The 56,332-nt window shown below is 69.3% G+C and carries 57 protein-coding genes and 1 pseudogene (2 of these 58 only partly in view); 21 read left to right on the top strand and 37 right to left on the bottom strand.

The features are described from left to right. Together ABZ470_RS27980 and ABZ470_RS27975 are read right to left on the bottom strand one after the other, a co-directional pair. A protein-coding gene (locus ABZ470_RS27980; RefSeq protein WP_362915072.1) for a cytochrome P450 crosses the window boundary here: on the bottom strand, nt 1-799 show its 5' portion. It extends 290 nt beyond the left edge of the window; 799 of the gene's 1,089 nt are visible here — the first part of the coding sequence; it begins with the start codon at nt 797-799; the stop codon falls past the left edge of the window. Between the two features lie 932 nt (nt 800-1,731). After that, nucleotides 1,732-1,908 (bottom strand): hypothetical protein, encoded by a 177-nt coding sequence (locus ABZ470_RS27975; protein ID WP_362915070.1) that lies wholly within the window; start codon nt 1,906-1,908, stop codon nt 1,732-1,734. A 50-nt stretch (nt 1,909-1,958) separates the two neighbouring features. Here ABZ470_RS27975 and ABZ470_RS27970 point away from each other — a divergent pair. Next, nucleotides 1,959-2,231, top strand: a pseudogene (locus ABZ470_RS27970) (transposase); the annotation flags it as partial. A gap of 74 nt (nt 2,232-2,305) precedes the next feature. Beyond that, on the top strand, nt 2,306-2,941 hold the full coding sequence (locus tag ABZ470_RS27965) for a DDE-type integrase/transposase/recombinase (RefSeq protein ID WP_362915068.1): 636 nt from the start codon (nt 2,306-2,308) through the stop codon (nt 2,939-2,941). A 595-nt stretch (nt 2,942-3,536) separates the two neighbouring features. On the opposite strand, the gene ABZ470_RS27960 is transcribed toward ABZ470_RS27965, so the two are convergent. From ABZ470_RS27960 to ABZ470_RS27945, 4 genes are all read right to left on the bottom strand, one after another. Continuing rightward, entirely contained in the window at nt 3,537-4,124 is a 588-nt protein-coding gene (locus tag ABZ470_RS27960) for a 3'-5' exonuclease (RefSeq protein ID WP_362915065.1), read from the bottom strand. 881 nt (nt 4,125-5,005) lie between these two features. Beyond that, complete coding sequence (locus ABZ470_RS27955; RefSeq protein ID WP_362915062.1) at nt 5,006-5,362, bottom strand: helix-turn-helix transcriptional regulator; 357 nt, start codon at nt 5,360-5,362, stop codon at nt 5,006-5,008. After that, nucleotides 5,359-5,697, bottom strand: coding sequence for a type II toxin-antitoxin system RelE/ParE family toxin (locus ABZ470_RS27950; RefSeq protein ID WP_362915060.1), 339 nt, complete (start codon nt 5,695-5,697; stop codon nt 5,359-5,361). Before ABZ470_RS27950 ends, ABZ470_RS27955 begins: the two co-directional genes overlap by 4 nt. A 356-nt stretch (nt 5,698-6,053) precedes the next feature. Further along, nucleotides 6,054-6,269, bottom strand: a complete 216-nt coding sequence (locus ABZ470_RS27945; protein WP_362915058.1) for a hypothetical protein — start codon at nt 6,267-6,269, stop codon at nt 6,054-6,056. A 181-nt stretch (nt 6,270-6,450) separates the two neighbouring features. Between ABZ470_RS27945 and ABZ470_RS27940 the strand changes: the two genes are divergently transcribed. Further along, nucleotides 6,451-7,407 (top strand): alpha/beta hydrolase, encoded by a 957-nt coding sequence (locus ABZ470_RS27940; protein ID WP_362915056.1) that lies wholly within the window; start codon nt 6,451-6,453, stop codon nt 7,405-7,407. A 368-nt stretch (nt 7,408-7,775) separates the two neighbouring features. Here ABZ470_RS27940 and ABZ470_RS27935 read toward each other — a convergent pair whose 3' ends face one another. Then, nucleotides 7,776-8,297 (bottom strand): pentapeptide repeat-containing protein, encoded by a 522-nt coding sequence (locus ABZ470_RS27935; RefSeq protein ID WP_362915054.1) that lies wholly within the window; start codon nt 8,295-8,297, stop codon nt 7,776-7,778. Between the two features lie 268 nt (nt 8,298-8,565). Here ABZ470_RS27935 and ABZ470_RS27930 point away from each other — a divergent pair, with 268 nt between their 5' ends. Further along, entirely contained in the window at nt 8,566-10,941 is a 2,376-nt protein-coding gene (locus ABZ470_RS27930; protein ID WP_362915052.1) for an ATP-binding protein, read from the top strand. A gap of 238 nt (nt 10,942-11,179) precedes the next feature. Here the strand turns inward: ABZ470_RS27930 and ABZ470_RS27925 are convergent, their stop codons facing one another. Then, on the bottom strand, nt 11,180-12,331 hold the full coding sequence (locus ABZ470_RS27925; protein WP_362915050.1) for an NAD(P)/FAD-dependent oxidoreductase: 1,152 nt from the start codon (nt 12,329-12,331) through the stop codon (nt 11,180-11,182). Between the two features lie 58 nt (nt 12,332-12,389). After that, nucleotides 12,390-12,524: a hypothetical protein gene (locus ABZ470_RS27920; protein ID WP_362915048.1), complete on the bottom strand. Its 135-nt coding sequence runs from the start codon at nt 12,522-12,524 to the stop codon at nt 12,390-12,392. A 140-nt stretch (nt 12,525-12,664) separates the two neighbouring features. On the opposite strand from ABZ470_RS27920, the gene ABZ470_RS27915 reads away from it, so the two are divergent. After that, nucleotides 12,665-13,264 (top strand): helix-turn-helix domain-containing protein, encoded by a 600-nt coding sequence (locus tag ABZ470_RS27915; RefSeq protein ID WP_362915046.1) that lies wholly within the window; start codon nt 12,665-12,667, stop codon nt 13,262-13,264. Nucleotides 13,265-13,322: 58 nt separating this feature from the next. On the opposite strand, the gene ABZ470_RS27910 is transcribed toward ABZ470_RS27915, so the two are convergent. Next, nucleotides 13,323-14,309 (bottom strand): WYL domain-containing protein, encoded by a 987-nt coding sequence (locus tag ABZ470_RS27910; protein ID WP_362915044.1) that lies wholly within the window; start codon nt 14,307-14,309, stop codon nt 13,323-13,325. Between the two features lie 110 nt (nt 14,310-14,419). On the opposite strand from ABZ470_RS27910, the gene ABZ470_RS27905 reads away from it, so the two are divergent. The 3 genes from ABZ470_RS27905 to ABZ470_RS27895 all read left to right on the top strand — a co-directional run bounded on the left by ABZ470_RS27905 (nt 14,420) and on the right by ABZ470_RS27895 (nt 16,184). Further along, nucleotides 14,420-14,842: a VOC family protein gene (locus ABZ470_RS27905; protein ID WP_352014577.1), complete on the top strand. Its 423-nt coding sequence runs from the start codon at nt 14,420-14,422 to the stop codon at nt 14,840-14,842. 77 nt (nt 14,843-14,919) lie between these two features. Then, entirely contained in the window at nt 14,920-15,090 is a 171-nt protein-coding gene (locus tag ABZ470_RS27900) for a hypothetical protein (RefSeq protein ID WP_362915042.1), read from the top strand. Next, entirely contained in the window at nt 15,087-16,184 is a 1,098-nt protein-coding gene (locus tag ABZ470_RS27895) for a winged helix DNA-binding domain-containing protein (RefSeq protein ID WP_362915040.1), read from the top strand. The genes ABZ470_RS27900 and ABZ470_RS27895 overlap by 4 nt, the downstream gene beginning before the upstream one ends. Before the next feature lie 247 nt (nt 16,185-16,431). Here the strand turns inward: ABZ470_RS27895 and ABZ470_RS27890 are convergent, their stop codons facing one another. Beyond that, nucleotides 16,432-16,920 carry a MarR family transcriptional regulator gene (locus ABZ470_RS27890; RefSeq protein WP_362915038.1) on the bottom strand — a complete coding sequence of 163 codons (489 nt, stop codon included), beginning with the start codon at nt 16,918-16,920 and terminating at the stop codon, nt 16,432-16,434. Nucleotides 16,921-17,381: 461 nt separating this feature from the next. On the opposite strand from ABZ470_RS27890, the gene ABZ470_RS27885 reads away from it, so the two are divergent. Continuing rightward, nucleotides 17,382-18,878, top strand: a complete 1,497-nt coding sequence (locus ABZ470_RS27885) for an FAD-dependent oxidoreductase (RefSeq protein WP_362915036.1) — start codon at nt 17,382-17,384, stop codon at nt 18,876-18,878. 83 nt (nt 18,879-18,961) lie between these two features. On the opposite strand, the gene hsaB is transcribed toward ABZ470_RS27885, so the two are convergent. Continuing rightward, complete coding sequence (hsaB, locus tag ABZ470_RS27880) at nt 18,962-19,495, bottom strand: 3-hydroxy-9,10-secoandrosta-1,3,5(10)-triene-9,17-dione monooxygenase reductase subunit (RefSeq protein ID WP_362779863.1); 534 nt, start codon at nt 19,493-19,495, stop codon at nt 18,962-18,964. Continuing rightward, entirely contained in the window at nt 19,492-20,655 is a 1,164-nt protein-coding gene (gene hsaA, locus ABZ470_RS27875; protein WP_362915034.1) for a 3-hydroxy-9,10-secoandrosta-1,3,5(10)-triene-9,17-dione monooxygenase oxygenase subunit, read from the bottom strand. The genes hsaB and hsaA overlap by 4 nt, the downstream gene beginning before the upstream one ends. Nucleotides 20,656-20,905: 250 nt before the next feature. Between hsaA and ABZ470_RS27870 the strand changes: the two genes are divergently transcribed. Then, nucleotides 20,906-21,148 carry a hypothetical protein gene (locus ABZ470_RS27870; protein ID WP_362915032.1) on the top strand — a complete coding sequence of 81 codons (243 nt, stop codon included), beginning with the start codon at nt 20,906-20,908 and terminating at the stop codon, nt 21,146-21,148. Here ABZ470_RS27870 and ABZ470_RS27865 read toward each other — a convergent pair. Further along, the gene (locus ABZ470_RS27865; RefSeq protein WP_352014746.1) at nt 21,079-22,056 is read right to left on the bottom strand and encodes a LysR substrate-binding domain-containing protein; all 978 of its coding nucleotides are present in this window, start codon (nt 22,054-22,056) and stop codon (nt 21,079-21,081) included. The two genes, ABZ470_RS27870 and ABZ470_RS27865, sit on opposite strands and share 70 nt — an antisense overlap. A 58-nt stretch (nt 22,057-22,114) precedes the next feature. Here ABZ470_RS27865 and ABZ470_RS27860 point away from each other — a divergent pair, with 58 nt between their 5' ends. Next, nucleotides 22,115-22,969: a GntR family transcriptional regulator gene (locus ABZ470_RS27860; RefSeq protein ID WP_362915030.1), complete on the top strand. Its 855-nt coding sequence runs from the start codon at nt 22,115-22,117 to the stop codon at nt 22,967-22,969. Between the two features lie 190 nt (nt 22,970-23,159). After that, on the top strand, nt 23,160-24,620 hold the full coding sequence (locus ABZ470_RS27855) for an amidohydrolase family protein (protein WP_362915028.1): 1,461 nt from the start codon (nt 23,160-23,162) through the stop codon (nt 24,618-24,620). A 315-nt stretch (nt 24,621-24,935) separates the two neighbouring features. Here the strand turns inward: ABZ470_RS27855 and ABZ470_RS27850 are convergent, their stop codons facing one another. Both ABZ470_RS27850 and ABZ470_RS27845 read right to left on the bottom strand, forming a co-directional pair. Further along, nucleotides 24,936-25,247: a hypothetical protein gene (locus ABZ470_RS27850; protein WP_362915026.1), complete on the bottom strand. Its 312-nt coding sequence runs from the start codon at nt 25,245-25,247 to the stop codon at nt 24,936-24,938. 541 nt (nt 25,248-25,788) lie between these two features. Then, entirely contained in the window at nt 25,789-26,118 is a 330-nt protein-coding gene (locus ABZ470_RS27845; protein ID WP_362915024.1) for a hypothetical protein, read from the bottom strand. Between the two features lie 281 nt (nt 26,119-26,399). Between ABZ470_RS27845 and ABZ470_RS27840 the strand changes: the two genes are divergently transcribed. Both ABZ470_RS27840 and ABZ470_RS27835 read left to right on the top strand, forming a co-directional pair. Next, nucleotides 26,400-27,302 (top strand): aminoglycoside phosphotransferase family protein, encoded by a 903-nt coding sequence (locus ABZ470_RS27840; RefSeq protein WP_362915248.1) that lies wholly within the window; start codon nt 26,400-26,402, stop codon nt 27,300-27,302. 87 nt (nt 27,303-27,389) lie between these two features. Beyond that, entirely contained in the window at nt 27,390-28,034 is a 645-nt protein-coding gene (locus ABZ470_RS27835; RefSeq protein ID WP_362915022.1) for an HAD-IA family hydrolase, read from the top strand. A 212-nt stretch (nt 28,035-28,246) separates the two neighbouring features. On the opposite strand, the gene ABZ470_RS27830 is transcribed toward ABZ470_RS27835, so the two are convergent. After that, a complete protein-coding gene (locus ABZ470_RS27830) occupies nt 28,247-29,128 on the bottom strand; it encodes a haloalkane dehalogenase (RefSeq protein ID WP_362915020.1) in 882 nt (293 codons plus the stop codon). A 282-nt stretch (nt 29,129-29,410) separates the two neighbouring features. On the opposite strand from ABZ470_RS27830, the gene ABZ470_RS27825 reads away from it, so the two are divergent. The 6 genes from ABZ470_RS27825 (at nt 29,411) to ABZ470_RS27800 (ending at nt 35,666) form a co-directional block, all read left to right on the top strand. Then, complete coding sequence (locus ABZ470_RS27825; RefSeq protein ID WP_352014561.1) at nt 29,411-29,896, top strand: MarR family transcriptional regulator; 486 nt, start codon at nt 29,411-29,413, stop codon at nt 29,894-29,896. A 145-nt stretch (nt 29,897-30,041) separates the two neighbouring features. Then, on the top strand, nt 30,042-31,670 hold the full coding sequence (locus ABZ470_RS27820) for an AMP-binding protein (protein WP_362915018.1): 1,629 nt from the start codon (nt 30,042-30,044) through the stop codon (nt 31,668-31,670). Beyond that, the gene (locus tag ABZ470_RS27815; RefSeq protein ID WP_352014559.1) at nt 31,667-32,620 is read left to right on the top strand and encodes a nitronate monooxygenase; all 954 of its coding nucleotides are present in this window, start codon (nt 31,667-31,669) and stop codon (nt 32,618-32,620) included. Before ABZ470_RS27820 ends, ABZ470_RS27815 begins: the two co-directional genes overlap by 4 nt. Before the next feature lie 428 nt (nt 32,621-33,048). Further along, entirely contained in the window at nt 33,049-33,873 is an 825-nt protein-coding gene (locus ABZ470_RS27810; RefSeq protein WP_362915016.1) for a MoaF C-terminal domain-containing protein, read from the top strand. A 251-nt stretch (nt 33,874-34,124) separates the two neighbouring features. Beyond that, nucleotides 34,125-35,150 carry an alpha/beta hydrolase gene (locus ABZ470_RS27805; protein WP_362915014.1) on the top strand — a complete coding sequence of 342 codons (1,026 nt, stop codon included), beginning with the start codon at nt 34,125-34,127 and terminating at the stop codon, nt 35,148-35,150. 150 nt (nt 35,151-35,300) lie between these two features. Beyond that, entirely contained in the window at nt 35,301-35,666 is a 366-nt protein-coding gene (locus ABZ470_RS27800; RefSeq protein ID WP_352014556.1) for a cupin domain-containing protein, read from the top strand. A gap of 64 nt (nt 35,667-35,730) precedes the next feature. Here the strand turns inward: ABZ470_RS27800 and ABZ470_RS27795 are convergent, their stop codons facing one another. The 12 genes from ABZ470_RS27795 to ABZ470_RS27740 all read right to left on the bottom strand — a co-directional run bounded on the left by ABZ470_RS27795 (nt 35,731) and on the right by ABZ470_RS27740 (nt 47,569). Further along, nucleotides 35,731-36,744 (bottom strand): oligopeptide/dipeptide ABC transporter ATP-binding protein, encoded by a 1,014-nt coding sequence (locus tag ABZ470_RS27795; protein ID WP_352014745.1) that lies wholly within the window; start codon nt 36,742-36,744, stop codon nt 35,731-35,733. Nucleotides 36,745-36,787: 43 nt separating this feature from the next. Continuing rightward, a complete protein-coding gene (locus ABZ470_RS27790; RefSeq protein ID WP_362779889.1) occupies nt 36,788-37,846 on the bottom strand; it encodes an ABC transporter ATP-binding protein in 1,059 nt (352 codons plus the stop codon). Between the two features lie 34 nt (nt 37,847-37,880). Continuing rightward, entirely contained in the window at nt 37,881-38,792 is a 912-nt protein-coding gene (locus ABZ470_RS27785) for an ABC transporter permease (protein WP_352014554.1), read from the bottom strand. Between the two features lie 94 nt (nt 38,793-38,886). After that, nucleotides 38,887-39,825 (bottom strand): ABC transporter permease, encoded by a 939-nt coding sequence (locus ABZ470_RS27780; protein WP_362915011.1) that lies wholly within the window; start codon nt 39,823-39,825, stop codon nt 38,887-38,889. Beyond that, a complete protein-coding gene (locus tag ABZ470_RS27775) occupies nt 39,825-40,883 on the bottom strand; it encodes an LLM class F420-dependent oxidoreductase (RefSeq protein WP_352014552.1) in 1,059 nt (352 codons plus the stop codon). Before ABZ470_RS27775 ends, ABZ470_RS27780 begins: the two co-directional genes overlap by 1 nt. Nucleotides 40,884-40,922: 39 nt before the next feature. Then, complete coding sequence (locus ABZ470_RS27770) at nt 40,923-41,687, bottom strand: enoyl-CoA hydratase/isomerase family protein (protein ID WP_362779895.1); 765 nt, start codon at nt 41,685-41,687, stop codon at nt 40,923-40,925. Nucleotides 41,688-41,709: 22 nt separating this feature from the next. Continuing rightward, nucleotides 41,710-43,224: an ABC transporter substrate-binding protein gene (locus tag ABZ470_RS27765; RefSeq protein ID WP_362915009.1), complete on the bottom strand. Its 1,515-nt coding sequence runs from the start codon at nt 43,222-43,224 to the stop codon at nt 41,710-41,712. A 289-nt stretch (nt 43,225-43,513) separates the two neighbouring features. Beyond that, nucleotides 43,514-44,305, bottom strand: a complete 792-nt coding sequence (locus ABZ470_RS27760) for an enoyl-CoA hydratase/isomerase family protein (protein WP_362915007.1) — start codon at nt 44,303-44,305, stop codon at nt 43,514-43,516. Between the two features lie 45 nt (nt 44,306-44,350). After that, nucleotides 44,351-45,280 carry a hypothetical protein gene (locus ABZ470_RS27755; RefSeq protein WP_362915005.1) on the bottom strand — a complete coding sequence of 310 codons (930 nt, stop codon included), beginning with the start codon at nt 45,278-45,280 and terminating at the stop codon, nt 44,351-44,353. Beyond that, complete coding sequence (locus ABZ470_RS27750) at nt 45,265-45,981, bottom strand: CoA-transferase (protein ID WP_352014547.1); 717 nt, start codon at nt 45,979-45,981, stop codon at nt 45,265-45,267. The genes ABZ470_RS27755 and ABZ470_RS27750 overlap by 16 nt, the downstream gene beginning before the upstream one ends. A gap of 107 nt (nt 45,982-46,088) precedes the next feature. After that, nucleotides 46,089-46,844 carry a 3-oxoacid CoA-transferase subunit A gene (locus tag ABZ470_RS27745; RefSeq protein WP_352014546.1) on the bottom strand — a complete coding sequence of 252 codons (756 nt, stop codon included), beginning with the start codon at nt 46,842-46,844 and terminating at the stop codon, nt 46,089-46,091. After that, entirely contained in the window at nt 46,841-47,569 is a 729-nt protein-coding gene (locus ABZ470_RS27740; RefSeq protein ID WP_362779907.1) for a GntR family transcriptional regulator, read from the bottom strand. The genes ABZ470_RS27745 and ABZ470_RS27740 overlap by 4 nt, the downstream gene beginning before the upstream one ends. A 155-nt stretch (nt 47,570-47,724) precedes the next feature. Between ABZ470_RS27740 and ABZ470_RS27735 the strand changes: the two genes are divergently transcribed. After that, nucleotides 47,725-48,480: a GntR family transcriptional regulator gene (locus ABZ470_RS27735; protein WP_362915003.1), complete on the top strand. Its 756-nt coding sequence runs from the start codon at nt 47,725-47,727 to the stop codon at nt 48,478-48,480. A gap of 125 nt (nt 48,481-48,605) precedes the next feature. Here the strand turns inward: ABZ470_RS27735 and ABZ470_RS27730 are convergent, their stop codons facing one another. The 8 genes from ABZ470_RS27730 to ABZ470_RS27695 all read right to left on the bottom strand — a co-directional run. Then, entirely contained in the window at nt 48,606-50,048 is a 1,443-nt protein-coding gene (locus tag ABZ470_RS27730) for an aldehyde dehydrogenase family protein (protein WP_362915001.1), read from the bottom strand. A gap of 20 nt (nt 50,049-50,068) precedes the next feature. Further along, complete coding sequence (locus ABZ470_RS27725) at nt 50,069-51,133, bottom strand: LLM class F420-dependent oxidoreductase (protein WP_352015720.1); 1,065 nt, start codon at nt 51,131-51,133, stop codon at nt 50,069-50,071. Nucleotides 51,134-51,220: 87 nt separating this feature from the next. Then, a complete protein-coding gene (locus ABZ470_RS27720; protein ID WP_362914999.1) occupies nt 51,221-51,985 on the bottom strand; it encodes an enoyl-CoA hydratase-related protein in 765 nt (254 codons plus the stop codon). Nucleotides 51,986-52,021: 36 nt separating this feature from the next. Then, on the bottom strand, nt 52,022-52,999 hold the full coding sequence (locus tag ABZ470_RS27715; protein ID WP_362914997.1) for an alpha/beta fold hydrolase: 978 nt from the start codon (nt 52,997-52,999) through the stop codon (nt 52,022-52,024). Between the two features lie 95 nt (nt 53,000-53,094). Continuing rightward, nucleotides 53,095-54,030: a hypothetical protein gene (locus ABZ470_RS27710; protein WP_352015717.1), complete on the bottom strand. Its 936-nt coding sequence runs from the start codon at nt 54,028-54,030 to the stop codon at nt 53,095-53,097. Further along, complete coding sequence (locus ABZ470_RS27705; protein ID WP_352015716.1) at nt 54,015-54,884, bottom strand: MaoC/PaaZ C-terminal domain-containing protein; 870 nt, start codon at nt 54,882-54,884, stop codon at nt 54,015-54,017. The genes ABZ470_RS27710 and ABZ470_RS27705 overlap by 16 nt, the downstream gene beginning before the upstream one ends. Nucleotides 54,885-54,887: 3 nt before the next feature. Next, a complete protein-coding gene (locus ABZ470_RS27700; RefSeq protein WP_362914995.1) occupies nt 54,888-55,673 on the bottom strand; it encodes a citryl-CoA lyase in 786 nt (261 codons plus the stop codon). A 64-nt stretch (nt 55,674-55,737) separates the two neighbouring features. Continuing rightward, nucleotides 55,738-56,332 carry the 3' portion of an SDR family NAD(P)-dependent oxidoreductase gene (locus ABZ470_RS27695; protein ID WP_362914993.1) on the bottom strand. Its footprint extends 344 nt past the window's final position, so only the last 595 of its 939 coding nucleotides appear in the window; its start codon lies beyond the right edge, outside the window — the gene reads right to left on this strand; its stop codon occupies nt 55,738-55,740.

Here is a 56,332-nt window from a genome sequence, read left to right as displayed (position 1 = left end):
GCGGGATAGGCGTGCCGTCGAGCTCCAGTCCTTCGCCGGCGTAACGCCAGAGAAAGTGGATGGGCGTGTCGAACCGCAGGTTCTCCTCCCAGGCCGCAGCGGCCAGGGTCGGGTCACCGGCAAGGAGCCGGTACTGGTCGGGGAAGCGGGCGGTGGAGTTGACCACGTTGGTCATCGCCACCATCGTCGTGTGGTAGCTGGCGATGAAGAAGCCGACCAGGGTGACCACGAGCTCGTTTCGAGAGAGGCGGTCCCCGGCCGCTTCCGCGTTGATGAGAGCGCCTACGGCGTCGTCGTCGCCGACCTTGCCGCGAAGCGTGTCGACGATGTCGCCGATGTAGTCGAAGTAGAACTGTGCGACCTCATCGGCCTCGGCGAGCTGCTCCGAGGTGAGGTCGCTTTGGCTGAAGATGGCGTTCAGGGCCGGCACCCGCTGCAGGACGGTTCCCGCGTCTTCCATGGGAGCGTGCAGCAGCCGGCAGGCGATCCGCGCTGGGACCTTCATCGCGAAGTCGTTTACGAAGTCGACCTCGCCGTCGTGCTGGGAAAGCTCGTCGAGGCCGGCGATGATGAGCTCCTCCACCCAGGATCGCATTCGGGTCACAGCCCGCGGTTGGAACGCCGGAGCCACGAGCTTGCGCAGGCGGGTGTGTGCGGGGGCGTCGGTGGACGGCATCGACAGCCGGTAGAACTCGGATGCGGGGCCCTCGCCGATGTGTGCCGGGTGCTCTCCGGGGCGTGGCTGCACGGTGTTCGTCGGGAACTTGAGCGTCTTCTCGACCTCGGCGAAGCCGGTCACCAGCCAGGAGTCCTGCCCGTGCACGACAGTGCGCATGACCGGTGAGATGTCTCGGATGCTCCGATAGGCCGCGTAGCGGTCTGCGGCGAAGGCGGGGTCCGCAGGGTCGAGGTGAACGAGATCGGATGTGTTGGTCACGGGTGCACCCTCTTCTGTGCAGGCTCTCCGACAGGGCTTGTGATGGGAACCAGGCGAAGCCGAAGCGACGACCTATGTCGGTCGCTCCTCGTGGGCCCTCATGCCGCCGCCCCCTGCTTCCCGAGAACCGCGAAGCGATGGCGAAGGGCCGCGCCACAGAGCGCCGGTCAGTGACCACTCCGCTGCCGGTTCCCCCGCCTCCGCCTGGCTCCTGCCGTGCACCACAAGCAGGAAGATCACAGAGTGGTCGCCACTGTTCTTCGCCGGGATCGACTGGGCGTCCACCGAGCACGCCGCATGCGTACTCGACCGGGACGGTCGCAAGGCCGCCGCGTTCACCATCGTCCGCACCGCCGCCTCGGCGGCCTCGCTGACCGAGAATCGGCTGGCCGGGTTCTGCGCCAAGAATGCTGCTCCGGTGAGAGGTTCGCCGCGATACTGCTGTGGAGCTGCGGGTAGAACGGCACATCCTGCGATCCGGCCTTGCGCAGCGGTGCCCGTCAGGGAGCTGAACAGCAGGTCGCTGCCTGACTTTGGTTTTGAGATCGGCACAAGGGGTGTCATGACGCATTCCTCTGACAGCCGTGGCGAGTCGGCCGGGAGTGCCTCCAGTTTCATCGAAAGCAGACGTGGGGCACGTCACAATTCATGGCTGCAACCGCAGGTTTCTGGTCATTGATTTGTGGTTTCCACGACGGCCTGGGAGACGAGCGGTAGAAGGAAACGACAAGAAATGCAGCGCGGCGGCCGACGTCGGCTGACCGCTGCGACGAGCCAACGAAGTCCGCAATGTCCTACTGAAGCTTAGCGAACCAGTCGGCCCAGAGCGGCTTGCCACGAAGCCAGGCATCCATGGCCGGCTCGTCGTTGATGTTCTGGATCTCGATGCGCAAGCCGCCCGAGTTGCGGAAGTAGGCAAAGCCGAGAATGTCCTCTGGGGTGCTCAACGACTTCCAGACAGTCAGGCGCATAACCTGACAGAGAGCCTGGAAGAGGTAAGTACGCGACGCGACGTCGCAGGCGGTTCTCGCCCGAGTTCAAGAAGGAAGCCGCCCGCATGATGCTGGACGGCCCCCGCACGGTCGCCTCAATGGCCCGCGAGTCCGGCATGAACCCCACCGCCTTCAGTAGCCGGGTCAACATGCACAAAACCATCCACCCCGACGCCGGGCAACCGCTGTCCGGGCCGGAACGCGCCCGGATCCGCGCACCGGAACGCGAGAACGCCGAACGGCGCGAGAAGCCGACGTTCCTGAAAAAAGCAGCCGCCTTCCTCGTCGCCGAGACGCGATGACGCTCGCCACATACGAGCTGATCGACGTGCAGAAGGCCAGCCACGGCATCGTCCGGATGTGTCGATGACCACAGGTGTCCCGCTCGGGCCACCACGAATGGCGCCGACGGCCCGCCCCGCCCACCGCCCAGCGACGCGAGCACCTCAACATGCGCCTCTCCGGCAGCCACCAGACCTACGGCCACCGCCGCGTGCACGCCGCACCGCCCCGAACCGGGCAGCACTACTCGGCGGAACCGGTCCTGGCGCTGATGCGCGAGCCGGAACCGACCCCGGTCCAGGCGCGGGCGCTCCGGCCGGCCACCACCCAGCAGGGCGACTTCCGCGGCATCCCCGATCTGGCCCGCCGGGACTTCACCGCGCCCCGGCCCGGGACCAAACCGGTGGGCGACATCGCCCATATCCGCACCCGGGAAGGGTTCGTCCACCCGGCCACCGTCATCGACCGCCACAGCAAGGCCGTCATCGGCTGGGCGATGGCCGGCCACTACCGCACCGAACGGGTCAAAGACGCCCCGCGCATGGCGATCGACACCGGCCGAGCCGAGCCGGACGCCGTCTTCCCCACCGATCACGGCTCGAACCACACCAGCGACGCCTCCGGCCGATACTGCGCCAACCGGCGGATCCACCGCCCGGCCGGCCGCACCGGCGTCCGCCACGACAACGCGATGGCCGAATCGTTCTTCACCGCGATCAAAACCGAGTGACCGGACCGGTTCGTCCTCACCACCCGCGCCAAGGCCAGGCAGCAGGTCATCCGCTCCATCGAGGGCTTCTGCAACCGGCGGCACCCGCACCCGGCGCTCGGCTACCGCACACCCCTTGAGGCACTCGCCGAGCATCCACGAGCCGCACAGGCTCAGCCCACAGGCCGACTGCCCGGAAAATCCCGGGCATCCCATTTTCGATCTGTCCGGCCTCCGTGTCTGATCCCTCCCGGCCTCTCTCGTAGAGGACCTCCTGAGCGAGCATGCCCGTACCATCGGCGGTCTCCCTCGGTGCGGGTAGATGAGCGTGGCCTGGGTGGTCAAGCGGCTCATACGGTTCCTCAGTTCCCGCAGCGTCGCACCCGGCTGGGAGGCGAACCGTTGTCCGTGTGACGCAAATCATGGAAGGGGCTCCGGTCAGGCCCCTTCTTGAGCTTCCTGGCCCACGACCGGGTGAAGGCCGACAGCCGCGTACTTGTCCACGTGGGTGTGAAGCTTCGCTCGGGCAGGGCCACCGTACGGCCCGGCAGCGGACTTGGGCGGCCCGATGGTCACCGATGCGTCTTTGGGCTCGGTGTCAGGTCGAGGCGCTTCTCTAGACGACTGTGGCCGTGACCGGCCACGCCCCGCGGCCCAACAGGTCGAGAACGAGTGCCGCGATGTTCCACGCGTCGTCCTCGCCGCGGTGATGGCGTCCTTCGAGCGGCAGCCCGGCGATCTGTAGAGCGTGGTCCATGCCGGGTTTCTTGCGCAGCCCGTACGCCGCGGCGAATACGGCCTTGGCGTTGGTGTGGGTGCGTTCCGTTGGATAGCCGAACGGGTAGGCCACCCCGTCGGCCTGACTCTGCCGAGCAAATTGCCGACGGTCGTACTCTCCCCAGCTCGCCCAGGGACGCCTCCCGGCCTCGTACTCCTCGACGAGGATCCGGCATGCCTCGGCGAAGGTGACGCCCTGTTCCACCTCGGCCTGCGTCAGGCCGGTCAGTTCGGTGCAGAAGTCACTCACCGCCGACCGGACAGGACGTACCAAGACACGATGCCGGGACACGCGGCGCCGTACCGACAGGTCCACGACGGTGAGACCAATCTCGATGATCTCGTTCACAGAACCGGGCGGCGGCTGTCCGTCCCAGCAGGTGGCTTCCACATCGATGACGTTCAACAGGGCGGATTCGCGGCGCATGGGGCCGAAGTTAGGGGTGCGTGCCCGGTTCTGGCACCTCAATTTCCACATGCCCGCACCGTCACCGCCAACGCAACCTCTTCGAACCGGACCTCCAAAGCCTTGGGCTACGCGGTGGAACTGGGAGACCAGCGCGTCGTCTCTTACCCTTGATGACTCAGCTGTCATTCGCCGCGCCGCATAGCCTCCGCATACCGATCCACGGTGCCCTTGTCTAGACGGCGGTTCCTTCCGTTACGGCGGAGTAGTTCCCGGGTGCGCCCTGGGTCAATGTTTTCGATGGAAATGATCATCCACCCCTCCTCCAGAGAGGGGATGCACACGACCTCTTGGTCATACACGGCATTTCAAAAAATCCCCCACACCTCCACCAATGAGATGGAATGCCCTATTTGCAAAATAAGTTTCTTTTATCCATATAATAAAACTTTCACACCTCGCAAGGCTTGAACACTTCGTCCCACTTAGAGATCAACTATGTTTGGTGACTTACTGGAAGGAATCCGTTGATCGCGTCCTACACCGGGGCATCTGTCCAGCCTCGCAAACTTGATCGCGTGCCAGATCCGCGCCAGGACAGGTAGGAAACCTCGGTCGCTCAAGGGAACTCACAGAGAACCCTTCCCTACCTACCTGCACCCCTGTTTTCCCAGCTCAATCCCTCAAGGTCACAGCCGACTCCCAAGCTGACAGCGCGGGTCCGAGATCCTGTTACCCGCCCTAACGTCAAAGACCCAGCTCAAGAATGTGATCTAGAGCTGGGCCTTCCTCGTTCCTCTGGTGCTGACAACTTCGGGGCAAACCTGTCGCGGTCGAAGACCGCTACCGTGGAAGGAACAGCGGAAGCCTACGGACTGTGCCTCGATATGGCTGCCTGCAACTTATGCGGTCATGAGCTGTCGGTGATGCACCGTTAGAGGCTCGATTTCAGTGGTGTCGTCGTCGACGATGAGCTCGACGCGGAACCGAACCCCCATTGCCGCACCGAGACGCAGCAGTGTCGCTATATCCGGAATGCCGCCTCCTCCCTCGATGCGAGACAGGGCGGGTTGGGACATCCCGGAGCGTTCCGCTACGACCTTCTGAGACAGACCTCGGCGCTTACGGATCTCGCGCAGCTGGTCTCCGAGTTCCAGGTCGCGGCCTGCCTGCTCGTATTCGGGGTGGGGCTGCGCATCCGCTTCCATCGCGCGCAGACGCTTCGCCTTGTAAGTTTCCCAACGGCTGTGACCCATCATGCGCTCCTCTCGAACACGTGCGTGGTGGTCAGGTCGTGCTCTGCCTCACACCGCTTCTTAGCAGCGATCGCTCGGGCGATGTCGGCGGTCTGCGTCCCATCCTGTGTCTTGCGGAAGACCGTCAGGACCACGATCACCTCGTTGGCCGGCTTCCAGAAGGTCAACCGCCAGGTCGTACGGTCGAGAGAAACACGCAGCTCGTGCACACCTTCGGCATCCTTCAGCTTCTTCACGTGATCCCCATCAGGGATGCCACCGGTGACGAGGTAGTCGTCTACATTCCGCATAACCCTCTGGTAGAGCGGAAAGGAAAGTCCGTCCAGCCAAGACTCCACCTCCGGCTCCAGGTCGATCTCCCACCGAGGAATACCATCAATAGTATATGCACTCGATGGTAACTCGCGGCGAGGATGAGCACCAGCCCCGTCCGCTCCTCGATCTTGGTTACTCAGTCAAATGCGTGCCAGAACAGGCGGGGAGCCCCGATCGCTCGCGGAGACTCACGGGGAAGTACACCCCATCTACCTGCGCCCCCGTTTCCCCAGCTCAGCCCACCGACACCAGCAGTCGACTCCCAAGCCGACAGCGCGGGTTCGATTCCCGTCGTCCGCTCCGCTTACGAATGCCCAGGTCATGGACGGTTTCCGGATCTGGGCCCTGATTGTTTTCTGGGTTGATTCTCAGCGTCGTGTCAGAACAGGTGATCTTGCTCCTCGGTCGCTGGGTACGGGCGCACCCGCCGAGCCATCGCCTGCCACAAGTGGCCAGGAGCACCAAGGCGCGGCATCGCATCCGCCAGCGCGAAGTCCATCGGCACCGTGAGGACCGGGCGCTCCACGCCCGCCTTCTTGATCAGCTCACCGGCAACGGCGGTGCTGAGGATGCCGCGCAGGAGGTGATGCGCCAAGACCGTGCTCGGCCAGGCCCGTGTGCCGGATGCGGACCTGACGGGATGTGATCTCTGTGATTACGCAGCCGCCGAAGATCGGGTTGATGCGTCCTTTTGCCGGAATGGCAAGGAACTTGGGCCCTGACCTCCCTCGACCCTATAGTCGGGGCGACCGACGAGCCCTGGTCGAGGAGGGACGATGACGGCGAAGCACCGGATCCTGGAAGCGGGCGCGGAGCGGATTCACGTCGTAGAACAGGGCAGCGGCCCGCTGGTTCTGCTCGTCCATGGTTTCCCCGAGTCGTGGTATTCCTGGCGGCGGCAACTTCCCGCGCTGGCGGCAGCCGGTTACCGGGCCGTCGCGCTCGACGTACGGGGCTACGGGCGTTCGTCCAAGCCGCAGGACCCCGCCGCGTACCGGATGCTCGACTTGATCAGTGACAACGTGTCGGTGGTCCGGGCGCTCGACGAAAGCTCCGCTGTGATCATCGGCCACGACTGGGGGGCGACGATCGCTGCGCAGTCCGCACTCGTTGAGCCCGAGGTGTTTCGTGCGGTCGGATTGTTGAGCGTCCCTTACACCCCGCCCGGCGGGCCTCGGCCAAGCGAAGTGTTCGCGGGAATGGGCGGCGAGCAAGAGTTCTATGTCTCCTACTTCCAGCGTCCCGGACGAGCCGAGGCCGAGATCGAGCCCGACGTGCGCGGCTGGCTCGCTGGGTTCTACAGCGCCCTGTCGGCGGACACGATGACTGCGGCGGACTCCTCAGACCCACACTTCGTCGCCCAGGGCGGCACACTGCGCGAGCGTTTCCCCACCGGCGCGCTGCCGTCCTGGCTGACGCAGGACGACCTCGACTTCTATGCCGCCGAGTTCGAGCGCACGGGCTTCACCGGTGCCCTCAACCGCTACCGCAACATGGACCGTGACTGGGAGGACCTGGCCACGTACGCGGGTTCCCCGATCAAGCAGCCGTCCCTCTTCCTTGGCGGCACCCGCGACGCCTCCACCATGTGGCTCTCCGACGCCATGGACGCCTATCCGCAGACGCTCCCCAACCTCACCGGCAGTCACCTCCTGGACTGCGGCCACTGGATCCAGCAGGAACGCCCCGACGACGTCAACCGCCTGCTCGTGGAGTTCCTCGACAGCCTCTGACCGGGACTTCCAAGCCGTCGGGCCGAGCCATCCCGAGTCGTCGTAGAGATCATTTGGGGCCTTCCGATCAGAAGGGAGCGTGCCAGAGCGGGTAGGGAGCCACGGGAACTCGACCAGCCCTGGCCTTCACCCCTGTTTTCCCAGCTCAGCCCCTCAAGGCCGGCAGCCGATTCCCAAGCTGACAGCGCGGGTCCGGTTCCCGTCACCCGCTCCGAACACGAAGACCGAGGTTCGGGGCTGAGTCCCTGAGCCGGCCGTGATCGTCACCTGAGACGTTCCTCACTCAAATGAACGGTGGACCATCGCCGTCGTTTCTCCGAGGAGCGTCAGCCGGGATCTTCCCACCAGCCTCCAAACGTGCCCCTCGGTCACGACATGGACCTCAGGGGCGGGTGCTGCATCGTTATCCCCGGCGGCTGAAGCAGGGGCAGGGGTTCGGGGCCAGGATCCTCGGCGAGGACGACACCGGCGGCCGTGTGGTCGAAGCCGACGGGCCAGCGAGTGCGCTCGCTGGCCACCGCACCGGTCAGACGTGCCTGGAGAAGGTCGGCCGTGCTCAGGTCGGCTCCACGCAGGTCGGCTAGGCGCAGGTCTGCGCGGCGGAAGACAGCGCCGCCCGCGTCGGCCTTGCGCAGGTTCACCTCGCGCAGATCGGCCTCGGTGAAGTCCGCGTCGCGCAGGTCGGTTTCGACCAGCCGTGCGCCTCGCAGGTCGGCCAGGGCGAAGCGGGCACGGCGCAGGATCGCGGTCTTAAGGTCGGCGTGCCGCAGGTTGACCGAGACGAGGGAGGCCTGCGTCAGGTTGGCGTGGTACAGACCCGCCGCCTCCATACAGGAGCGATCCAGGTTGACCCCGGGCAGCCAGAGCCCGTCGCAGTCGGCCCGGCGCAAGTCGGTGATGCTGAGGTTGACCCAGGGCTGCTCTCGATACCGGCCGCCGCGAGCAGCGGCCGCCTGGACAGAAATTTGCCCTGACCTGGTCTTACTTGGGGATTTGTCGCGATTTGCTATGTATGCTGGCGATTTAATCTTGGAGAGGTGTGCCAGGAACGACGTCGGCTGCAGGTTTCGGGGGATCAGCATGGCCGCACGCACCGAGCGGGTCTTTGAGCGGTTCTACGAGGGACAGTCGACAGAGGGGAGTGTTCGGCCTGCCATCTTGAAGTCGTGGCGCAGGTGTCAGGAACTCGGGCTCGTCCCGGAGCGGCTCGAATTCGCCGATCCGGTCGAGGTCGACGTGGACTGCGCCCTCGCCCGGGTGGCCAGGCCGGTGTTCGAGCGGTTCCGGGTCGCGATCGCGGACACGGGTACGGCTCTGCTCCTCACCGACGAACGGGCCAGAATGCTGCAGCGTTATGAGAGTGATCTGCAGCTGAAAAGAGCGCTCGACCCCAGGTGTCACTTCCCGGGCGTGGAGTACTCCGAAGCACTCCTCGGGACCAACGCCGCGGGCACTCCCCTGCGTGAGAAACGCTTGGTGCAGGTGGTGGGCTTCGAACATCTGGCCGGATGCATGCAGCCGTTCACCGCCACCGGTGTCCCCATCCTCGACCCGCTCACGGGGCACGCGCGCGGTGTGGTGACGATCTCGTGCCTGAACAAATACACGCATCCGACGATGAGCGTGTTCGCCCGGCAGGTGGCCGAGGCCATCGAACAACGGCTCCTGGAGCAGAGCACCGCACAGGAACGCGCCCTGCTCGACGCGTACCTGCGAACCGCGGACCTGCCCGACCTCCTGCCCGCTCAGGAGGCCGACTCGCTGCTCCGCGATCTCCCCCTCGGCGATCGTCTCGCGCTGGAGGAGAAGGCCGCCGAGCTGATCGCGTACGGGCAACGAGCGGCCGTCGAGGTCTCCCTGTCCCACGGCCGTAACGCCACACTGCGCGCCCTGCCTGGGCCGGAACCCGCCGGTATGGTCGGCGTCGTGGCGCAGGTCCGGATCCAGGGCGGCCGGTGGCAGTCCCTCGCCGACGACCCCGTCACGTCGACATACGATCGGCTGGGCCGTTCGACGGCCCCGTCGGTGACCGTCGCACACCACCAGAACACCGCGAACGTGGATCTTGTCGTCAACGGTAGCGCCGCAGGCGGTGGTGATCCTGTGAGGATCGCGCCCGGCGCGGACCACCTTCCGGTGGTGGGCGACGTGGAGCTCGGCATGGGCGAGAAGGACGAGGCACGGCCGCCGTCCGGCTCCCCGGGGGAGGCGCTCACCCCCATCGCCCCGTGGCTGCTCCTCTTCGGCGAACCGGAGGTCGGCAGACTCGCCACCGCGGCGCGCAAGCGCCTGAGGTTGCTGTGCGAGGCCGCCATGAACATCGGTCAGACCCTCGACGTGGTGCGGACGGCCGAGGAACTCACCGGGGTGACCGTCTCACGGTTCGCCGACCTGGTGACCGTCGATCTCAGCGAGGGCGTCGTGCGCGGTGAGGAGCCCGCGGCGCTCACCGGCGGCCTGCGCCGGGTCGCCGTCCGGAGCGCCCAGGAGAACGTGAGCCCGGTCGCCGCGGGCGAGCCGGTGCGCTACCTCCCTTCCTCCCAGCAGGCGCGCTGTTTGGCGAGTGGGGAGACGGTGCTCTGGCCGGATCCGGGCGGCTCCCGGCCGGTGCGGGTGACCGGAGAACCGGCCTCCTCGGTCATCGCGGTGCCGTTGCTGGCCCAGGACAGGGTGCTGGGGGTGGTGACGTTCACGCGGCGGCAGGCGTCCGATCCGTTCGAGGCCGATGATGTCTCCCTGGCCGAGGCACTGGTCAGCCGTACGGCGGTGTGCATCGACAACGCCCGCCGCTACACCCACGAGCGCTCCATCTCCCTGGAACTGGAACGTGCCACCGCGTCGCTGCAACGGTCCCTCGAACTCCAGCGGCGGTTCACCACCGATGCCTCCCATGAACTGCGCACCCCGCTTGCCGGACTGCGTGCGCAGTTGGAGGAGGCACAGCTGCATCCCGACCAGACCCACCTGGGCGAGCTGATCGACCATGCGCTGCACGATGTGAACCGGCTCCAGGCCATCATCGACGACCTGATGCTGCTGGCCCGGCTCGGCGCCGACCCGCCTACCGCCTTCAAGCGCGTCGACCTGGCCGAACTCGCCGAAGCCGAAATCCGCAGCCGTACCGGCGACCGCCACGAGGTATGCCTGGACGCGCACCCCGGTGTGATGGTCGATGTCGTCCCCCCGCAGATCTGTCGGATTCTGCGCAATCTGCTCGACAACGCCCAGCGTCACGCCGCGCGCAGCATCGTGGTGCGGGTACGCCACACCATCGGTAAGGCGGAGCTCAGCGTCACCGACGATGGTCCGGGAGTCCCCGAAACCGAGTATGACCACATCTTCCAGAGCTTCACCCGCATGGACACCGCCCGCAGCCGTGATCACGGCGGCACCGGACTGGGACTGGCCATCGCCCGCGGCATCGCCCACGCCCACCACGGCACCCTCGACGTCCAGAACGCGCCCTCTCACGGGGCACGCTTCGTCCTTCATCTGCCACTCATCAGCCCGTCCCCCGCGGAGCAGGGAGCATGATAGCCGTCCTCTTTCACGGCGCCGCGCCGTCCAGCTGGGGAAACTCCATGGCCACGGCCTGGTCCCCGGACGGAACGGGCGCCCTTGGGCTTCCCTCCGGGCTCCGCACCCCACGGTCGCCCGCGACGCACGCCGGAGCAGGGACAGGTCTCAGACACTGACCTGGATCACGGTCCCGACAGTGCCGGGCCTCCTTTCTCGTGATCACTCACAACGTGCGACTTCATGTCGCCGGCGGTCAGGGCTGGTTGTCCTGCGCGTTGAGGTGGGCCTGCGGGTCCTCGGCGTCGAAGGGATCGTCGGCCATGAGGTCGGCGGCGCGTCCGTCGAGTTCGGTCTGCATCTGGTGGGAGCGGGGGATCATGGTCTTCTCGTACGCGCGCAGGGCGTCGTCGATGACGGGGTTGTGAGCGAGGGCGAGGGCGAGTTCGAGGGCGTCGAGCATGGCGAGGTTGACGCCGAGTCCGAGCGGGGGCATGAGGTGGGCGGCGTCGCCCAGCAGGGCGATGGTGGGGCTGGGCTCCCAGATGTGCGGAACGGGCAGGGCGTTGATGGGGCGCTGGAGGTAGCGGCCGTCGTTGTCGGTGATGACGCGGCGCAGGCCGGGCGCCCAGTCGCGGTAGGCGTCCAGGAGGAAGGCGCGGATGCCTTCGGTGTCGTCGTGGGTGAGACCGGCCTGGGCGAGCCAGTCGAGGGCGAGACGCTGGATGAGGTAGACGCGGATGTGGCCGCCGCCGTTGTGCTGGGCGAACATGCCGCGCGCGCCATCGCCGGCGATGGCGCTGCCGTTGCCGACGAACTCGGCGATGTCGGGGTGCCGGGTGTCGGCGTCGTGGAACCAGGCCTCGACGAAGGTGATGCCGGTGTACTGCGGGAGGGCGGCCGAGATCGCGGCTCGGACCGGGGACCAGGCGCCGTCGGCGCCGATGACGAGGTCGGCTTCGGTGGTGGTGCCGTCAGTGAAGCGCAGCAGGCGCGGGCCGTCGGAGGGGCCTTCGACGGCCCGTAGGGCGTGGCCCCACCGGACGGTGCCGGGGGTGAGGGAGTCCAGCAGCATGTCGCGCAGCACGCCGCGTTCGATCTCGGGGCGGTGGGCCTCGTCTTCGTCGGGGACGTGGTGGAAGCCGAGCTCTCCCGAGGTCGCGTCGTACTGGCGCATCTCCTGCCCTTCGGGGCGGCTGAGGGCGAAGAAGTTCTCCAGCAGGCCGGCCTCCTTGAGGGCGAGCTGACCGCTGTCGGCGTGCAGGTCCAGGCTGCCGCCCTGGTCGCGGACTCCTGCGGCGGCGTCGGCTTCGTGGACGGTCACGGCGATGCCGTGCTTTTGCAGGATGGTCGCGCAGGTCAGGCCGCCGGGGCCGGCGCCGATGACGGCGATGCGGGGTGTGTTCACGGTGGTGCTCCGTTTCGTGGTCCGGCCTGGCGGCCGGTGGTGACGGGAGAAGAGGGGTTCAGGCCCGTGCGGGGGCGGGGCGTGCCTTGCCGAACGGCGCTTCGACGGTGAACGGCGCGGCCACCACGGCGACGGCGCCGGTGGAGATCGGCACGGCGAGCACCGGGGCGGGCTCGGGGACGGTTTTGGGCATGGCGAGATCACTTCCTGTTCTCAGGGGCTTCGGTGGAGAGGCAAGGGCTGCCGACCGCTGCACCGAGAGAACCACACCAGATTCAAAAGTGCAACAAGTCAACTTTTTAACCTGAGCAACAAATGGTGTAGGTTGCTTTCATGCTTGATGACAGCCCTGCTCCCATCGGGCGCCGTGAGCGCAAGAAGGCCGCCACCCGCCAGGCCATCGCCGACGCCGCCCTGCGGCTGTTCCTGGAGCGCGGCTACGACGACGTGGGCATCCGCGAGATCGCCGACGCCGCCGACGTGTCCACGACCACACTGTTCAAGCACTTCCCCGTCAAAGAGGCCCTCGTCTTCGACGAGGCCGAGGACGTCGAGAAAAGCCTGCTGTCGGCCGTACGCGACCGCCCTTCCGGCCAGTCGATCCCGGCCGCGCTACGCGAGCACGCCCTGCGCTTCCGGCGGGCCGGCGCCAACAGCACCCCCGAGTTTCGGGCCTTTCTCGACCTGGTCAACAGCACCCCGGCACTGGGCGACTACCATCGGGCCCTCTGGCTGCGCCACACCACCTCCCTCGCCCAGGCCATCGCCGAGGACAGCGGCCTGCCCGCCGACGACCCCGCCTGCACCGCCCTGGCCCACTTCGCCCTCGAAGCGCCCAGCTCCGTGCGCGACCACCACGACGCCGACGAAGCCATCACCAGCGCCTTCGACCTCCTCGACCGCGGCTGGCAGAACATCGCCCCCCAGCCGTAGCCGACGGGCCCGCCCCTCCGCCCCGAGACGGCCGGACGAGCCGGCCGCCTCCTCCCGGTCAGGGGAGGGCGCGGCCGGTCGCGGCGGCGGCGTAGCGCCGGGCGAGGTGCTTGAAGGCGTCCCTGAGCTCGGGCGGGCCGACCACCTCGAAGTCGACGTCGAACCTGCCGATGGCGGCGGCCAGGGCGACCCAGGACCACGAGCCCAGGACGAGGCGGCAACGGTTCGGGCCGACCTCCTCGACGAGTCCGTCGTGGGTGTACTGGGACACGACGGCGGCGGGCAGGTCGAGGATCACCTCGCCGTGGCAGGACCAGTCTCCGCCGGAGCCCCGGAACCTGCCGTTCACGAAGGCGGCCACGTCGCCTCCGGGCAGCTCGCGCGGGGTGAAGCGGGGTCCCGCCGGGGCGCGGGGGGTGATCCGGTCGGCACGGAAGGTGCGCCAGTCCTCACGGTCGAGGTCCCAGGCGACGAGGTACCAGTGCCCGCCCCGGCTGACGAGGTGATGCGGCTGCACCCGGCGCGGCGGGGGCCACTCGCCGCCGTCGTCTCCTCTGTGCGGCGAGTAGTCGAAGCGCAGCACCTGGCAGGCGTGCACCGCGGCGCTGAGCGCCATGATCACACCGCTGTCGGTCGGCGAGTCCGTCCGGCTGCCCGGCCGCTCGACGGTGGTGATCCGAAGGGTGTCGATCCGGTGGCGCAGCCGAGCGGGCATGACCTGTCGTACGGTGTTCAGCGCCCGTACCGCGGCCTCCTCGATGCCGGCCCCCGACATGGCGGCGGTCTGGAGCGCGACGGCCAGGGCGACGGCCTGCTCGTCGTCGAACAACAGTGGGGGCAGGTCCGTACCCGCCTCAAGCCGGTAGCCGCCGTCGGGACCCTTGGTCGCCATGATGGGGTAGCCGAGCTCGCGCAGGCGGTCGACGTCCCGGCGCACGGTACGCGCGCTGATGTCCAGCCTTTCGGCCAGCAGTGCCCCCGGCCAGTCCCTGCGTGCCTGGAGCAGCGAGAGCAACGCCAGCAGTCGCGCGGAGGTCTTCGGCATGGCCCCATACTGCCCTGAGAAGCGGCCACAACCTGTCCTCTTCATCTGTGACTGTTGTCTCGCGCCGGACAACGGCGTCCAGAGACGACAGTCAATGATCAGGAGCCGATATGACCGTCAAGTCCGTGACTCATCTGAACTTCCGTGGCGACGCCCGCGCGGCACTGGAGTTCTACCAGTCCGTTTTCGACGGTGACCTCGCCGTCGTCACCTACAAGGACGCCGGGAGCGTGCAGGACCCCGCAGAGGCCGACCAGGTGATGTGGGGGCAGGTGCTCGCCGACAACGGCTTCCACGTGATGGCCTACGACGTGCCCTCGCGGATGCCGTGGAACCAGGGCGAGAACTCCTTCTTCCTCTCCCTGCGTGGCGAGAGCGCGCAGGAGATCACCGCGTACTGGGACAAGCTCTCCGAGGGCGCCACCGTCGTGCAGCCGTTGGGGCCCGCGCAGTGGGCCCCGCTCTACGGCATGCTCAGGGACCGCTTCGGCGTCGTCTGGGTCGTGGACGTCGTGAGCGAGTACAACGGCTGAACGTCACACGTGGTGCGGGAGTGCGCCTCCCGCACCACGCCCCGGGGCCACCGAAGAAACCGAAGGAGACAGCCGGAATGAGAACGCGTCCGCTGGGGCGGACCGGAATGCAGGTCAGCCCCTACTGCCCGGGCACCATGATGTCCGGCCGGGTCGGCAATCCTGACCACGACGAAAACGTCATCGACACCGCCGACGTGTACTCCTACAGCGAGACCGAGGACATCGTCGAGGCCCAGATCCGATGACCGTTCTCGACATCAGGGCGCTCAACCGCGCGACGCTCGCCCGGCAGCTGCTGCTCGGTCACGCCGACATGCCGGTCCTCGACGCCGTCACACATCTGTGTGGCCTGCAGGCGCAGGAACCGCAGGAACCGTTCGTGGGGCTCTGGTCACGGGTGCGTGGGTTCGACCCAGCGGTTCTGTCGGACCTGCTGATCCGGCGGAGTGTGGTGCGTACGCACCTGATGCGCCGCACCGTCCACCTCCTGGCCGCCGAGGACGTCCTGGCCTGGCGGGCGCGCCACGACGGCATGCTGCGCCAGCGCGTACTCGGGACCTACCGTAGTGAGCTCGCCGGGGTGGACCTCGACGAGCTCGCGGAGGCGGGCCGGGCGGTGACGGCCGACGGCGAGCCCCGCTCGATGGCCGAGCTGGCGCAGACGCTGGCCGGGCGCTGGCCGGAGCCGGGGCCGCGGGCGCTGGGCGAGATGCTGGTCGCCGCCCTGGTTCCGATGGCGCAGATGCCGCCGCGTGGCCTGTGGCGCAGAAAGGCGGGGGTGCGCAACGTTCCGCTCTCGGCCTGGCTGGGCCGCGAGGTCGACCCCCTCTCCCCGGACGGCCCCGACCTGGCCGGTCAGGCACTGGTACGGCGTTACCTGGCCGCGTTCGGCCCCGCGGCCACCGCCGACCTGCGCGCCTGGTGCGGCCTGGCCGGGCTGCCCGCGGCGGTCGCCGCGATCCGGGACGAGCTGGTCGGCTTCCGCGACGAGCGGGGCCGGCACCTGCTGGATCTCCCCGACGCCCCCCGCCCCGATCCCGGCGTCCCCGCCCCGGTACGGTTCCTGCCGGCCTTCGACAACGCCGTCCTCGGCTACCACGACCGCACCCGCGTCATCGACGACGCCCACCGCGGCCTGTCGGTCACCGGCGCCCGCTTCGTGCTGGTCGACGGCCGGGTCGCCGCGACCTGGAACGTCGAGGGCGGCGCCGTACTGGTCAGCCCACTGCGCCGCCTCTCACGAGCCGAGCGCGACAGCGTGGCCGAGCAGGGGCAGGCGCTGGCGTCGTTCCTGTCCGACGGAGACAGCAGGCGCGTGGAGTTCGCCGCCGTTCCCTGAGATCGAACCACTGTGAGGTTCCGCGAACGCGTTGGCCCGCGGAGCGCGAGACGCCCACTTGGTGATGAGGACGTCTCCTGTGACGGCCCCGGCCCTGACCGGTCTTCGGTTCCCGGTCGTCGTGCTCGATGCGCCGGCGGATCGTGGCCAGGGTGACCAGGTCGACCGGCGGAGTGTCTTCGGGCAGGTTCGGCAACCGGTACGCGGCCGGCTCGGAGGCGTTTCGGGGCCACTCGGCTGAGCGGCGCTACCGGCCGCCCTCTTCCTTGTCGGCCGCGGACATGGCGAGCATGTCATCGACGCACCTGCGCATCAGTTGCTCGAACTGGACGAGGTCCTGGTCGCTCCATTCGGCGAAGGCGGAGCCGACGAGCCTCTGCCGGGCCGCCTCAAGCGCGTCCGTGACGCGACGGCCCGCACTGGTGATCACGGCTTCCCTGACCCGTCGGTCCGCCGGGTTCGGACGCCGCTCGACCAAGCCGAGCTCGGCGAGTTTGGCCACCTGCCGGCTGACGGTGGTGTGGTCGCGTCCTGCCCGTTCGGCGAGTTCGACCACGCCGATCGGCCCGAACCGCCGGATCCCGACGATCAGTTTGAACAACGAGCGGTCGAGATCGATGCCTGCCTCGGCCATGAGGGCCTCGTCGCGTTGCGGCAGGTTCATCAGCGCGACCAGGTCGACGAGCGATTCGTGCAGGCGCCGGAACGCGATGTGCCGGCGGTGTTGGGAAGCCATGCTCGCCACCGATGCCTTACGTGCCCTTGCGGACGGACGGGGAGATGCCAAGGCGAGGATACCGGCAGCCTCCGGTAGGCCGACGGTGCCCGGCGGGGACGCGGATGCGGGTGGCAAGGCGTGGCGGAGGTCGTGCCGTTCCCGCGACGGGTGATCGGTCACCTCATGACCGGCGTGGGAACGGACGGCCACCTCCGGGTAGATGCGCTCATTACACACATAATTCTCCACCAGCGCTACCACAACACTTGGATCGGGATTTCTTCCACGCACCAAGGTTACGAAAGGCCAGTTCAGACTGCTTTTCCCGATGGCCGGAACACTGCCGGGACGATGCGTCGCCCTCAAGGGAGGGCTTGACGACCGCTCTGGTTGCGGAACATACTCCGTGCTAAATACACATAAATCTGGATCGGACGGGATGGCTGCCCGGCCGACCGTCACCGACGGAGAGGTGAACCGTGACACGCGACGAAGACCTTGATGTGATCATCTGTGGTTCCGGCGCGGCGGGATTGACCCTCGCCATCGATCTCGCCCGCAGGAACATCGCGTTCCGGTTGATCGACAAGGCGCCGCACCCGTTCATCGGCTCACGCGGCAAGGGCATCCAGCCGCGCACCGAGGAGGTGTTCGAGGACCTCGGCGTGATCGACCGGATCGTCGCCTCGGGGGGTGAGTATCCTCCCCTGCGCACCTACACCCACGACGGGCCGGTCGACAAACACGCCGGGATCCTGCCTGAGCCGACGCCTGCCGAGCCGTACCAGATCCCGCTGCTCGTTCCGCAGTTCCTCACCGAGCGCCGGCTGCGGGAGCGGCTGACCGAACTCGGTCACGCCCCGGAGTACGGCTGCGAGCTCGTTGGCTTCGACCAGGACGCCGACGGCGTGACCGCGCGGATCGCCGCCCCCGACGGGGAGCGGACCGTGCGGGCCGCCTACCTGGTCGGCGCCGACGGCGGATCGAGCTTCGTCCGCAAGGCCCTCGGCATCGAGTTCCGCGGGAAGTCCCTCAACGTGCGGGCGCTCGTGGCCGACGTGCGGGTCGACGGCGCCTCGTCGCGCGTCTGGCACCGCTGGGGCGAGGAGAAGCCCGAGCGGAGCGTCTCGCTGTGCCCGCTCCACGGCACCGACATGTTCCAGTACATGGCCCCGGTCCCCCTCGACGTGGAGGTCGACCTCTCGGCCGAGGGGCTCACCGCCCTGCTCCACGAACGCGGCGGCCAAGACGACGTCGTGATCCGCGAGGTGTCCTGGGCATCGGTGTTCACGATGCAGGCCCGGCTGGCCGACGCCTACCGGCGTGGGCGCGTACTCCTGACCGGGGACGCCGCGCACTGCCATCCGCCGACCGGCGGACAGGGCCTGAACACGAGTGTCCAGGACGCCTACAACCTTGGCTGGAAGCTCGCCGCCGTGCTCGACGGCGCGCCGGAGTCGCTGCTGGCGACCTACGAGGAGGAGCGCCGACCGGTCGCCGAGGCGGTCCTCGGCCTGTCCGAGAAGCTGCTCGAAGCGGCCAAGAACCGCGACATGCGCCGGGGCCGCGAGGTGACCCAGCTCGACGTCGGCTACCCGGGCTCGTCCCTGTCGCTGACCGGTCTGGAGCCCTACAAGGGCGTGGCGTCCGGCGACCGCGCGCCCGACGCTCCCGTCACCGGCGCGGGCGGGCTCGCCACACGGCTGTTCAGCCTGTTCCAGGGACCACACTGGACCCTGCTCGGCTACGAACCCGGCGACGCCCCGGTCCCGGAACCGCGCGAAGGCCTGCGCATCCACGTCGTCGGCGGCGACATCCGCGACACCGGAGGCCACGTCCGGAGCGCGTACGGGCTGTCGCCCGAGCAGTGGGCGCTCGTCCGGCCGGACGGATACGTCGCGGCCGTGGTCGGCACCGCCGAACTCGGCGCCGTCGAGGCCTACCTCGACGGCGTCGGCGTCCGTCCCGTGCGGTGACGCGTCTCCGGTCGTCCCTGCGCAGGCGGGGGTGGTCCGGCCCTTTCTCTACACCTCGAATCGACCGGGGCTTCGCCGGTGGATCAGCACCAGTCTCCCGGCCTGGCCCAGGTGAGGAAGCCCTCCTGGGCTCCGGCGGGCGACGCCGGGGGCTCGGTGACGGTGTATCCGCCCCGGTAGAACAGCAGGGGCCGCTCGCCCGGACCGGCGCCCAGGTCGTGCACCCGGCCCACGGCGATGTAGTGGTCGCCTGCCTCGTACACGGCCTCCAGCGAGCAGTCCACCCAGGCAAGCGCCCCTTCCAGCAGTGGCGAGCCGCTGGGCGAGCGCCGCCAGGGGGTGCTGGAGAAGCGGTCCGCACCGCCCCGTCCGAACAGCGTGCTGGTCTCGCGCTGGTCGTGGGCCAGCACGCTGACGGCGAAGCGGCCTGACCGTTCGACGTCCGGCCAGGTTCCTGACGACCTGGCCGGGCAGAACAGCACGAGCGGCGGGTCGAGCGAGAGCGCGGCGAAGGACTGGCAGGCGAAGCCCACCGGCCGCTCGTCCCGCATGGTCGCGACGACGGTCACGCCCGTGCAGAAGTGGCCCAGGACCTGCCGGAAGAGCGAGGGGTTCACAACATGCCCACCGTGACGTCCTCGCCGAACTCCCCGTCGCCGAAGAGCTTGAGCGCCGCCTCCGGGTCGTTGGCGACGTGTACCCGTGCCGCGTGCGCGTCGCGCCAGAACCGCTGGATCGGAGTGCCCTCGGCGAGCGCTCCCGCCCCGGAGTTCTCGAAGAGCTGGTCCACGGCCGCGATGCACCGTTCGGAGGCCCGTACCTGGTCGCGGCGCAGCCGCAGCCGCAGAGCGGTGGGGATCGGCTCGCCGCGCCGCGCGGTGTCGTAGACCTCGGTGATGTTGCGGGTGAGCTGCAGCCATGCGGCGTCCACCTCGCTGGCCGCGCGGGCGACGCGGACCTTCGCGAACGGGTCGTCCTTCACCTTCTCCCCCACGAACACCCGCACGCGCTGCCGCTGGTGCGCCACGTGCGCCTCGTAGGCGCCGGTGGCCATGCCGACCAGCGGGGTGGCGATCGTGGTGGTCATCAGCGAGTAGAGCGGGATGCGGTACAGCGGGCTCGGGTTCACCTCCTGCCCCGGACAGACGCAGCGGAAGGAGTCGGCGAAGCTGAGCACGCGGTGCGCGGGAACGAAGACGTCCTCGACCACCACGTCGTTGCTGCCCGTGCCGCGCAGGCCCACGGTGCGCCAGACGTCGCGGACGGTGTAGTCCTCGCGCGGCACCAGGAAGGCCACCCAGTCGGTGGGCCTGCCGTCCTCGCCCGTGATCAGGGCTCCGAGGATGGCGGCGGTGGCGTGGTCCACCCCCGAGGAGAAGTTCCACGTGCCCGAAAGGCGGTAGCCGCCGTCGACGACGGTGGCCCGGCCGACGGGCGCGTACGCGGAGGAGACCAGGGCGGCGGGGTCGCGTCCCCAGATCTCCTCCTGCGCCGCGGCCGGGAAGGTGGCGACGTGCCACGCGTGGGCGCCGAGCACCGAGGCGACCCAGCCGGTGGAGCCGCAGGCGCCGGCGATCATGCGCACCGCGGTGTAGAAGGTCACCGGATCGGCCTCGTGTCCGCCGAAGCGCACGGGCTGCAGTAGACGGAAGAAGCCCGCCTCGCGCAGCTCCTTGATCGATTCCGCGGGAACCACGCGGGCGTCCTCGGCCGCCTGCGCGCGTTCTCTGAGGACGGGCAACAGGTCGCGGATCGCGGTCAGCACGTGTTCGCTCATCTGGCTGGGCTCCTGTGTCGGAGGGACGGTGGCCAGAATCTTCCAGCCGACCGGACAGGGCCGCTAATACCGGTTCGCTCGTGGCATATGCCCAGAGTGCGATGGTCGGCCAGGGTATACCGGCGGCTCGAAACGGTATTGGCGGCGAGCGGGGGCCACGCAGGACGCTGGGAGCCGTGAACACCCTGACCGCCCTTGACCACGACGTCACCGGCTCCGCCTGCCCGACGCTGCCTCCGCTCAGCGGCTGGTGCCTGTCTCCACCTCGCACGGCGGCTGGGCGGCGCCGGAACTCGCCGACCGGCTGGGGAGCGTCCGGGTGCCGCGGGTGGCGGCCAGCCTGCCGCCGTCGGTCGTCCGCGCGGTGCTCCCGGTCGGTGGCCTGTTCGATCCACGCCCGCTCGTCCGCACCCAACGACACCACTACGACGTCATCCTGGACCTCGCCGACGCGGATTCCACGTTCACCCGTGCCCTGCTAAACCTGTTCTGATCCCCGTCGGCCACCGGTTCCAGCGTGGAGGCGCGTTCGCGCAGGAAGCCGAGCAGCAGCCCGGCCGCCGGCGTCAACGACCTCTCCTGCGGGACGGTGACGCCCACCGCCCGCCGGATCCCCTCCAGCGGTACGGCGAGCGGCGCGAGGTCGCCGTCGGCGGCGGCGACCAGCTCCGGCAGTACGGCGATCATGTCGGTCTCCCGCACGAGAGTGCGCACGGTGAGGATCGAGGTGCACTCGACCACGTCCGCGGGCAGGTCGAGGTCCTCGGCGCCGAAGGCCCGCTCCACCTCCTGGCGCAGGGCGGTCTGCGCCAGCGGCAGGATCCACGGGTAGTCGAGCAGGTCCTTCAGGCCCAGTCCCGCCCGCCCGCGCACGGGGTGGTCACGGCGGGCGACCAGCCGCATCGCCTCGCTGTAGAGCCGGATCTGCCGCAGACCGCCCAGGCCGTCGAGCGGAGTGAGCCTGCCCACGATCAGATCGAGCTCCCCGGCGAGCAGCCGTAGCACCTGTTTGTCGAAGGTCGCCTCCGACACCACCACGGTGACTGCCGGATACGCCCGTTTGAGGTCGGCGATCGCCCGGGGCAGGAGCTGGCTGGAGCCGGCCAGCAAGGTGCCGACCCGGACGGTGCCCAGGCGCCCGTCGGCGAGGTCGGTGATCCGCTCCCCTGCCCGCCGCAGCTCGGCCAGCGCGGCCCGGGCGTGCTCCAGGAACGCCTCGCCGTAGAAGGTCGGGCGCACCCCGCGCGGCCCACGGACGAACAGCTCCACGTCCAGGATGCGTTCGAGCTCGCGCAGGCAGCGGGTCACGGCGGGCTGGGCCAGGCGCAGGTGGTGGGCGGCCCGAACCACGCTGCCCTGCTCGGCTATGGCCACCACCACGATGAGGTGACGGAGCTTCAGCCGTCCGTTGAGTAGGTCGATCTCGGGCTCCTCACTGACTCGAAGATATGATCCAAAGGTGGATACATCTGACAGGTCGCGAGCGGGTGACGCGGTCGCACTCGTGCACGAGGAGCTCCGGGAGCTGATCCTCAGCGGGCGCATCCTGCCCGGTCAGCGGCTCACCCAGCGCGAGCTCGGCGAGCGGCTCGGTGTGGGCCGTACCCCGCTGCGCGAGGCGCTGCGGATGCTGGAGGCTGAGGGGTTCGTGCTCTCCCGGGCCAACCACGGCGTCACCGTCGCCGGACTCGATCTTGACGAGGCCGAGGAACTCTACGCCGCGCTGCTCATGTTGCAGGCGCCGATGGTGCCCCGGGCGGCCCGGGAGATCTCGGAGGAGTCGCTGACCCGGATGGCTGAGCTGTCGGCGCTGATGCGCGACAGGCCGCAGGAGCCACGCGACTTCCACCGCGACCACGCCGCCTTCCACGCCCTGCACGAGGCGACCTTCGGACCCACTCTGTCCAAGATCGCCCATGACCTGTATCTGCGGCTGTCGCGGCTGCAGCGCTTCTATTACCGCAGCCGCCGCATTCCGGCCTTCGCCGTCGAGCTCGACCGGGCCTTCCTGGAGGCGATGCGGCGCCGGGACGGCGCGCGGGCGCGGCGGGTGCAGGAGTTGCACGTCCTCAGCTCCGCGATCGGGCTGATCACCGACGCCGACCCCTGGCACCGCTTCGGGCCGCTGGCCGACGCCGCGGCGGGGCTGGGGATCACCGTGCCCCTCTCGGCGAACGGCACGCTCGCACCGCCGGTCGAGGTCACCTGGGCCGTGGATCTGCCGGGTTACGAGCCGGTGACCACGGACTACGTCGTGGACGTGACATCTGCCCATGTCCACTCCCACCAGGGCCGAAAATTGGATCCACTTTAGGATACCTCTGCCGCCATCCTGCGCCGCCCGCCTGACGTTGTCCAATACGCTTTCCGTCGCGAGCCATAACCAGGACGAGATACCTCCGAATCGGCATACCTGACCGCCTAAGCGGCATTGGCGCACCTCACTCCCCCGCGGCCACCATCGGACCGTCACCCGACCCGTTCGAGCCGCGGAGCCGTACACGATGAACCGCACACTGATCACCGGCGGACATGTGATCACCATGGACGACGCCCTGGGCGACCTGCCCGGCGGAGCCGTCCTGGTCGAGGGCGACCGGATCGCCGCGGTCGGCCGCACGGCCGAGGAGTTCGCCCACGTCGACGCCGAGCGCATCGACGCCGCGGGCGGCTTCGTCCTGCCCGGCATGATCGACAGCCACCGGCACACCTGGATGGCGCTGCTGCGCGGCCACTCAGCCGACCAGTCGCTCCTGGAGTTCCTCGCCTCCACCTTCTACGGCATCGGCTCGCTCGTCACCGCCGCCGACCTCGGCGCCGCCGCGCAGGTGGGCGCCCTGGAGGCACTCGACGCCGGTGTCACAACCATCCTCGACTGCTGCGACTGCGTGAACAGCCCCGAGCACGCCGACGCGGCCGTGGAGTCGCTGAAGGCGTCCGGGATCCGGTTCGTCTACGCGTACGGCATGCAGGCCTTCGACTTCCAGCCTCCCGTCTTCGCCGGCCACGCCGACCGGCTGCGCGACGCCCACCGCCTGCGCGCGGAGCACTTCGCCACCGACGGCCTGGGACGGATGGGCCTGCTCTACAGCGACTTCGGCATCCTGCCCTTCGAGCAGACCGCCGAGGAGATCCGCACCGCCCGCGACCTGGACGTCCTCGGCGCCTCCCACACCGGCGCCGCCACCGGTTCCATCCTGCTGCGTGGCCTGCGCGAGCTGCACGACCACGACCTGCTGCTCCCCGGCCACCTGCACATCCACTGCCCGGCCCTGACCGATCAGGAATGGAGGCTCCTCGCCGAGACCGGGGGCAAGGTCACCATCGCCCCCGAGACCGAAATGCAGATGGGCATGGGCCACCCGCCTTTCCGCGCCGCCCTCGATCACGGCCTCACCCCCGCGATCAGCACCGACATCGTCTGCGTCGGCTCGGGCGACCTGTTCTCCCAGATGCGGCTCGGCCTGCAGTTCCAGCGCTGCCTCGACCACGACGCCGTGCACCGCACCGGCACCATGCCCGTCCGCGTCGGTCTCGGCGTGCGCGACGCGCTCGACTGGGCCACCCGCAACGGCGCGGACGCCCTCGGCATCGGCGCGCTCACCGGCTCCCTCACACCCGGCAAGCAGGCCGACCTCATCGTCGTGGCCCCTCGCATGGACCTCGTCCGCTCCAGCCACCCGATCGGCTCCGTCGTCCTCCAGTCCACCGCCGCGGACGTCTCCACCGTGCTCGTCGCCGGTCGGACCCGCAAACTGCACGGCAGGCTCACCGGAGTCGACCTCGCCGCCGTACGCCGCCGTGCCAACGCCGCGCTGGACCGGCTGCAGCAGGCCGCGCTGACGCTCCCCTCACTGGCTCCGGAGGCTGTCCACGGGTGGTTCACCCAGGCCGAGCGGATGGCCTCGGCGAACTTCGCCCGCGCCTACACTCAGCGGGCCCAGCGACTGTCCGGCAGGTCTTGAGAGGTACCTGAGATTCGTTCGCCCGCGAGGCCACAGGCGACCACCGGCGGGTCCTTGCCCGGTCTCTCGCACGATCCCTCCGGACCGAAGCCGCGTCTGGTCCCTCCCTCAGGTCAGGCCTCCACCGCCCGGGTGGCTGACAGGAGAAGCCAGAGGTCCGGCCGATCGGGCAGATGCCTTCCAGTTCGTGCCAACCGGGTGGGAACGGCACCACCGCCGGAACCGACGCCCGGCCCTCATCGGCGACCTCCGCGAAGTCCTCGTCCAAGAATTCCACGAACGCCAGCCGGAGCTGCCGGACCGACGCAGCGGATTTCAGGAAGACCGCCGGGGTCGCTTCGCTGAGAACATCACCAGCCCTGTTCCTGACACGAGAAATCCACACGACAGTACGAGTAATGCCAGGTCCTGCCACGAGCCCGGCTCCATCGCGTCCGAACCCAGCGTCGAGGTGAACCCGAAGGCCGCTATCAGCAGAACTCCCCATCCGTAACGTCGAGGCGCATAACGGGCGGCGCGGAAGAAAGGCAGGCGCGGCAACCGGTTGGTCACCAGCGCGTAGACGCCGATCCCGGCGATCAGGCATGCCGCTCCCAGCGTGACTACCTGCACCGCTCCGAGATCCACCTGAGTCAACTCCTTTGCCGTAAAGGAAATATCCACCACTCTAGAAACAGGTTGCCGAATTGTCCCTGTGAAAATCACAGCGACGGCACACCGCGCCGCCGTACCTAACGCGCTCGCCGACCCTGCGACACACCACCGAGAACCGTATGCTGCCCGGATGGACGCGATCACAATGCTCGGTTGGCTTCTGGAGCGCGATGTGAACGCCCTGATCAGAGTGGACGCCGAGCGCGAAGGTGTTCGCCCTTGGACCTTTCATGCAAGTGGCGGACCTCAAGACGACCGATGGGCCGTGCGAGCCGATGCCCACTCGGCGGAAGAATGTCTCCAGCGGGCTCGTAAGGCGCTCAGGGCTCATGGACTGGATCTGCCCGAGTAAGGGGCCGGTTGAGGTGAAGCACCTCCTCACGATCGCCTGGCGGTGGCTGATCTCCATACAGGGCCAGGGGAGCTTCATACCTCGACCCCAGACCACCGGGCATCGCACAAGCGGCCAGACGACAACCGGCGGCAGTGGATAAGGACATCACCTCACGAACTGCTAGTCCTCATCCGCGTAGCTCCACTTCTCGATCACCCATGGGGCCGATGGCGACGACCTTCGAGCCGCGTACCCATAGGGCAGGCCGACGGTCTCCTCGATGCTGGGGTCACTCTCCACCAGGTGACGAACATGGCTGATGACCGAGGCCTCGGGGTCGCTCGCATCGGTTACGTCGTCCCCGATCAGCCAATCACCGTCATCGTCATGGATCACAATGAGCGCCGGCAACTCCCCGCTGATGACCGTGCGCTGCACGACAGCCCCAAGCTCGGACGGAAACCTTCCATCGCTGAAGGGGAACGTCATCCGCCTGATGATCTCGCTCATGACCGACAGCATCTCAGTCGTGCCCGTCAGGAGGGTGATCAAGGGGGATCACGGCCGCTCATCTCGCTCCCGCAGCTCAGCGCCCAGCCGCGACAGGGACCTCCCGAGCTGACAGCGCGGGTTCAACTCTCGTTGCCCGCTCTGAAAGGGAAGGCCCAGGTCATGGGCATGGACATCGGTCTGTTCGGTCTTATGGTTGGCGGCATGGGTCGAAGCGGTCCTGCGGGGCCGGAAACGCGTTGCGGGGGCGGGCTGAGGCGCGGGAGGCTGCCGACGTGAAGATGCACGCCGATCAGCTGACGGTGTCACCGGAGACAGCGCGCACGTTGGTGGATGAGCAGTTCCCTGAGTGGCGGGGCCTTCCTGTCACGGGCGTCACCCACCATGGGACGGTCAACGCCATCTTCCGCATCGGCGACCGCTTCGCAGCCCGGTTCCCTCTGCAGCCCGGAGAGGTCGACTCGACGCGGCGCCTGCTGGAGGCCGAGGCGGAGGCGGCCCGCGAGCTGGTGGGTCGCACGCGGTTTCCCACGCCCGAGCCGGTGGCGCTCGGCGAACCCGGTGCGGGATACCCGCTTCCATGGTCGGTGCAGACATGGCTGCCCGGCGTCGTGGCCACCGAGGAGGACCCGGGCGAATCAGTCGCGTTCGCCCACGACCTGGCTGATCTCATCAATGACCTGCGCGCGATCGACACGCGTGGCCGTACGTTCTCCGGCAAAGGCCGGGGAGGCGACCTCCGGTCCCACGACGCGTGGATGGAGACCTGTTTCAGGAACAGTGAACAGCTCCTGGACGTTCGCCGGCTTCGCCGGATGTGGGAGAACCTTCGGAGCCTCCCCCGCGAAGCGGGCGACGTGATGAACCACAGCGATCTCATCCCCGGCAACGTGCTTGTGTCCGCCGGTCGGCTGGCCGGGATTCTCGACGTCGGCGGCTTCGGCCCGGCCGACCCCGCTCTGGATCTCGTGAGCGCCTGGCATCTGCTTGAGGCCGGGCCGCGCCAGGCGCTCCGCCTGGACCTCAGGTGTGACGACCTCGAATGGGAGCGAGGCAGAGCGTGGGCCTTCGCACAGGCGATGGGACTTGTCTGGTACTACCTGGAAACCAACCCGGTCATGAGCCGGATGGGCCGACGCACCCTGGAACGCGTCCTGGCAGACACCCCCTCGCGGCACCGATGAGGAGCACCGCCGTGCCGGGCCGTCCAGGACGAGAGCGACATTCCTTCGTCTACTGTCGTCCCGGCCGTCTGTGGCATCCTCCGTCCCATGGCGATCAAGGCTTTGCTGTTCGATGTCGACGGGGTGTTGCTCGATTCCACCGCGACGCATCGCCGGATCTGGGACGCCTGGTCGCGCATGCGCGGGCTGGACGGAGACCTGGTGTGGAGCCTCACTCACGGCCGTCGGCCTGAGGACACCGTCCGCGATGTCGCCCCCGACCTCGACCCCGCCGCTGAGCGCGGGGTGTTGAACCGGTTGATGGTCGAGGAGGGCGACGCCTTCCCGGCGGCGCCCGGGGCTGCGGCCCTGCTGGGCGAGCTGGACCGGCGGCCCTGGGCACTGGTCACCTCGGGCAGCCGAACCCCCGTTCACCGGCGCTTCCGGCTCGCCTCGCTTCCGTTGCCCCCGGTGCAGATCTACGGCGAGGACGTCGAACGGTCGAAGCCTCATCCCGAGGGCTATCTCAAGGCCGCCGAACTTCTCCTGATCGATCCGGTCGACTGCGTCGTGATCGAGGACGCCCCACACGGGGTGGCCGCCGGGAAGGCGGCGGGGTGCACGGTGATCGCCGTGGCCACCACTCACGCTCCCGGCGAGCTGGCCAAGGCGGACGAATGCTTCCCCTCACTTGAGGAGGCGGCGCCGTACCTCCTATCGCTGAGTGCTGCGGCGGCGGCACACGGCCACTGACATCGCATTCGACCGGTACCGCTCCGGTTCGGGGAAGACCTACCGGTCCGGACGGCATGCCCGTTGCGTATCCGTCAAAGAAGTGACCACAGGGAATCACGGTCACCAGCTCGGTAACCAGACGCGATGAGAGATTCCCGAGCCGACAGCGCGGGTTCGGTTCCCGTCTCCCGTTCCAAGGGTGAAGGCGAGTCCGGGTTCTGTGGTCCCTTTCAGGAGAGATCTCGCAGCCAGGAGACAATGGCCGCCCCGATTTGGTCGGGAGCGTCTTCCTGAACCATGTGGCCACCCGTGATCGTGATGTGTGCCTGATTCGGCCATGACCGGGCAACGGCCCGGTGCGTTTCGAACATCGTTCCTGGAACCGCCTCGATGAACAGCTTGGGAACCGAGGACTCGGCGAGCCACTCCGCGTAACGCGTGATGACGTCGTGAACATCGCGTGGTTCGCCCGCGACGGGAACCTCGCGAGGCCAGGTCAGCGTCGGCCGGCGTGACTCGCCCGGTTCCGTGTAGGGGCGACGGTAGACGGCCATCTCCGCCTCCGACAGTCCTCGCAGCACCTCTGCGGGCAAGACCTCGTCGACGAAGAAGTTCCGGTCGAGGACCATCTCCTCACCCACAGTGGAGCGGATCGCCTGGAAGAGCGCGATCGCAGGCTCCGGCCAGTCGCTCCACGAGGGGATCGGAGCCACGAACGCCTCCATGTAGGCGATTCCCCGGAGTGCGGAAGGGTGGCGGTACGCCCAGTCGAAACCCAGGGCCGAACCCCAGTCCTGCAGCACCAGGACCACCCGCTCACGCACACCGAGGGCCTGAAGGAACGCGTCGAGATAACGGCGATGCTCGACGAAGCGGTATGAGCCCGGCCCGCTGGCCGGAAGTTTCGCGGAATCGCCCATCCCGATCAGGTCCGGGGCTATGCAGCGCCCTTTGCCCGCCAGGTACGGGATTACGTTCCGCCATACGTACGACGACGTCGGGTTGCCGTGAAGAAAGAGGATCGGATCGCCTTCTCCCTCCTCGACGTATGCCATTTCAAGCCCATCGACCTCAACACGACGCTTGCGGTACCGCTCCTCAGCCGAGGTCATGACTCTCCTCATTTCCGTGGGTTCTCACTTCGGTCGGAGATTCTGCGGCACGACCCGGGTCTTGCCACAAGCCCCTCGGTGCGTCATAGTGTGCGGCCGCTGTCGGCCTTGGCCTCACGAGGGACCCCCGGCGACGTGCGTCGCGAGGGCCAGGGAGGCGAGGGCACCGGCGAAGGGCGGACGGCCGGTGGAGGAGGCTGCCTGCACGGCCGTGACGATCACCCTCGATGGACCTGGTTGTTGATGATGCAACACCGAGCCCTCGCCTACTACGATCTCCCCATGTCCGAGCGCGCGAACGTCAGGAATCTCGTCCCCATAGCCGAGCTGCTGTCTTATCGCCTGTCACGCACATCGGCGGCCCTCTCCCGCAGCGCGGCCCTGCGCTACCGCCGCGAGTTCGACGTCACCCTCGGCGAGTGGCGGGCGATCGCCCTGATCGCGTCCGATCCGACACTCACCCTGAACCGGTTGGCCAGGCGCGCCGGCCTGGACAAAGCGCAGATGAGCCGCATTGTGACCAAGCTGACGGAGCGGGGTCTGGTCAACCGGACCGCGGGGTCGGGGCGGACGTCCCAGCTGGCGCTCACCGAGACGGGCGTGGAGGTCTACCGCGGCCTCATACACGCGGCGAACGAGCGCGACGCGACGTTCCTCGCCGTCCTGTCCCCGGAGGAGCAAAAGGTGCTGGTGCGGGCGCTCGACAAGCTCGCCGACCTCGCACTGGACATGGAGCACCAGGAACGCGACCACACAAACGATCCCTAGAGTGTTGACAACGTCAACAGATTTGCGTACTCCTAGAGCCAGCACGAGGAGGTGGCTCGATGACCGACGCGATCACTGTCTGCGCGTACGTCGCCCCGGGCGGACCACAGGTCCGGCGCACCGACTCCGGGACGGAGGAAGCTTGATGGACCTCAGAACGGCGTGTCCTGTCACCGCGCACGAAGCGCTGGACCGCGCCGCGTTGCTCGCTCCCGACGTCGAGGCGGTGGTCACCGCCGAAGAACGGATCACCTACGCCGAACTGGCCGAGGAGGTCGCCCGCATCCGCGCGGCCCTCACCGCCGCCGGCATCGGGCACGGTGACCGGGTCGGCGTCTGCCTCGGCAACGAGCCACGCTGGGTCGCCCTGTTCGTCGCCCTCGGGAGCGTCGGAGCCGTCACCGTCCCGGTGAACACCCGGTTCACCGCCGGTGAGGTGGAGTACACGCTGCACCACGCCCGCATCTCCACCCTGTTCGTGGCCGACCGGGTCCTGCGCGTTGACTTCATCACGATGCTGCGCGAGATCGGCATCGGTCACGACGGGACCCCGGCCTGCCCGGCCCTGCCCGAGCTCAGGTCGGTCGTCGTACTCGGCGAAAACGTCCCCGAATGGGGGACCGCGTGGTCGGACTTCGTCGAGGCGGGGAGCGAGGTGGGCACCGTACCGCCCGCCGCCGACCCGGACGACGTCCTGCTGGTCCAGTACACCTCCGGCACCACCTCGCGGCCCAAGGGCGTGCTGCTCACCCACCGCAGCATGTGCGCCGACGCCTTCTTCGCCGGGGTACGCCTCGGTCTGCGCCCGGGCGATCGCTACCACAGCGCGCGGCCGTTCTTCCACGTCGCGGGGAGCACGCTCTCGGTGCTCGCGTCGATCCAGCACGCCACCACCCTGGTGACCATGGCCCGTTTCGAGCCCGCCGAGGCGCTGCGCCTGTTCGAGGCGGAACGGTGCACGCACTTCTCCGGCAACGACACCATCGCGCTGATGCTGCTCAACCACCCCGACCGCGCCCGGCGGACGCTGTACCTGCGGGGAGCCTGGGTCGCGGCGTCCTCCACCGTGATCCGGCGCGTGATCGACGAACTCGGCGCCACCGAGTGTGTCGCCGCCTACGGCCTGTCCGAGGCCTCCCCCAACGTCGCGCTGTCCGCCTGGTGGGAGGACGAGGCCGTACGGGCCTCCGGCGCGATGCGCGTCCAGCCGGGTGTCGAGGTCCGCATCCGCGCCCTCGACGGCAGTCGTGACTGCGCCCCCGGCGAGCCGGGTTCGATCCTCGTCCGCGGCTGGAACGTCATGCGGGGCTACCTCGACGACGCCAAGCAGACCGCCGCGACCATCGACTCCGACGGGTGGCTGTTCACCGGCGACATCGGCGTCCTCGACGAGGCCGGGCGGCTGCACTTCGTCGGACGCACGAAGGACATCATCAGGGTCGGCGGGGAGAACGTCGCGCCCGCCGACATCGAGGACGCCCTGCACCGTCACCCCGGCGTCCACCAGGCCGCCGTGGTCGGGGTCCCCGACGAGCGGTTGATCGAGGTTCCCTTCGCGTTCGTCGTGCTCACCGAGTCCGGCGACGCCACCGAGGAGGAACTGCTCAGCTGGTCCCGCACGCACCTCGCCGGGTTCAAGGTCCCCCGTTATCTCCGCATCGTGGACGGGTTCGAGGACATCGGGATGACCGCGAGCTCGAAGGTGCAGAAGAACCATCTCGCGGCCCACGCGCGCGGGCTGCTCGACCAGGAGCGCAGCGAGGTGGGGGCGTGATCTCCACCTCCGTCACCCGCCTGCTCGGAATCGACCTGCCGATCATCCAGGGCGGCATGTCCTGGGCCTCGTCCAACTCCGCCCTGCCGCTCGCCGTGAGCCGGGCCGGTGGACTCGGCGTCGTCGCCGCCGGCCCGATGCGGATCCCCGACCTGACGCGCACACTCGACGAGATGGCCGCCGGGACCGACCGGCCGTGGGCCGTCAACCTTCCCCTCTACCGGCGGGGCGCCGACGAGGTGATCGACCTCCTCCTCCGGCGCAGGCCGCCGATCCTGATCGCGGCCCAGGGCGGGACGCAGCGCTACCTCGATCGCTTCCGCGACATCGGCACCACGTGCCTGCACGTCGTCGCGGGCATCGAGCACGCCCACAAGGCCGCTGCGGCGGGCGTCGACGGGCTGATCGTCGTCGGCGCGGAAGCGGGCGGCCACCCGCCGCCCGCCATGGTCACCACGCAGGTCCTCGTGCGCGCCGTCGTCACCGCGGTCCCCGGCGTCCCCGTCATCGCCTCCGGCGGCGTCGCCGACGGCGCGGGCCTCGCCGCGATGCTCGCCCTCGGGGCCGACGCCGCGCAGTTCGGCACCCGGTTCCTCGCCAGCCACGAGGCGGGTGTCCACCCGAACTACAAGGCCGCCGTCCTCGCCGCGACCGTCGACGGCACCCGGGCCGTCGGACGTGGGCTCGGCGTCACCCGCGCGCTCGCGAACGAGTTCACCGCCCGAATGATCGAACTTGAGGAGTCCAACGCGGACATCGACGTGCGGGGCAAGGCGTTCCAGGCCTCGACGCTGCGGGACGCCGCGCTGTACGGCGACGTCACCTGGGGCAAGGCCGAGGCGGGTCAGTCCGCCGGGCTCATCCACTCGGTGCTCCCCGCGGCCGAGATCGTCGAGCGGATCGTCGCTGAGTACGTCGAGGCCTGTGAGCGGCTCCGCCCCCCGCTGTGACGGCCGCCGACACGCTCCGGAGCACACCGTCGGCACCGGACGTGCGGCGATCACCCGATCCGGTGCCCGCTCAAATCACCTTGACAGCACCGAACCTGGCGGGATGCCATATGGGATCGGCAAGCTTTGCCCTTGAGGCAAGGGAGGTAAGTCTTGAACGATCCTGTTCAAGAGGCGCGGATCGGTCACGTCGCCACGGCGTTCGCCGGGTCCCACCGCGCCGTCTCCGTCTCGTTCATCCCGCTCCACACAACCAGCGTTACATCTGACGACCGGCGTACAGCCGCGCGCTTACTTACAGACCAGAGTCCGCCGTCGCGGACGAAACCGAGCTCGATGAGCCGAGCGGGAGCCACTGGCGCTGCCCCATCCGCGCCCGTGGCCTCCTCGCTCACCCTCGCCTCCGTCTTCCTCCGGTGAGGAGAACCATGATCAGCGACCTTTCCGAAGCCTCGATCCGTCAACCCATCCACGGACTCCTCGCGGCCGCGGACATCGGTCTCACCAGAACCGATCCGCCGCCCGCCCTCGTCGGCCGCGTGGTCGTGCTCTACGACGACCACGGCACCCGCATCACGCACCGTTTCGGTGCGGACACCGTCACGTGGACGCGTAGCCCGGGGCGCGGAGACGACGTCTCGGCCTCAGGAGAGGGCCGCTACGACGCGTTCCGGGTCGCGGACGATCTCTTCTACGTACAGTTCCGCCACACGCAGACGCCGACGGAGTCCGTGAGCCTCGCGCTCGACTTCACGAGCGGGCACGCGCTTTCTGTGCTCACCCTGGCCGGCGATCCCTCACCGGGCCGGCCCCGGGTCCTGCAGTGCTTCGCGACGGCGCGGATCGAGGGCGTCGAGTCGACCATGCTCCCGCCCGCGCCGTCCACCGCGCTCACCGGCCGCCGTGTGCTGTGGGAGTACGGCCACGACCGCGTGTACGAGCACATCTACCTCGGACCGCGGCAGTACGCCTGGCAGTGCCTGGCCGGTTCCGAGGAGGGGCTCGCGGACACCGACGAGTGCACCGCCTACGAACTGCGCCCCGGCATCTTCCTGTTCGCCTGGCGGGAGAAGGCGCTCCCCTGCGCGGCGGTGACGGTCGCCGACCACCGTGACATCCGCAGCGTCCGTTCGCGGGGCGTGCTGTTCGGGCTCGACGAATCGCGGCAGGTCCTCGACCATTTCACGCTCGACGGGTTCGGCAGGCTGATCGGCACGACGGTCTATCCCGCCGAGTTCGACCCGGCGCGTTAGACCCGGTTTCCCGGGCCGGACGGCGTGTGCCGTCCGGCCCGGGCGCCCCATCACATAATAGATGAATTGATACATCACATCTAGTATCTAAGCTGTTTTCCCCTCGAAACGGCGTCACGCGCCCGGCCGGACGCGGAACCGGGGCCTGCGAGCCCAGGGGCGCCGAGCCTCGGACGACCCCCCTCGCAGGCCGGTTTTCCCCGACGCGAGGACGCGGCCGTTCCCCCTGCCCGAGACCCGAAGGAATCCCGATGACCGTGACACCCGTCCCGTTCGACCCCGACCTTCTGCCCGCCTACGAGGCGCTCCACGTCGGCGGGGGCCCGCCGCTCGGCCCGGAGACCGTACGCGCGGGACGCGACGGCGGCGGGTCGATGACCAAGCCCATCGAGGAGATCCTCGGCGACCGTCCGGTGGAGTTCGAGGACCGGGTGATCCCGGGCCCGGCGGGAGCCCCCGACCTCACCGTCTCGATCCTGCGCCCGAAGGGCGGGGTCACGACGTCGGCCGCGCTGTACAACATCCACGGCGGCGGGATGTGCATGGGCAACCGGTTCTGGTCCATGGAGAGCTTCGTGGAGCTCGTCGACGTCTACGGGCTCGTCGCGGTCTCGGTCGAGTACCGACTCGCGCCCGAGCATCCGCATCCCGCGCCGGTCGAGGACTGCTACGCGGGCCTCGTCTGGGTCTCCGAGCACGCCGGCGAACTGGGCTTCGACCCCGGACGGATCGTCGTGATGGGGCGCAGCGCGGGCGGCGGCCTCGCCGCGGGCGTGTCGCTGCTGGCGCGTGACCGGGGTGGGCCCGCCATCGCCGGGCAGGGGCTGTACTGCCCGATGATCGACGACAGGAACACCACGGCGTCGAGTCACCAGTACGACGGGATCGGCTGGTGGGACCGTAACAGCAACCTCTGGGGCTGGCGTTTCCTGCTGGGCGACGACGCGGGCGGCCCGGAGGTGTCCCCGTACGCCGCGCCGTCGCGGGCGACCGACCTGTCCGGCCTCCCGCCCGCCTACATCGACGCGGGCGCCTGCGAGGTCTTCCGTGACGAGGCCGTCGACTACGCGACACGCATCTGGGCGGTCGGCGGCCAGGCCGAGCTGCACATCTGGGCGGGGGCGTTCCACGGCTTCACGGAGCAGGCTCCAGGAACCACGGTCAGCCGGGCGTCGAAGGCCGCCCGCGGCTCCTGGCTCGAACGCGTCCTCGACCTCCCCCGCGCGACCGCCTGGGAGGCCGGGGACAGCGGGCCGGGCGGCGGGGCGCACGGGTGACGACCGTCGCGCTTTATACGCACCAGATTTGACATGTGATATATCAAGTATAGAATTCAAAGGAAGACTTCACGCAGCACCGCCGCCGTCGGCCCCGGCGAGGACCGGGGCCGGGCCGTCCGGCGATCCCGACGAAGTGAGGAGCGATCCATGACGATGAACTTTCGCCCCGAAGACCTTGATCTGAGCGACTCGAAGCAGCGGCCTCTCGTACCGCCGAGTGCCACGCCCATCGAGCCCGCCGAGATTCTCACCCGCAACCGCGTCCTGCACATGAGCGAGGACAAGAAGTTCATCATCGGCACCTGGGAGTGCGCGCCCGGCTCGTCCCGTTGGGAGTACCCCAACCGGGAGGAGTCCATCTACGTGATCTCCGGCAGCATGACCGTGCAGGAGGACGGCGGCGAACCCGTCAAGCTCACGCCCGGGTCGAGCGCGGTTTTCCCCGTCGGCTGGAACGGTACCTGGACCGTCCACGAGACCTTCCAGAAGGTGTACCACATCTACCGCCTCTAGTTTCCGGCGCGGGAAAGGCCCGGAAGCCGCCACAGCGGCTTCCGGGCCTTCGGCGTTTCGCGCACTACTCGCGGACGGGAAAGTGGCAGGCGTTGAGCACGCCCAGCCCGGTGCGGTCGAGCAGTCCGGGCTCCTCCTCCGCGCACACGTCGGCGGCCTTCCAGCACCGGGTGCGGAACCGGCAACCGCTCGGCGGGTCGGTCGGGCTGGGGACGTCGCCCTCAAGGATGATCTCCTTCCTGGAGCCGCGGGAGCCGACCTCCGCCGAGGGGATGGCGCTCAGCAGTGCCTGCGTGTACGGGTGACTGGGATCGGACAGCACCTCGGGGCCCGCCTCGACGATCCGGCCCAGGTACATCACCAGCACGCGGTGGCTGACGGCGCGCACGACGGCCACGTCGTGCGCGATGAGCAGGTAGGCCAGTCCCAGCTCGTCCTGCAGGTCCATGAGCAGGTTGATGATCTGGGCCTGGATCGACACGTCGAGCGCGGAGATCGGCTCGTCGAGCACCAGCACCCGCGGCTTCAGCGCGAGCGCGCGCGCGATGCCGATGCGCTGCATCTGCCCGCCGGAGAACTCGTGCGGGAACCGGTTGGCGTACACGGGCTGGAGCCCGACCATCTCCAGGAGTTCCTCGGCCACGTACTTGTCCCGTGGGAGCCCCTGCACGCGCAGAGGCTCCTCGATGATGTCCCGCACCCGCATCCGCGGGTTGACCGACGCGAACGGGTCCTGGAAGACGATCTGCACCTCCCGCCGCAGCATCCGCATCTGGCTGCGGCTCGCGGTCCTCAGGTCCATGCCCTTGTACCGGATGGACCCGGCGGTCGGGCGGGCCAGCCCGACGAGTGACCGTGCGACGGTCGACTTGCCGCACCCCGACTCCCCGACGAGCGAGACGGTCTGGCCCTTGTGCAGGGTGAAGTCCACGCCGTCGACGGCGTACACCGTCTCGGCGTACCGGCCGCGTCTGCGCCTGCCGAGCGGGAAGTGGACCTTGAGTCCCTCGATCCGCAGCAGTTCCTCACCGGCCGGTTCCGCGGGATCCACCACGTCTTGTTGTGTGCTGTGGAACATCAGTTCCGACTCCTCACCGTCGAGCACGAGCGCGGGGACACGCTCAGGGGGTGACCTCTTCAAGGAAGTGGCATGCGGACCGGTGGTCGTCCGTCGGCGCCGGGCGCAGCTCCGGCTGTTCCAGGAGACACCGCTCCCGGTCGCCGCGGAGAGTGCATCGGGGCGCGAAGGAACATCCGGGGGGCAGGTCCGTCGGGTTGGGCGGAAGGCCGTGGATCGGCGTGAGCCGCCGCCGGACGGAGTCCGCAGGCAGCCGGCTCGGCGTGCACCGGAGCAGGCCGACGGTGTAGGGGTGCTTGGGGTTTCCCAGCACCTCCTCGACGGTGCCCATCTCCACCACCCGCCCCGCGTACATGACCAGGACGCGGTCGACGTTCTGTGCCACCAGGCCGATGTCGTGGGTGATCAGCATGATCCCGACGTTGGTGCGCTGCTGTACCTCGCGCAGCAGCCGCATGATCTGCGCCTGGATCGTGGCGTCGAGCGCGGTGGTCGGCTCGTCGGCGATGAGCACCTTCGGGTCGCAGCTCATCGCCATGGCGATCATCACCCGCTGCCGCATGCCGCCGGACAGCTCGTGCGGATACTGCCGGGCGCGCCGCTCCGGCGCCGGCACCCCGACGGCCGCGAGCAGTTCGACGGCCCTGCGCCGGGCCGCCTCCCTGTCGGCCTTCGACGGCCTGCGCCGGTGGGCCAGGATCCCCTCGGCGATCTGCGCCCCGATCCGGTGGACCGGGTTGAGCGAGGTCATCGGATCCTGGAAGATCATCGCCACGTCCGACCCGCTCGCCGCCCGCAGGCTGCGGCGGTCCAGCGCCAGCAGGTCCTTCCCGTCCACCCGGATCTCGCCGGACACGACCTTGCCCGGGGGCTTCGGGATCAGCCCGAGGATGGACATCGCGGTCACGCTCTTGCCCGACCCGGACTCGCCGACGATCCCCAATGTCTCTCCGGCACGCAGGTCGAAGCTCACATCGGTCACCGCCGCCACGGTCCCGCGCTTGGTCGTGAACACCGTCGTCAGGTTCCGCACGGACAGGCATCCGTCCGGCGCCGGGGTCCGCGGATGTTCGTGGATTTCGGACTCGGTCACGTCGGTCATCGACACACCTTCGGGTCGGCCGGTCTCCGGCAGGTCAACTGTTCGCGGTCCGGGGGTCCAGGGCATCCCGCAGCCCGTCACCGAGGAGGTTGAAGCCCAGGGCGGCGACGAAGATCGCCAGTCCGGGCACCAGCGAGAACAACGGGTCTGTCTGCAGGTAGGTGGTGCCGTCGCGGAGCATGCCACCCCACGTGGCCGTGGGGGGCGGCAGACCGAGGCCGAGGAAGCTCAAGCCCGCCTCGATCCGGATCGTCACGGCCGCGGTCATGCTGGCGATGACCACCATCTCGCTGCGCAGGTTGGGCCAGATGTGCTTGTACAGGATCCACGGCGCCCGCGCGCCGAACACGATGCTGCTCTTCACGAACTCCCGCTCCCGGAACGCCAGGGCGGGACCGTGCGCGAGCCGTGCGAACACCGGGATGATCCCGATCACGATCGCCAGCGTGATGTTCCAGACTCCCTGCCCGAACAGGGCGACGAAGAGCAGGGCGAGGATGAGCCCGGGGAACGCCATCTTCACGTCGACGATCCACATGATCACGCGCTCGGTCTTCCCACGGAAGTAGCCGGCGATCATCCCGACCGGAATGCCCACGGCCATCCCCAGCAGCACCGACGACACCCCGATGACCATCGAGACCTGGGTGCCGTAGATCAGCCGCGTGTAGATGTCCCGGCCGAACTGGTCGCGGCCGAGCCAGTGTTCGGCGCTCGGCGGCTCCAGCTGGGCCGCCAGGTCCTGCTGCGCCGGGTCCTGGGAGGTGAACAGGGCCGGAAAGAGCGCGACGAACACCAGAAAGGTGATTATCAGCCCGCCGATGATCAGCAGCGGATTGAGCCGGCGCAGTCCCCTCCTGCGCGGCTGCGAGACATATCGTGAGCCGCCCTTGTCCGGCGGGGGGACGGCGGCGGTCACCACCGCTCCCGAGTCGTTCGTCGTCATGCTCGTACCGGCATTCGTGTCGTCTCGACGTCGCTCGGGCGCCGAGTGCTGTGGATACGGAGCGGCCGGATGCCTGTCGGATCCATGGAGGACCTCACACCGTCTTGGTTCGGGGGTCGAGGACGTGGTAGAGGGCGTCGACGGCCGCGTTCACGAGGACGATCACCGTGGTGATCACGATGATGCAGCCCTGCACGGTCGCGTAGTCACGTGCCTGCATGGCGTTGACCATCAGGCTGCCCAGCCCCGGGCGGGCGAACACCGTCTCGATGAGCACCGCGTCCCCCACCAGGGTGATGAACGAGATGCCGGCGATCGGGACGAGGGGAAGCGAGCCGGGCTGGAGCACGTGGCGCACCAGGACGCGGCCCTCCCGCACCCCTTTCGCCCGCGCCGTACGGACGTGGTTCTCCCCGATGACCTCGACCATGAGCGAGCGGGTGATTCGGGAGGTGTAGGCGGTGCTCACGATCCCCATGGCCAGGGCGGGCAGCAGGATCCGTTGCAGGTTCGCGCCGAGATCCGTGAAGGAGGCGACCCCGTTGGTCGGCAGACCGAGTGGCAGCGCGATGAACAGGATCAGCAGCACGGCGACGAAGAAGCTCGGGAAGGACAGCCCGATCAGCGACAGGATCCGCCCGATGACGTCGGGCGACCTGTCCTTCCACACCGCTTCCACGATGCCGAGGGTGATGCCGCCGAGCTTGCCGATGAGGAGTCCCGCCACCGCGAGTTCGAGCGTGTGCGGGAGCACACTCAGGATCGTCTCGCTCACCGGCAGGCCGTTGGTGAGCGAGTTGCCGAGGTCGCCCTGGGCGAGCTGCGTCAGGAACTTCCAGTACTGCAGGAACACCGGGTCGGTGAGCCCGAGCTTCTCGTTGAGCCGCGCCACCGCGTCCGGGGACGCGTCCTGGCCCAGGATGGCCACGGCGGGACCGCCGGGGGTGAGCCGGATCAGGAAGAAGACCGCGGTGGAGACCACCGCCAGGGTCAGCAGCAGCCGCCCGAACAGCTTCAGGAAGTAACGCGCCATCAGCCGTTCTCCGCTCGTGAGGTCACGGGTGCGCCGCAGGCGGCTCGCGATGCCGCGAACACGTGGGCGAGCATGGGCAGGTTCTGTACGGAGGTCCGCGCGATGATCGTCGTGGCGACGCAGTTGTGCCACCGCGTCTCAAGGTCCCGCTGGACCTTCTCGGGCGGGCCGACCAGCGCGATCGCCTCGACCATCTCCGTGGGTACGGCGGCCGCCATGCCCTCGCGGTCACGGGCCTTGAACCGCTCGGTGATCTCCCGGCACGGTTCCTCGAAACCGAGCCGGGCGATGGAGTTGTAGTGGAAGTTCATGCCTTCGGCGCCGTTGGCCGCGACCTGGAAGGCGATGCCCGGCCTGAGCTCGTCGGCGGCCGTCTCGACGTCCGGCCCGAACGCGACGGCCACGCCGGGGGCCACCTCGAAGTTCTCGGGGCGTCCCCCGGGCCGGCGGCGGAACCCGGCCTCAAGCCGTTCCCGGTACCAGTGGTCGAACTCCGGGGAGAAGTTCGTCGGCAGCCAGCCGTCGGCGATCTCGGCGGCCAGCGAGATGTTCTTCGGCCCCTCCGCGCCCAGGTAGATGGGGATGTCGGTACGGGCGTCCCGGATGCCCGGACGGATCGAGCGCCCCAGCCCGGTTCCGCCGGTCGCCGGGAGCCTGTAGATCTCGCCGTTGTGGGAGACCCGCTCCCGCGCGAACGTGTCACGCATGATCGCGACGTACTCGCGGGTCCACCGCAGCGGCCGTTCGAAGGGCATCCCGTACCACCCCTCGACCACCTGCGGGCCGGACAGTCCCAGGCCGACGACCACGCGCCCGCCGGAGAGCCGGTCCAGCGTCATGGCGGCCATCGCGGTCGCGGTCGGGGCGCGGGCCGCCATCTGCGCGACGCCCGTGCCGAGGCGCATCGTCCTGGTCTTGGCGCCCCACCAGGCCAGGGGGGTGAAGGAGTCGGTGCCGTACGACTCCGACGTCCACCCCGACTCGTAACCGGCGGCCTCGGCGACCTCGGCGGCTTCGGCCCCCAGCGTGTAGATCGAGCAGGCGAGCTTATCGATCACTTGGGGCTCCTTCCGGCTCGGTCGCCGCCCGTGGTGTGGTCACCACTGGAAGTTCGCCCCGTTCTCCCGCCTGGCCAGCTGCGCGGTGCGCATGACCCGGTAGCCCGCCTGTACGGCGGCGCCGTAGGGGATGTCGGCGGACTCGTAGAAGAACCTCTTCGCCATGTGCACCGCGTAGGCCGGGTTCGCCGCGATCTGCCGCGCCACCTCCATGGCTCTCTCCTCAAGCCGTTCCGCGGGCACGACCTCGTTCACGATGCCGATCCGCAGGGCCTCCTCCGCGGGTACGCGCCTGCCGGTGACGAGCATCGACATCGCCGCCCGCGTGCCGACGATCTCGCGCAGCCGCGGGATGCCGTTGCCCTGGACCAGGCCGTGCGTGACCTCCGGGTGCCCGAACACGGCGTCCTCGCTCGCGATCACGAGGTCGGTGAGGTTCACGACCAGCGTCCCGAGACCCAGCGCGTAGCCCTGCACCGCCGCGATGATCACGGGCCGTGCGTACCGGAAGTTGTGCGACATCTCGGTTCCGGTGGACACCTCGAACGAGGGCGTCCTGCTCTGCCCTAAATGGTCGCCCAGCTCGCTGAGGTCGGTGCCGCCGCAGAACGCCCTGCCCTCGGCCCGCAGCACGACCGCGCGGCAGTCCTGCAACTCGTCACCGGTGAGCACCGCCGCCAGCTGCCGGTGCATCTCGAAGTTGAACGCGTTGAGCTTCTCCGGCCGATTCAGTGTGATGACGCCGACGCCATCGGTCACGACCTGGAACTCGACCTCGGCCACTACAGCACCTCTCTTCCGCACAGCTTCTCCGCACCGCGTGGGATCAGCAGTCCTTCGCTTGGGCATCGACGGTGGACTTGTAACTCGGCTGCCAGTTGCCGGGAATCGTGGTCGGCGGCTCGACGCCGCCCATGGTGAACCCGCAGACCGCGCCGTAGGCCTGGTAGGCCACGAAGAGCGGCTTCGCCGCGGCGTCCGAGAGGATCTTGTCGTTGATCTCCTGCCACAGCCGCGCCTGCTCCGCGGAGTCGGACGTCTTGGCCGCCTTCTCGATCAGAGCGTCGGCGCCGTCGTACCCGCCGAAGTTCTGCGCCGGGTGCTTGCCGCCCCGTACGGCCGAGGGGCCGTAGAAGAAGTCCGTGTACGGGATCTGCGGCGTGGGCCGGTAGGAGATGAGGGTGAGCATGAGCGGCTCCTGGCCGGTCATGATCGCCGTCTGCCAGGTCGGCACGTCCACCGTCTTGATCTTGACGTTGACGCCGATCGCCTTCATCTGGGCCTGGAGGACCTGGAAGGTGGTCGCGTTGCTGGGCGCGGTGACGGTGACGTCGAAGCCGTTGGGGTATCCCGCCGCCGCGAGCATCTGGCGGGCCTTGGCCACGTCGAACTCGTACGCCAGGCCTGCCTGCTCCACGTGGGCGTCGGGGACGCCGCCCGGCAGCTGGGCCCCCCACACGCTGAGCGTCGGCTTCGCGGTCCGCTTCCCGGTCAGGGTCACGTAGTCTTCGCGGTTCACCGCATAGGCCAGCGCCTTGCGCACCTCAGGGTTGGCGGTCGGGCCGACCTTCGTGTTGAACAACAGGTACCAGGTGCCGAAGAGCGGAGTCTCGACGACCTTGAACCCCTTCCTGGAGTCGATGACCTCAAGGCCCTTGTCGCCGGTCGCGGTGGGCGACGCGACGTCGAGGTCACCGCCGAACAGGGCGGCCTGCCTGGCCGTGTCGTCCGCCATGAACCGGATGTCCCACCCGGCGGACAGCGGCTTGCCCAGGTAGTAGTCGTCGTTGGCCAGCAACGTGATGCGCTGGCCCGGGGTCCAGCTCTCGAACTTGAACGGCCCCGGCCCCACGGGGCGCTTGCCGAAGTCCTCGCCCTCGGCCTCGACCGCCTTCTTGCACACCACGAGCCCGCCCTGCCAGTTCGAGATCGTGGGCAGGAACGCGGCGGGCGAGACCGGCTGCTTCATCGTCACCTTCACGGTGCCTGCGTCCACCGCCTCGACCGTGTCGTAGGCGGCGAACACCGAGGCGAACGTCGACTTCTCGGGGTCGGCCGCCCGCTTCAGCGAGAACACCACGTCGTCGGACGTCAGGTCGTACGCCGGGGTCTTCTGGCCCGCGGGACACTTCACGCCTGTGCGGAGCGCGATCGTCCAGACCTGCTTGCCGTCCTGCGTCGCGGACTGCGGGATCTCCTTCGCGATCCCCGGCTCGAACGGCGCCGTCGCGTTACCCGGCTGATAACGGACGAGGCCGTCGAACAACATCATCGACAGGCTGCGGTCGACCGGCTGTACGGCACGGACCGGGTCCATCGACGTGATGCCCTCGGTGGCCACGCCCCATCGGATGGTCGGCCGCTCGTTCGTCGCCGGACCTTCACCACCACCACAACCGGCGGCCGCCAGTATCGTGACCAGCGCGGCAGGGGCAACAACCCTGCGTACCTTCATTGTTCGCTCCCATGTCCCGGGCACTGACCCGATTCCGAAAGTCCAAGGAATGATTGATAGGGGTCGTGCCGAGACGGCGGCGATCCCGTCCCCGAGTGATGGAAATCCGCGCTTGGCTGATTTCTCTTGCGGTATAGCCTTGAATGTTACACCTGAAATATCACATGTACAATGGCTATTCCGCGGCTCGGTTCTCCGTACCGGCCGGCGATCTCGTCACCCCGAGACCGCCGGTCATCGCCTCGCGGGTCATCAGGCTGACGTCGCGGGCGTACTCGAAGGCGTGGTCGTAGTCGAGCTCCTGGACGGCCCGGAAGACCCGCTTGGTGAGGCGGATCGCGGTCGGCGACTTCTCCGCCAGGGCCTGCGCGTAGCCGACGGCCTCGGTCATCAGGTCGTCGGCGGGGACGATCCTGGTGACCATGCCCATCGCGTGGGCCTCGGCCGCGTCGAAGAACCGGCCCGACAACAGCAGGTCGAGGGCCTGCAGGCGCCCGACCACCCGGCTCAGGCCGACCGCCACCGTGACCGGGGCGATCCCGTGGTTGGTCTCGGGATAGCCGAACCGCGCCGTGTCGGCCGCGATGACGACGTCGCACGACACCGCGAGCGCGCAACCGCCGCCCACGGCGAACCCGTTGACCGCGGCGATCACCGGCAACGGCACCCGCGACAACCGCTCGTAGATCCGGTCGTTGTCGACCGCGTGCGCGTACCGGTCCCACAGCTCGTCAGGCCGGGGACCCGTCCCGGCCTCCTTGAGGTCGGCGCCCGCCGAGAACGCGGGGCCGTTGCCGGTGACGACGATCGCGCCGACATCCGGGTCGGCGACGGCGTCGTCCACCGCCTGGTGGAAGCGCCGCATCATCTCGCCGTTCAGCGCGTTGCGGACCCGGGGACGGTTGAGGGTGATGACGCGCACCCGCCCTTCGGTCCGGCACAGCACCACCTCTGGGTTGTCAGTCACTCGTTCTCTCCTGACGTCGATGGAACATGGCTGGGATGGGAGGGATCAGGAGCCGACGAGAAGGCGCACGGGGTTGTCCACCATGATGGACTCGACGACCTCCCCGGGGACCCCGGCCTCCAGCAGGTCGGGCACGACCTGCTTCAGCGCGTACGCGTATCCGGGTCCTCCCGCGCCGGCGCGATCCCCCGGGATGCACACGTCGTGGGAGATCAGCAGGTGCGACGCCCAGCCCCGGCGGATGAACTCCACCATGTTGCGGATGCGCCGTTCCTGCTGGTGGGGGTTGCGGGGGCCGTTGCGGTCGTAGCTCACCAGCGCGCCGCGCTTCGCGAGCAGCTCGTGGTAGTCGAGGTAGGGATACATGTCGCAGTGGGCCACGGCGACCCGCCGCAGGTCGCAGCCCTCCTCCTCAAGCACGTCGAGCTGCCACCTCCCGACGTCGCTCTTCACCGCGTGCAGGACGAGCCCGAGATCGGTCTCCTTCTGGACCCTCGCCGCGGCGCGCAGCACCCGCTCCTCGACCGCGGACAGGTAGCCGTGGTCGGCCCCGATCTCGCCGATCACGCCCGGCCGGATGCCGTGCACCCCGGTCCTGACGTCCTCAAGGAGGATCTCGGTCAGCTCCGCGACGCTGACCTTGTTCATGTCCTCCTCGTAGAAGGACTCGCGGTACCAGCCGCAGCCCATCACGATGTGCACGCCGGTCTGCTCAGAGACCGAACGCAGCAGGCCGGGGTTCCTTCCCAGGCCGTTGTTCGTGCAGTCGATGATCGTGCTGCCGCCCGCCGCCTTGAACTCCTTGAGGTCGGCCACGGCGTCCTCGGACTCGTCCAGGGTGGGGTCGGGACGCGGCCGGTCCTTGATGAGGTCGCAGACCACGTGCTCGTGCGGCAGGATCCGGCCCAGTTCCGACGCCGCGACCGGGCCGCGTACGGTCTCGACGGTCGGGCCGTCCGCTACGCCGCGTGCCACAGGTCGTCCCTGTCGCTCTTGAGCGTCACCTCGGCGATGCCCTCCGGTGCGGCCACGAGCTCCACCTCGGTGAGCCGCTGGGCGTCCTCAAGGCTCCAGCCGGGCACGAGCTCGCGGACGATCGCCCTGCCGTCCTCCAGATCGATCACGCCGATGTCGGTGACCAGCCGGTCGACGCACCGCGGCGCGGTCATCTCCAGTTCGAGCCGGTTGACGAACCGCCGCGGGCGCGGCAGCAGCTGCATGGCGACGATCACCCGCCGGGCGCAGAACGCGAGGTCCTGGGCGCCGCCGATCGCACCCGCGATCGCCCCGGGCAGCCAGAAGTTGGCGAGGTCGCCCTGCACGCTCACCTGGAACGCTCCCAGGATCGTCGCGTCGAGGTGACCGCCCCGGATCAGGGCGAAGGACTCGGCGTGGTCCATGACGACCATCCCGGGACGGGGGATGATCGGCTGCCGGCCTGCCGTGGCCAGCGACGGATCGACCTCGTCCTGGGTACGGGCCTGCCTGCCGTGCCCGAGGACGCCGTGCTCGCTGTGCAGGAAGATGTCCTCGTCGTCCTCGATGAAGAGGCTGCACAGCATGGGCACTCCGACGCCCAGGTTGATGACGTCTCCCTCACGGAAGTCCTGTGAGATGCGTCGCGCGATTCCAACCCTGGTCAGGGATGGCGCGGAGGGGTGTTGAGCTGGCGTCATAGCCTGGCCGGGGGTTCGGGCCCAGTGTCCCCCGAACTCCTTTCCCGAGGATGGATTCACCCGAGGCCGCCCGACCGCCTCGGTCCTGGAACTCGCTGGACCGCTGGTCACCTCACCATGAGGCGCCTGTCACTCAGGACGATCCGGTCCACGTACGGACTGGGGGTGACGATGTGCTGCGGGTCCAGGTAGTCGACGACCTCCTCGACCTCCACGATCGTCACGTTGCCGCTGCCGGCCACGACGGGGTTCGTCGTCCTGGCGCCGTGCCGGTAGACGAGGTTGCCGAACCGGTCGGCCTGGTAGGCGGAGATGATGGCGAAATCGGGGCGCAGCGCCGTCTCAAGAACGTGCGGCACCCCGTCGAAGTGACGGATGTCCTTGCCCGCGCCGATCTTCGTGCCCGCGCCGACCGGGGTGTAGACGCCGCCGAGGCCCGCGCGCCCGCAGCGCAGCCGTTCGCACAGGCTGCCCTGCCCGATCAGCTCGATCTCCACCTCGCCCCGCCGGACACCCGCCTCCAACGGCCCGTCGAAGTTCGGGTTGTTGAGCGAGGAGAAGGTGGTGATCGCCTTGCGCACCTGGCCGAGCTCGGCGAGGTACCCGACGGGGTAGACGCCGTCCTCAGGCTCCGGGATGTACGGCTGGCCGCCGCCGGGGACACCGTACGACTGCGCGCCGGCGCGACCGCGGCCTGACTCACACGCGATGATCGTCAGGTCGCGCAGGCCGCGCTCGGCGATCGCCTTGATCAGGGTGCTCGGGACACCGGGCACTCCGACGAAACCGCCGAAAGCGATCATCGAACCGCTTTCGATGTCGGCGACGGCCTCGGCCGCCGACTCCACGACCTTGTTGATCATCTGGCACCTTCCGTGCGTTTCGACAACTTTGAGTAGGCGGTGGGCGCCGGGTCGCCGTTCGGCTGCTCCGACACCACGAGAAGGCGCACCCGTGCGGTGGCGTCCAGCATGTGGTCCCGCATGGCGACGTAGGCGGCGTCGGGATCACCGGCCTCGATCGCCTCCGCGATGGAACGGTGCTGAGCCGCGGACTCGGTGAGCCTGCCCGGCTGGCTGAGGTTGCGGAACCGCAGCAGGCGCACCCGCCCGTCGAGCACCGCGAACGAGTCTCGCAACCCGTCACTCCTGGCCATCGTGAGCAGTGCCTCACGGCGTTCCTCCAGCGCCCGCACGTATTCCTGGACGTCGTTGGAGTGAGCCAGCCGTTCGAGCTCGTCGAAGGTCCCGCGGAACGCGGCACGTTGTTCCCGGGTGCCGCGTACGGCGGCCCACGCGGCCATCATGGGTTCCAGCGCGGTCTTGATCTGGTAGACGTCGGTGATCTCCTGCGGGCTGATCTCCCGGACGAAGACGCCGACGCGCGGGGTGATGGTGACCAGACCCTCCACGCTCAACTGCTGCAGAGCGTCACGCACCGGCGTCCGGGACACACCGAACCGCTCAGCGAGTTCGTCGGTCGAGATCCGGTCGCCGGAGGTCATCGTGCCGTTGTGGATCAGCGCGCGGATCTCTTCGATGACGACGTCCTTCGCCGAAAGAACACGGAGTCTCAGGGAAGTGCGCACAAGCTCAAGTGTGAGCGCTGATGTACTACATGTCAAGGATCAGCATCTCAGATGCGCCCGACGACACCGCCCGATCGCCACTGGCCGCCCCTTCCGGGCGGCTACGATTACCTCAGGGGGTTCGCACATCAGCGCTAATGGAGTAGGTGAAATCGTTGGATTCACAGGTCCGGATTCTCTCGGCCAAGGACGTGGTCGCCGAGGAGATCCGCGCGCTGATCTACAACGGCACGATTGCCTCCGGTGAGCGGATCTCGACCGACGATCTCGCCGAGCGGTTCGGTGTGTCCCGGACGCCGGTGCGTGACGCTCTGCAGCAGTTGAGCGTGGAGGGTCTGGTCACCATCACCCCGCGCGTCGGCGTCTTCGTCCGGGAGATCAGCCCGCAGGAGATCACCGACGTCTACCAGATCAAGACCGCGCTGGAACCCATGATGGCCGCGTGGGCCGCCGTACGCGGCACCGTGGAGCAGCGCAACGCCCTGCTGCTCTCGGTCGCCGATCTGGAACGGGCCGCCGAGGCCGAGGACGTCCCCGCGTACGTCCGCATGATCGAGGAGCGGCACGAGAAGATGCTGGCGATGGCCGGCAGCGGCGGGTTACGCGACGCCCTGGGCGTTCTCGACGGGCGCGTGCGCCTGCTGCGGTTCCGCAACCTCAGCCAGCCCGGCAGCCTCGCCGAGTCCGTCGCGGGACACCGCGCGGTCGCCGAGGCGATCGCCGCCGGCGACCCGCAGGCCGCGTACAACGCGATGCAGGCCCACAAGACACGTTCCACCGAGAAGGTCGAGGCGCTGATGCCGGCGACCGACAGCGACACACCGTCGATCACCCAGCTGGCGGCGGGCAGGCGCGGGACGTCCCGGTCCACGCGCGGGCCCAGGAAGCGCCCGTCCGCGACCTCGATATAGGTCGTGTAGGCCGTGTAGGCCAACGTCAGGCCGGGTGGGGCCCCCGATGTCCCTCGCTCACCAGGGGACGCCCACCCGAGATCACCGGCCCGGCCCGCCGTACGCGTCACGAGCGGTGGCCGTGCCTACCCACCGCTCGCGCTCCTGCCGATCCTGACCGAGACGAACTTCGACTGGGTGTAGTGCCGCAGTGCCTCCACACCCTTCTCCCGGCCGTGGCCGCTGTTCTTGTGGCCGCCGAACGGGCCCTCGATCAGCCCGGCCGTCCACTCGTTGACGTAGACCTGTCCCACCTGCAGGGCGGCCGCGACGCGGTGGGCCCGGCCGAGGTCCGCCGTCCAGAGGCCCGCCGCGAGACCGTAGTCGGAGTCGTTGGCCTTGGCGACGGCGTCGGGCTCGTCGTCGAACGGGATGACCACCAGGACCGGGCCGAAGATCTCCTCGCGGGCGATCCGCATCTCGTTCGTCACCCCGGTGTAGATCGTCGGTTCGATCAGCCACCCGTCGCCGGTGGCCCGCCCGCCGGTGACCAGCGTGGCGCCCTCCTCGCGCGCGACGTCGAAATAGGACAGCACCTTCTCGAACTGGTCCTTCGTCGTCTGCGAGCCGTAGTCCTCGCCCGGTTTCACCGCCCGCACCCGTTCGGCCAGCCGCGCCACGAACTCGTCGTGGATCTCGCGGGCCAGCAGCAGACGGGTGCCGTTCGAGCAGACCTGCCCGGCGTTCCCGACGAACGCCCTCGACGCGCCGGCGACGGCGGCGTCGAGGTCGGCGTCGGCGAACACGATGTTCGGCGACTTCCCGCCCAGTTCGAGCGTGACAGGGATGATCTTCTCGGCGGCGGTCCGGCCGACGATGCGACCGGCGCGCACCGAACCCGTGAACGCGACCTTCCGGACGTGCGGATGCTCGACGATCGCGCTGCCCACGACGTCGCCCATGCCGGTCACCACGTTGAGCACCCCCGGCGGCAGCCCGGCCTCGGCGGCGATCCTCCCGAGTTCCAGCGTGGTCGACGACGTGAACTCCGACGGCTTGCAGACCACGGCGTTGCCGACCGCCAGCGCGGGCGCCACCGCCCTGGCCGCCTGGTTGAGCGGGACGTTCCACGGGGTGATGACCCCGACCACGCCGAACGGCTCGTGCCGCGTGTATCCGTGGTAGCCGTCGCCGAGATCGATGATCTCCCCCGTCGGCACGTTGACCAGGCCCGCGTAGAACTCGAAGAACGCCGCCGCGCCCCTGATCTCGACGTCCGCCTGCCGCAGCGGCTTTCCGGTCTCGGCGGCCTCCAGCTCGGCGAGCCGCTGCCGCTCACGCCGCAGCCCCGCCGCGATGGCCATCAGGACCCGGCCGCGGCGGATCGGCTTCTCCGCCGCCCACTTGGCGAAGGCGGCGTTCGCGGCGGCCACCGCCCGGTCGGCGTCCTCCCGGACACCCAACGGGATCTCGCACACGACCTCGTCCGTGCCGGGCCTGGTCGACGTGAGCCGCTCCCCGCCCGCCGACGGCGTCGGTTCGCCGTTGATCCAGTGCTCGTACCTCATCACCATTTGCGAATTCCTCACCGACCGAACGGTCATACGAATCAGGCGGGCTGCCCCTGCGCGGCGCCCGTGGTTGTGCGGAACACCTCGGCCAGCTTGAGCAGGTCGTCGACGCGCGCCCTGGCGATCAGGCTCGTCGCGACGCATCTGTTCCACTTCGTCTCCAGGTCGGCCCGGATCTTCTCCGGCGTCCCGACCAGCGCGACCGCCTCGACCATCTCGGTCGGCACCGCGGCCACCATGCCCTCACGGTCCCGTTCGACGAACTTGGCCCGGATCTCCCGGCAGGGCTCCTCGAACCCGAGCCGCGCGATGGCGTTGAGGTGGAAGTTCATGTTCTCCGCCCCGTTCGCCCCGACCTGGTAGGCGATGAACGGGCGGATCCGGTCGGCGGCCGACTCCAGGTCCGGGCCGAACGCCACCGAGACCGCGGGTGCGATCTCGAAGTTCTCCGGCCGGCCACCGGGCCTGCGGGCGAAGCCCAGCTCCAGCCGCTCCCGGTACCACTCGTCCGCGATGGGCGAGAAGTTCGTCGGCAGCCAGCCGTCGGCGATCTCGGCCGCCAGCGAGATGTTCATCGGCCCCTCGGCGCCCAGGCAGATCGGGATGTCCGTACGGCCGCCGCGCAGCGTGGACCGGATCGGGCGGCCGAGTCCCGACCCTCCCTCAGCGGGAAGCCGGTACGTCTTGCCCTCGTACGCGACGCGCTCCCCGGCGATGGTCGCGCGCATGATCGCGACGTACTCCCGGGTCCAGCCCAGCGGGCGTTCGAAGGGCATGCCGTACCACCCCTCGACGACCTGCGGCCCGGAGAGCCCGAGCCCGATCACGGCCCGCCCTTCGGACAGCTGGTCGAGGCTCATCGCGGCCATCGCCATCCCCGTCGGGGGGCGCGCCGCCATCTGGGCGATGTCGGTGCCGAGCCGCATCGTGCGCGTGTGCGAGCCCCACCAGGCCAGCGGCGTGAAACAGTCGGCGCCGAACGCCTCATAGGACCACGCCGACTCGTAGCCCGCGTCCTCGATCATCCGCACCGTCGCGGCGACGTCCCCCGGGTGCTCCGGGTCGGCCAGCCCGCCGATGGCGCATCCCAACCTTTCGATCATCGTGCATTCCTTTCGTCACCGGCCTCGTCACCGGCCCCGTCATTGGCCCCGTCATCGGCCCTGTCATCGGCTTCGTGATCGGCCCTGTCATCGGCCCCGGAAGTTCGCCCGCCGGCCCTCGCGCGCCGCGGCCAGCCCTTCGAGCCGGTCCGCGCTCGTGAGGAGCCGCTCGTACAGCTCGGCCTCCAGTGCGACCCCGCTGTCGATCTCCAACTGGGTGGACAGGTCGATGGCGCGCTTGGCCTGCGCGACCGCCAGCGGTGCCGCCGCGCTGATCTCGGCGGCGAGCGCGCCGACCGTGGTCTCAAGGTCGGCGGCGGGCACCGCGTGGTTCACCAGCCCCCACTGCCTGGCCTCGGCGCCGGTGAACCGGCGGCCGGTGAAGATCAGCTCCTTCGCCCTGGGGATGCCCACGAGCCGCGGGAGCAACTGCGTGCCGCCGCCCGCGGGCATGCTGCCGAGGGTCGTCTCGACGAGCCCCATGACGGCGTCCTCGGCGGCGACCACGAGGTCACAGCTGAGCGCCAGCTCAAGGCCACCGCCCAGCGCGTAGCCGTGCACCTGCGCGATCACAGGTCGCGAGCAGTGGTACATCGCCGAGAACACCCGGGGGACGAGCCTGCGCCTGCGCCGCAGGTCGTCGTCCGTCATCTTGGCGCGTTCCGTCCGGTCCGCGCCGACGCTGAAGGCCCTGCCCCGCCCTCGCACCACGACGCACCGGATGTCCGCCCCTTCCTCGATCTTCGCGAAGACCGCGAGCAGGCACCGGTACGTCGGCGTGTCGACCGCGTTGAGCACGTCGGGCCGGTCCAGCGTCACGGTCGCGACGTGACCCTCGATTCTCAGGTCCACGGGCTCCTCGGCCCCGATGCCTGCCGCTTCCATGGTCTACCGCCGGTGCTTACCGATGAACGACAGCACCGTCTTGTTGAACTCGCGGTAGGACTCCCAGTGCGGGGCGTGCCCCGCCTCGCTGAAGATCGCCACCTCGGCGTTCCTGACGTGGCCCGCCATCTCGCGCAGACGCGCCGGCGGGAGGTACAGGTCGCAGTCGCCGGTGAGCAGGAGCGTCGGCGTCCTGATCGACTCGATCGCCGGCCACGTCAGCGTGTTCTGCGGGGGCTGCTGCACGGTCGTGACCGGCAGCTTCGTGTGCTCGATCCACGTCGTCATCGCCTGCGGCCGCGCGGCCCGGTAGGACGGGCCGAGCTCGCGGAACGTCTCGGGCAGTCCGAACCAGCCCTCCGGCAGGATCGCCGTGGTGACCTCGTTCCACGACGGCTCCTGGATCCCGCCCAGCGTCGCGCCCACCGTGCAGCTCAGCAGCCGGTCCGGGACCGACAGGCCGGCGTCGAACGCCGCGAACGCGCCCGCGGCCAGGCCGACCAGGTGGAACCTTCCGACGCCGAGCGCGTCCATCAGGGCCGTCAGGTCCCCGACCATCGTGCCGGGCCGCTCCGCGGGGCCGGCCTCAGAGCCGTGGTATCCCCGCCGCGAGTAGCTGATCACCCGGTAGCCCGCGGCGGCGAACGCGGCCTGCTGGTAACCCCACGAGCCGCCGTTGCCGGTGTGCGGGTGCATGAGCACCACGGTCTGGCCCCTGCCCGGACCCCTGCCTCCGGCGCCGGTGTCCCAGACCGCCAGCCGCACGTCGGGGATCTGTACCTGCTTCATGCCGGTCATCGCGGGCACCGGGTCCCACGACGTCTGCGCGGGCAGCACCTTCTCTCGCCCGCCCGGCTTCGAGCCGCGGGCCCTCTCCTCCGCCGCGAAGGCGGCCGACGGGGCGAGCGCGACGACGCCCGCCCCCGCCACCCCGGCGAGCAGGAGGCGTCGATCGATCGTCCGACCGGTCCTGTCGTTCATGGCATCCTCACACTTTCTCGGAACGTGACAGAACAGGCGCCAATGCATCCGGCAGGGTCGTCCCCGAACGTTCGAGCCGGGAGAAAAGGCGTTCCTCAGTTGCCGTCGGGACGGTGCCCGGCGAGCAGTTGCAGCGGGTTCTCACTGAAGATCGTCTCCACGACGTCCTCGGGAACCCCGGCCGCGATCAGGTCGGGGCCGACCTGCCGCAGCACGTACGAGTAACCCGGCCCACCACGGCGTTCGCGCATGCCCAGTACGCAGACGTCGTGGGAGAGCAGCAGGCTCTTTGCCCATCCGCGGCGGATCAGCTCCACCGCGTTCGCGATCCGCTGCTCCTGGAGCAGCGCGTCACCCGGGCCGTTGCCGTCGTACATCACCATCGCGCCGCGCTCGGCCAGCCGCTCGTGGTAGTCGACGTCCGGATATGTGTCACAGTGGCCGACCGCGACCCGGCTCAGGTCGCAGCCCTCGTCCTCAAGCACGTCGAGCTGCCAGGCGCCGACCTCGCTCTTGACCGCGTGCAGGATCAGCCCGAGCCCGGTCTCCTGCTGAGCTCGGGCGGCCGCGCGCAGCACCCGCTCCTCGACCCCGGAAACCCACTCACGGTCGGCGCCGATCTCGCCGATCACGCCCGGCCGTACGCCGCCCTCGCCCTCGAAGATGTCGATCAGCAGGCGGTCGGTCAGCTCGGCCGTGCTCAGCTTGTTCATGTCCTCTTCGTAGTAGGGCTCCCGGTACCACCCGCAGCCCATGACGATGTGCACGTCGGCACGTTCGGACACCGACCGGAGCACGGCGGGCTTACGGCCGAGCCCGCCGCTGGTGGCCTCGACGACGGATCCGCCGCCGAGTTCCTTGAAGACCTTCAGGTCCCGGACCGCCTCGTCCGGGTCGTTCAACGCGGCGAGACCCATCTGCCGTGTCACGCGGAAGAGGTCGCACGCCACGTGCTCGTGCGGCAGGACGCGCCCGAGCTCGGACACCGGGACCGGTCCGCGTACCGTCTGCACCGTCAGTCGCTCAGCCACTGCCCATCCTCTCCTTCGTTTCTCTCGATCACCGCGCGGCCGACGGTGCTGACCCCGCCGTCAGCGGAGACGCCGTACAGCGTGAGGTGACGCGAGGGCCCGTCCCCGTCGCCGTCGTCCGCCCGGGCGAGCACGCGAAACGGCGCGCCGACCCGGTCCATCCCTCGGTAGGAGGCGCTCAGCTCCCGCACGAACGTCCCGTGTCCGCCCCACTGCACGGCGGCACGCGCCAGGTAGGCGAGCTTGAGCAGGCCGTGGGTGATCGTCCCCGGCAGACCCCTCGCCCGCGCGAACGCGTGGTCGTAGTGCACCTCGTAGAAGTCGTCGGTGGCCGCGGCGTACCGCACGACCTCGCGGCTGCTCGGGGTGACCTCGATGACCGGTACGGCGTCGGCGGGCGGCTCCGTGCGGTGCCCGGAACCGCCGCGACCCTGCCGGGCGCCCGTGCGGATCGTCGTCGTGGACGTGCGCGCGACCACGTCGTGCGTCATGCGGCGCCGGTACGTCGTCGCGAGCTGGTAGAACGTCAGGTCGCTGTCGCGGCCCGGCTTCGTGGTGACCGACTCGATCACCGTGCGCCGCTCCAGGATCTCCCCCGGCGTCACGGGCGCCTCCCACCGGCACCAGTTGCCGGCGTTGAGCCTGACCGGCGCGTCCGGGACGCCCATGGCGTCCGGGTCGGTCCGATGGGCCACCAGGAACGTCGGGGGCAGCAACGCCAGGCAGGGCACGTTTCCGTCCGCGTACGGCGGGCCGTACAGGCCTGTGATCTCCTGGAGCACCCGCGCCCGCCACTCGTCGCAGACGAAGATCTCCCACCCCGGTTCCGGCTGTGGCTCCACGGCCTCCGACACCGCTCACACCTCCGGTTCGATGCGGCTCGCGGTCCGCAGCGCGGCGCGCACCGCGGGGGCGAGGGGCGATTCGAGCTCCTCGCCGATGTGCGCGACCAGGCCCGCCGTACGGCTCATCAGGGCGAAACCGCGGTGCAGTCGCCAGGGCACACCCACCTCAAGCAGCAGCGCGGCGGCGGCGCCCGTCGCGTTGAGCGGCAGTGCCTTGCCGGTGAGCGCGGCGGCCCGCTCGACGACGAGCTCAAGGTGCTCGACGTGCCGCGCCGCGACCTTCTGGTCCCGCGCGACGTCGAGCAGCTTCCCGGCGCGCGGGTCGCCGTCGCGGTGCAGGCTGTGCCCGAGGCCGGGAATCCGCCCACCCGCGTCCACGATGGCGCGCAGCCGCGTCTCCACCGCGTCACGGGCCGCGGCGCCGCCGGCGACGTCGTCGGCGATGTCCGTGAGCAGGCGCCCGCAGCCCTCCATCGAACCGAGCAGCACGCTTCCCGCGCCGAGCAGACCGGCCGCGACGGCGCCCTGGATCGCCTCGGGAGCCGACCAGAACGTCAGCCGGGCGGCGAGCGCGCTGGGCGTCAGGCCGTGGTCGAGCAGGCTCACCAGCACCGCGTCGACCACCTTGGTCTCGGCGGGGGTCGGCCTGCGGCCGGTCACCGCGAGCAGCGCGACCTCGGTGTAGGTCAGCTCGCCGATCAGGTCGTCGACGAGATCCAGCCCGCGCACCTGCACGTGGTGCTCGTCCGCCGCTCCCACGGCGGTGCCGATCTCCAGCCGCACACTGCGCCCGCTCACCGCGACGTCTCCTCGGCGCGCGTGGCGGCTGGATCGTGCGGGGAGCTCACTGTCGGCCGAGCGTTCATGTTCCGTCTCCCACTTCGAGGATGTCCGTGGTCTGGGGGTCGGACGCGGCCGGCGTCGGCAGCCCGAGCGCCGCGAACCGGCGCAGCGGCGTGACTCCGAGCCGCTGCCGGACCGCGCCGGTCACGTCGGAGTAGGTGAACTCGTCGGCCAGGCGCACGCTCTCCTGCTCCTGGGGAGGCTCCCACCGGGCGAGTTTGCGACCGGCCGCGGTGAAGGTCTGCCCGGTGATGTGGCGGTTGGCCGGGTCGAGCAGCGCGCGTACGAGCTCGGCGACCAGCTCGGGGCCCTGCCGCTCGGCGCCGGGCCTGCTGGCCTGCATCCGGTCGGTCAGTCGTGAGGTCATGCGCGTCGCCGCGGAGGGGACGACGCAGTTGACGTTGACGCCGTAGCGTCCCATCGCCAGCGCCGTGCTCTGGGCGAGGCCCACGATGCCCGCCTTGGCCGCCGCGTAGTTGGCCTGCGCCGGGCTGCCTTCCAGCCCCGCCGCCGAACTCAGCAGCGCGATGCTTCCGCCGCGCTGGCGGCGCATCTGCTCCGTGGCGAAGCGCACGCAGTTGAACGTGCCCTTGAGGTGGACGGAGACGACCGAG

The sequence above is a fragment of the Streptosporangium sp. NPDC020072 genome (assembly GCF_040631445.1).
Classification (GTDB): Bacteria; Actinomycetota; Actinomycetes; order Streptosporangiales; family Streptosporangiaceae; genus Streptosporangium.
This window is presented reverse-complemented; position numbering and strand designations above follow the sequence as displayed.

Coding starts and splice junctions, on each gene's coding strand:
- ABZ470_RS27975 (WP_362915070.1), bottom strand. CDS start 1,908: ATGCGCCTGACTGTCTGGAAGTCGTTGAGCACCCCAGAGGACATTCTC.
- ABZ470_RS27960 (WP_362915065.1), bottom strand. CDS start 4,124: ATGCGCCGCGAATCCGCCCTGTTGAACGTCATCGATGTGGAAGCCACC.
- ABZ470_RS27955 (WP_362915062.1), bottom strand. CDS start 5,362: ATGATGGGTCACAGCCGTTGGGAAACTTACAAGGCGAAGCGTCTGCGC.
- ABZ470_RS27940 (WP_362915056.1), top strand. CDS start 6,451: ATGACGGCGAAGCACCGGATCCTGGAAGCGGGCGCGGAGCGGATTCAC.
- ABZ470_RS27920 (WP_362915048.1), bottom strand. CDS start 12,524: ATGCCCAAAACCGTCCCCGAGCCCGCCCCGGTGCTCGCCGTGCCGATC.
- ABZ470_RS27915 (WP_362915046.1), top strand. CDS start 12,665: ATGCTTGATGACAGCCCTGCTCCCATCGGGCGCCGTGAGCGCAAGAAG.
- ABZ470_RS27910 (WP_362915044.1), bottom strand. CDS start 14,309: ATGCCGAAGACCTCCGCGCGACTGCTGGCGTTGCTCTCGCTGCTCCAG.
- ABZ470_RS27905 (WP_352014577.1), top strand. CDS start 14,420: ATGACCGTCAAGTCCGTGACTCATCTGAACTTCCGTGGCGACGCCCGC.
- ABZ470_RS27900 (WP_362915042.1), top strand. CDS start 14,920: ATGAGAACGCGTCCGCTGGGGCGGACCGGAATGCAGGTCAGCCCCTAC.
- ABZ470_RS27895 (WP_362915040.1), top strand. CDS start 15,087: ATGACCGTTCTCGACATCAGGGCGCTCAACCGCGCGACGCTCGCCCGG.
- ABZ470_RS27890 (WP_362915038.1), bottom strand. CDS start 16,920: ATGGCTTCCCAACACCGCCGGCACATCGCGTTCCGGCGCCTGCACGAA.
- hsaA (WP_362915034.1), bottom strand. CDS start 20,655: ATGAGCGAACACGTGCTGACCGCGATCCGCGACCTGTTGCCCGTCCTC.
- ABZ470_RS27855 (WP_362915028.1), top strand. CDS start 23,160: ATGAACCGCACACTGATCACCGGCGGACATGTGATCACCATGGACGAC.
- ABZ470_RS27845 (WP_362915024.1), bottom strand. CDS start 26,118: ATGAGCGAGATCATCAGGCGGATGACGTTCCCCTTCAGCGATGGAAGG.
- ABZ470_RS27840 (WP_362915248.1), top strand. CDS start 26,400: ATGCACGCCGATCAGCTGACGGTGTCACCGGAGACAGCGCGCACGTTG.
- ABZ470_RS27835 (WP_362915022.1), top strand. CDS start 27,390: ATGGCGATCAAGGCTTTGCTGTTCGATGTCGACGGGGTGTTGCTCGAT.
- ABZ470_RS27830 (WP_362915020.1), bottom strand. CDS start 29,128: ATGACCTCGGCTGAGGAGCGGTACCGCAAGCGTCGTGTTGAGGTCGAT.
- ABZ470_RS27825 (WP_352014561.1), top strand. CDS start 29,411: ATGTCCGAGCGCGCGAACGTCAGGAATCTCGTCCCCATAGCCGAGCTG.
- ABZ470_RS27820 (WP_362915018.1), top strand. CDS start 30,042: ATGGACCTCAGAACGGCGTGTCCTGTCACCGCGCACGAAGCGCTGGAC.
- ABZ470_RS27810 (WP_362915016.1), top strand. CDS start 33,049: ATGATCAGCGACCTTTCCGAAGCCTCGATCCGTCAACCCATCCACGGA.
- ABZ470_RS27805 (WP_362915014.1), top strand. CDS start 34,125: ATGACCGTGACACCCGTCCCGTTCGACCCCGACCTTCTGCCCGCCTAC.
- ABZ470_RS27800 (WP_352014556.1), top strand. CDS start 35,301: ATGACGATGAACTTTCGCCCCGAAGACCTTGATCTGAGCGACTCGAAG.
- ABZ470_RS27795 (WP_352014745.1), bottom strand. CDS start 36,744: ATGTTCCACAGCACACAACAAGACGTGGTGGATCCCGCGGAACCGGCC.
- ABZ470_RS27790 (WP_362779889.1), bottom strand. CDS start 37,846: ATGACCGACGTGACCGAGTCCGAAATCCACGAACATCCGCGGACCCCG.
- ABZ470_RS27785 (WP_352014554.1), bottom strand. CDS start 38,792: ATGACGACGAACGACTCGGGAGCGGTGGTGACCGCCGCCGTCCCCCCG.
- ABZ470_RS27780 (WP_362915011.1), bottom strand. CDS start 39,825: ATGGCGCGTTACTTCCTGAAGCTGTTCGGGCGGCTGCTGCTGACCCTG.
- ABZ470_RS27750 (WP_352014547.1), bottom strand. CDS start 45,981: ATGACGCCAGCTCAACACCCCTCCGCGCCATCCCTGACCAGGGTTGGA.
- ABZ470_RS27745 (WP_352014546.1), bottom strand. CDS start 46,844: ATGATCAACAAGGTCGTGGAGTCGGCGGCCGAGGCCGTCGCCGACATC.
- ABZ470_RS27725 (WP_352015720.1), bottom strand. CDS start 51,133: ATGATCGAAAGGTTGGGATGCGCCATCGGCGGGCTGGCCGACCCGGAG.
- ABZ470_RS27715 (WP_362914997.1), bottom strand. CDS start 52,999: ATGAACGACAGGACCGGTCGGACGATCGATCGACGCCTCCTGCTCGCC.